This window comes from Acutalibacter intestini (assembly GCF_034334985.1).
Classification (GTDB): Bacteria; Bacillota; Clostridia; order Oscillospirales; family Acutalibacteraceae; genus Acutalibacter; species Acutalibacter intestini.
The window spans coordinates 1-56,695 of sequence record NZ_JAWXXL010000019.1; the positions used below are offsets into that span (position 1 = coordinate 1).

At 55.6% G+C, this 56,695-nt stretch carries 58 protein-coding genes (1 of these 58 cut by a window edge); 29 read left to right on the forward strand and 29 right to left on the reverse strand.

Features of this window, described 5'->3' with window-relative positions:
* Positions 1-463 precede the first annotated feature (463 nt).
* The gene (locus tag U8U68_RS13460) at positions 464-1,009 is read left to right on the forward strand and encodes a hypothetical protein (protein ID WP_322201613.1); all 546 of its coding nucleotides are present in this window, start codon (positions 464-466) and stop codon (positions 1,007-1,009) included.
* Between the two features lie 633 nt (positions 1,010-1,642).
* Here U8U68_RS13460 and U8U68_RS13465 read toward each other — a convergent pair.
* Together U8U68_RS13465 and U8U68_RS13470 are read right to left on the reverse strand one after the other, a co-directional pair.
* Positions 1,643-3,832: an S-layer homology domain-containing protein gene (locus U8U68_RS13465; protein ID WP_322201615.1), complete on the reverse strand. Its 2,190-nt coding sequence runs from the start codon at positions 3,830-3,832 to the stop codon at positions 1,643-1,645.
* A 639-nt stretch (positions 3,833-4,471) separates the two neighbouring features.
* Complete coding sequence (locus tag U8U68_RS13470) at positions 4,472-4,897, reverse strand: RrF2 family transcriptional regulator (RefSeq protein WP_322201617.1); 426 nt, start codon at positions 4,895-4,897, stop codon at positions 4,472-4,474.
* Between the two features lie 225 nt (positions 4,898-5,122).
* Between U8U68_RS13470 and U8U68_RS13475 the strand changes: the two genes are divergently transcribed.
* From U8U68_RS13475 to U8U68_RS22425, 3 genes are all read left to right on the forward strand, one after another.
* Positions 5,123-5,890, forward strand: coding sequence for a 4Fe-4S dicluster domain-containing protein (locus U8U68_RS13475; protein WP_322201619.1), 768 nt, complete (start codon positions 5,123-5,125; stop codon positions 5,888-5,890).
* A 71-nt stretch (positions 5,891-5,961) separates the two neighbouring features.
* Positions 5,962-6,102 (forward strand): ParA family protein, encoded by a 141-nt coding sequence (locus tag U8U68_RS22420; RefSeq protein WP_367575828.1) that lies wholly within the window; start codon positions 5,962-5,964, stop codon positions 6,100-6,102.
* Positions 6,103-6,104: 2 nt separating this feature from the next.
* A complete protein-coding gene (locus U8U68_RS22425) occupies positions 6,105-6,623 on the forward strand; it encodes a ParA family protein (RefSeq protein ID WP_367575829.1) in 519 nt (172 codons plus the stop codon).
* Here U8U68_RS22425 and U8U68_RS13485 read toward each other — a convergent pair.
* The 4 genes from U8U68_RS13485 to U8U68_RS13500 all read right to left on the reverse strand — a co-directional run bounded on the left by U8U68_RS13485 (position 6,613) and on the right by U8U68_RS13500 (position 10,476).
* Positions 6,613-7,962 carry a carbohydrate ABC transporter permease gene (locus U8U68_RS13485; RefSeq protein WP_322201621.1) on the reverse strand — a complete coding sequence of 450 codons (1,350 nt, stop codon included), beginning with the start codon at positions 7,960-7,962 and terminating at the stop codon, positions 6,613-6,615. The genes U8U68_RS22425 and U8U68_RS13485 overlap by 11 nt on opposite strands.
* Before the next feature lie 10 nt (positions 7,963-7,972).
* The gene (locus U8U68_RS13490; RefSeq protein ID WP_322201623.1) at positions 7,973-8,692 is read right to left on the reverse strand and encodes a carbohydrate ABC transporter permease; all 720 of its coding nucleotides are present in this window, start codon (positions 8,690-8,692) and stop codon (positions 7,973-7,975) included.
* A gap of 403 nt (positions 8,693-9,095) precedes the next feature.
* Complete coding sequence (locus U8U68_RS13495; RefSeq protein ID WP_322201625.1) at positions 9,096-9,773, reverse strand: type 2 periplasmic-binding domain-containing protein; 678 nt, start codon at positions 9,771-9,773, stop codon at positions 9,096-9,098.
* A 25-nt stretch (positions 9,774-9,798) separates the two neighbouring features.
* The gene (locus tag U8U68_RS13500) at positions 9,799-10,476 is read right to left on the reverse strand and encodes an ABC transporter substrate-binding protein (protein WP_322201627.1); all 678 of its coding nucleotides are present in this window, start codon (positions 10,474-10,476) and stop codon (positions 9,799-9,801) included.
* A gap of 281 nt (positions 10,477-10,757) precedes the next feature.
* On the opposite strand from U8U68_RS13500, the gene U8U68_RS13505 reads away from it, so the two are divergent.
* The 9 genes from U8U68_RS13505 to U8U68_RS13545 all read left to right on the forward strand — a co-directional run bounded on the left by U8U68_RS13505 (position 10,758) and on the right by U8U68_RS13545 (position 19,043).
* Positions 10,758-11,144: a hypothetical protein gene (locus tag U8U68_RS13505; RefSeq protein ID WP_322201630.1), complete on the forward strand. Its 387-nt coding sequence runs from the start codon at positions 10,758-10,760 to the stop codon at positions 11,142-11,144.
* A 16-nt stretch (positions 11,145-11,160) separates the two neighbouring features.
* Positions 11,161-11,475, forward strand: a complete 315-nt coding sequence (locus U8U68_RS13510; RefSeq protein ID WP_322201632.1) for a YjcQ family protein — start codon at positions 11,161-11,163, stop codon at positions 11,473-11,475.
* Entirely contained in the window at positions 11,472-11,630 is a 159-nt protein-coding gene (locus tag U8U68_RS13515; protein ID WP_322201634.1) for a hypothetical protein, read from the forward strand. Before U8U68_RS13510 ends, U8U68_RS13515 begins: the two co-directional genes overlap by 4 nt.
* A 246-nt stretch (positions 11,631-11,876) precedes the next feature.
* Positions 11,877-12,335 carry a MarR family winged helix-turn-helix transcriptional regulator gene (locus tag U8U68_RS13520; RefSeq protein ID WP_322201636.1) on the forward strand — a complete coding sequence of 153 codons (459 nt, stop codon included), beginning with the start codon at positions 11,877-11,879 and terminating at the stop codon, positions 12,333-12,335.
* Complete coding sequence (locus U8U68_RS13525) at positions 12,332-13,669, forward strand: MATE family efflux transporter (protein WP_322201639.1); 1,338 nt, start codon at positions 12,332-12,334, stop codon at positions 13,667-13,669. Before U8U68_RS13520 ends, U8U68_RS13525 begins: the two co-directional genes overlap by 4 nt.
* Positions 13,670-14,062: 393 nt before the next feature.
* Entirely contained in the window at positions 14,063-15,046 is a 984-nt protein-coding gene (locus tag U8U68_RS13530; RefSeq protein WP_322201641.1) for an alpha/beta hydrolase, read from the forward strand.
* Between the two features lie 280 nt (positions 15,047-15,326).
* The gene (locus U8U68_RS13535; RefSeq protein WP_322201643.1) at positions 15,327-15,866 is read left to right on the forward strand and encodes an RNA polymerase sigma factor; all 540 of its coding nucleotides are present in this window, start codon (positions 15,327-15,329) and stop codon (positions 15,864-15,866) included.
* Positions 15,853-17,547 (forward strand): hypothetical protein, encoded by a 1,695-nt coding sequence (locus U8U68_RS13540; protein WP_322201645.1) that lies wholly within the window; start codon positions 15,853-15,855, stop codon positions 17,545-17,547. Before U8U68_RS13535 ends, U8U68_RS13540 begins: the two co-directional genes overlap by 14 nt.
* Positions 17,548-17,873: 326 nt before the next feature.
* The gene (locus U8U68_RS13545; RefSeq protein ID WP_322201647.1) at positions 17,874-19,043 is read left to right on the forward strand and encodes an AfsR/SARP family transcriptional regulator; all 1,170 of its coding nucleotides are present in this window, start codon (positions 17,874-17,876) and stop codon (positions 19,041-19,043) included.
* Positions 19,044-19,223: 180 nt separating this feature from the next.
* On the opposite strand, the gene U8U68_RS13550 is transcribed toward U8U68_RS13545, so the two are convergent.
* The 12 genes from U8U68_RS13550 to U8U68_RS13605 all read right to left on the reverse strand — a co-directional run bounded on the left by U8U68_RS13550 (position 19,224) and on the right by U8U68_RS13605 (position 30,591).
* Positions 19,224-20,084 (reverse strand): hypothetical protein, encoded by an 861-nt coding sequence (locus U8U68_RS13550; protein ID WP_322201649.1) that lies wholly within the window; start codon positions 20,082-20,084, stop codon positions 19,224-19,226.
* A 94-nt stretch (positions 20,085-20,178) separates the two neighbouring features.
* The gene (locus U8U68_RS13555; protein ID WP_322201651.1) at positions 20,179-20,355 is read right to left on the reverse strand and encodes a YjfB family protein; all 177 of its coding nucleotides are present in this window, start codon (positions 20,353-20,355) and stop codon (positions 20,179-20,181) included.
* A 153-nt stretch (positions 20,356-20,508) separates the two neighbouring features.
* A complete protein-coding gene (locus U8U68_RS13560) occupies positions 20,509-21,753 on the reverse strand; it encodes a peptidase U32 family protein (protein ID WP_322201653.1) in 1,245 nt (414 codons plus the stop codon).
* Positions 21,754-21,757: 4 nt separating this feature from the next.
* The gene (gene mltG, locus U8U68_RS13565) at positions 21,758-23,056 is read right to left on the reverse strand and encodes an endolytic transglycosylase MltG (protein ID WP_322201655.1); all 1,299 of its coding nucleotides are present in this window, start codon (positions 23,054-23,056) and stop codon (positions 21,758-21,760) included.
* A 33-nt stretch (positions 23,057-23,089) separates the two neighbouring features.
* Positions 23,090-23,518 carry an NUDIX hydrolase gene (locus tag U8U68_RS13570; protein ID WP_322201657.1) on the reverse strand — a complete coding sequence of 143 codons (429 nt, stop codon included), beginning with the start codon at positions 23,516-23,518 and terminating at the stop codon, positions 23,090-23,092.
* An 11-nt stretch (positions 23,519-23,529) separates the two neighbouring features.
* Positions 23,530-24,078, reverse strand: a complete 549-nt coding sequence (locus U8U68_RS13575; protein ID WP_322201659.1) for a DJ-1 family glyoxalase III — start codon at positions 24,076-24,078, stop codon at positions 23,530-23,532.
* Between the two features lie 88 nt (positions 24,079-24,166).
* Positions 24,167-24,817: a dTMP kinase gene (locus U8U68_RS13580; RefSeq protein ID WP_322201661.1), complete on the reverse strand. Its 651-nt coding sequence runs from the start codon at positions 24,815-24,817 to the stop codon at positions 24,167-24,169.
* Positions 24,814-25,584 (reverse strand): FAD-dependent thymidylate synthase, encoded by a 771-nt coding sequence (gene thyX / locus U8U68_RS13585; protein WP_322201663.1) that lies wholly within the window; start codon positions 25,582-25,584, stop codon positions 24,814-24,816. The genes U8U68_RS13580 and thyX overlap by 4 nt, the downstream gene beginning before the upstream one ends.
* Positions 25,585-25,611: 27 nt before the next feature.
* Entirely contained in the window at positions 25,612-26,979 is a 1,368-nt protein-coding gene (locus U8U68_RS13590; protein WP_322201665.1) for an extracellular solute-binding protein, read from the reverse strand.
* A 188-nt stretch (positions 26,980-27,167) separates the two neighbouring features.
* Positions 27,168-28,616 (reverse strand): TrkH family potassium uptake protein, encoded by a 1,449-nt coding sequence (locus tag U8U68_RS13595; protein WP_322201667.1) that lies wholly within the window; start codon positions 28,614-28,616, stop codon positions 27,168-27,170.
* 23 nt (positions 28,617-28,639) lie between these two features.
* Complete coding sequence (gene trkA, locus U8U68_RS13600) at positions 28,640-30,001, reverse strand: Trk system potassium transporter TrkA (protein WP_322201669.1); 1,362 nt, start codon at positions 29,999-30,001, stop codon at positions 28,640-28,642.
* 170 nt (positions 30,002-30,171) lie between these two features.
* A complete protein-coding gene (locus U8U68_RS13605) occupies positions 30,172-30,591 on the reverse strand; it encodes a metal-dependent transcriptional regulator (protein ID WP_322201671.1) in 420 nt (139 codons plus the stop codon).
* 136 nt (positions 30,592-30,727) lie between these two features.
* On the opposite strand from U8U68_RS13605, the gene U8U68_RS13610 reads away from it, so the two are divergent.
* Positions 30,728-31,036, forward strand: a complete 309-nt coding sequence (locus tag U8U68_RS13610; protein ID WP_322201673.1) for a FeoA family protein — start codon at positions 30,728-30,730, stop codon at positions 31,034-31,036.
* Entirely contained in the window at positions 31,023-33,152 is a 2,130-nt protein-coding gene (gene feoB, locus U8U68_RS13615; RefSeq protein ID WP_322201675.1) for a ferrous iron transport protein B, read from the forward strand. Before U8U68_RS13610 ends, feoB begins: the two co-directional genes overlap by 14 nt.
* Before the next feature lie 430 nt (positions 33,153-33,582).
* Here feoB and U8U68_RS13620 read toward each other — a convergent pair whose 3' ends face one another.
* The 8 genes from U8U68_RS13620 to U8U68_RS13655 form a co-directional block, all read right to left on the reverse strand.
* Positions 33,583-33,963 carry a ComEA family DNA-binding protein gene (locus tag U8U68_RS13620; RefSeq protein WP_322201677.1) on the reverse strand — a complete coding sequence of 127 codons (381 nt, stop codon included), beginning with the start codon at positions 33,961-33,963 and terminating at the stop codon, positions 33,583-33,585.
* Positions 33,950-34,696 (reverse strand): pseudouridine synthase, encoded by a 747-nt coding sequence (locus U8U68_RS13625; RefSeq protein WP_322201679.1) that lies wholly within the window; start codon positions 34,694-34,696, stop codon positions 33,950-33,952. Before U8U68_RS13625 ends, U8U68_RS13620 begins: the two co-directional genes overlap by 14 nt.
* A 224-nt stretch (positions 34,697-34,920) precedes the next feature.
* Positions 34,921-36,084, reverse strand: a complete 1,164-nt coding sequence (locus U8U68_RS13630) for a D-alanyl-D-alanine carboxypeptidase family protein (RefSeq protein ID WP_322201681.1) — start codon at positions 36,082-36,084, stop codon at positions 34,921-34,923.
* 62 nt (positions 36,085-36,146) lie between these two features.
* Positions 36,147-36,599, reverse strand: a complete 453-nt coding sequence (gene ytfJ, locus U8U68_RS13635) for a GerW family sporulation protein (protein WP_322201683.1) — start codon at positions 36,597-36,599, stop codon at positions 36,147-36,149.
* A 39-nt stretch (positions 36,600-36,638) separates the two neighbouring features.
* A complete protein-coding gene (locus U8U68_RS13640; protein ID WP_322201685.1) occupies positions 36,639-37,370 on the reverse strand; it encodes a hypothetical protein in 732 nt (243 codons plus the stop codon).
* A 119-nt stretch (positions 37,371-37,489) separates the two neighbouring features.
* On the reverse strand, positions 37,490-38,128 hold the full coding sequence (gene scpB, locus U8U68_RS13645; RefSeq protein WP_322201687.1) for an SMC-Scp complex subunit ScpB: 639 nt from the start codon (positions 38,126-38,128) through the stop codon (positions 37,490-37,492).
* A 140-nt stretch (positions 38,129-38,268) separates the two neighbouring features.
* A complete protein-coding gene (locus U8U68_RS13650; RefSeq protein ID WP_322201689.1) occupies positions 38,269-38,988 on the reverse strand; it encodes a segregation and condensation protein A in 720 nt (239 codons plus the stop codon).
* A gap of 3 nt (positions 38,989-38,991) precedes the next feature.
* Positions 38,992-39,696, reverse strand: a complete 705-nt coding sequence (locus U8U68_RS13655; RefSeq protein WP_322201691.1) for a site-2 protease family protein — start codon at positions 39,694-39,696, stop codon at positions 38,992-38,994.
* 250 nt (positions 39,697-39,946) lie between these two features.
* Here U8U68_RS13655 and rpmB point away from each other — a divergent pair, with 250 nt between their 5' ends.
* Positions 39,947-40,135: a 50S ribosomal protein L28 gene (gene rpmB, locus U8U68_RS13660; protein ID WP_322201693.1), complete on the forward strand. Its 189-nt coding sequence runs from the start codon at positions 39,947-39,949 to the stop codon at positions 40,133-40,135.
* Between the two features lie 393 nt (positions 40,136-40,528).
* Here rpmB and U8U68_RS13665 read toward each other — a convergent pair whose 3' ends face one another.
* Positions 40,529-41,332, reverse strand: a complete 804-nt coding sequence (locus U8U68_RS13665; RefSeq protein WP_322201695.1) for a mechanosensitive ion channel family protein — start codon at positions 41,330-41,332, stop codon at positions 40,529-40,531.
* A gap of 292 nt (positions 41,333-41,624) precedes the next feature.
* Here U8U68_RS13665 and U8U68_RS13670 point away from each other — a divergent pair, with 292 nt between their 5' ends.
* Positions 41,625-43,721, forward strand: coding sequence for a hypothetical protein (locus U8U68_RS13670; RefSeq protein WP_322201697.1), 2,097 nt, complete (start codon positions 41,625-41,627; stop codon positions 43,719-43,721).
* Positions 43,722-43,772: 51 nt separating this feature from the next.
* Here U8U68_RS13670 and U8U68_RS13675 read toward each other — a convergent pair whose 3' ends face one another.
* Positions 43,773-43,964: a hypothetical protein gene (locus tag U8U68_RS13675; protein ID WP_322201699.1), complete on the reverse strand. Its 192-nt coding sequence runs from the start codon at positions 43,962-43,964 to the stop codon at positions 43,773-43,775.
* Between the two features lie 121 nt (positions 43,965-44,085).
* Between U8U68_RS13675 and U8U68_RS13680 the strand changes: the two genes are divergently transcribed.
* The 12 genes from U8U68_RS13680 to U8U68_RS13735 all read left to right on the forward strand — a co-directional run bounded on the left by U8U68_RS13680 (position 44,086) and on the right by U8U68_RS13735 (position 55,468).
* On the forward strand, positions 44,086-44,619 hold the full coding sequence (locus U8U68_RS13680) for a tRNA (cytidine(34)-2'-O)-methyltransferase (RefSeq protein WP_322201701.1): 534 nt from the start codon (positions 44,086-44,088) through the stop codon (positions 44,617-44,619).
* 134 nt (positions 44,620-44,753) lie between these two features.
* On the forward strand, positions 44,754-44,912 hold the full coding sequence (locus U8U68_RS13685; RefSeq protein ID WP_322201703.1) for a hypothetical protein: 159 nt from the start codon (positions 44,754-44,756) through the stop codon (positions 44,910-44,912).
* Positions 44,913-45,142: 230 nt separating this feature from the next.
* Positions 45,143-45,802 (forward strand): ABC transporter ATP-binding protein, encoded by a 660-nt coding sequence (locus tag U8U68_RS13690; protein WP_322201746.1) that lies wholly within the window; start codon positions 45,143-45,145, stop codon positions 45,800-45,802.
* Between the two features lie 13 nt (positions 45,803-45,815).
* Positions 45,816-49,277 (forward strand): FtsX-like permease family protein, encoded by a 3,462-nt coding sequence (locus tag U8U68_RS13695; RefSeq protein ID WP_322201705.1) that lies wholly within the window; start codon positions 45,816-45,818, stop codon positions 49,275-49,277.
* Positions 49,278-49,337: 60 nt separating this feature from the next.
* Positions 49,338-49,970 (forward strand): hypothetical protein, encoded by a 633-nt coding sequence (locus tag U8U68_RS13700; protein ID WP_322201707.1) that lies wholly within the window; start codon positions 49,338-49,340, stop codon positions 49,968-49,970.
* Between the two features lie 29 nt (positions 49,971-49,999).
* Entirely contained in the window at positions 50,000-50,266 is a 267-nt protein-coding gene (locus U8U68_RS13705; RefSeq protein ID WP_322201709.1) for a hypothetical protein, read from the forward strand.
* 74 nt (positions 50,267-50,340) lie between these two features.
* On the forward strand, positions 50,341-50,688 hold the full coding sequence (locus U8U68_RS13710; RefSeq protein WP_322201711.1) for a GNAT family N-acetyltransferase: 348 nt from the start codon (positions 50,341-50,343) through the stop codon (positions 50,686-50,688).
* Positions 50,689-50,910: 222 nt separating this feature from the next.
* Positions 50,911-52,125, forward strand: a complete 1,215-nt coding sequence (locus U8U68_RS13715; RefSeq protein ID WP_496196384.1) for a phosphoglycerate kinase — start codon at positions 50,911-50,913, stop codon at positions 52,123-52,125.
* A 427-nt stretch (positions 52,126-52,552) separates the two neighbouring features.
* Entirely contained in the window at positions 52,553-53,323 is a 771-nt protein-coding gene (gene tpiA, locus U8U68_RS13720) for a triose-phosphate isomerase (RefSeq protein WP_322201715.1), read from the forward strand.
* Between the two features lie 90 nt (positions 53,324-53,413).
* Entirely contained in the window at positions 53,414-53,596 is a 183-nt protein-coding gene (locus U8U68_RS13725) for a hypothetical protein (RefSeq protein ID WP_322201717.1), read from the forward strand.
* Positions 53,593-55,104: a 2,3-bisphosphoglycerate-independent phosphoglycerate mutase gene (gpmI, locus tag U8U68_RS13730; protein WP_322201719.1), complete on the forward strand. Its 1,512-nt coding sequence runs from the start codon at positions 53,593-53,595 to the stop codon at positions 55,102-55,104. The genes U8U68_RS13725 and gpmI overlap by 4 nt, the downstream gene beginning before the upstream one ends.
* Before the next feature lie 28 nt (positions 55,105-55,132).
* A complete protein-coding gene (locus U8U68_RS13735) occupies positions 55,133-55,468 on the forward strand; it encodes a DUF3784 domain-containing protein (RefSeq protein ID WP_322201721.1) in 336 nt (111 codons plus the stop codon).
* A gap of 301 nt (positions 55,469-55,769) precedes the next feature.
* Here the strand turns inward: U8U68_RS13735 and U8U68_RS13740 are convergent, their stop codons facing one another.
* Positions 55,770-56,695 carry the 3' portion of a glycoside hydrolase family 3 protein gene (locus tag U8U68_RS13740; protein WP_322201722.1) on the reverse strand. The gene runs 1,309 nt beyond the window's last position, so the window shows 926 of its 2,235 coding nt (coding positions 1,310-2,235); its start codon lies off the right edge, out of view; it ends in the stop codon at positions 55,770-55,772.

Genomic DNA, 56,695 nt, shown 5'->3' on the forward strand with positions numbered 1-56,695 from the left:
TTTCTTCAAATTGTTTCCGACTGATGTCACTTGGATAGCTTTTCCTCACCTGTCTTCCCCCCTCATCCCCTCTATTTTATCACTGGACCGGATGGTTGGCTAGATACTAAACAGGTTCTGAGAATCGTCGTTTTCTGTTAGCGGCTACGCCGGTACTTTATGTGTGACCGCATTCGCTTCAAAGCGGAAACTTTTCCGGAACCAGATACAGCTACCTCTGAAAACAACAGTCTTGGCTCTTGGACACAAGGCCGGCAATGCCCTCATTGACCGTGACCGATATCCCCATAGGCAGCGCGGATATGGACCGCTCGACTCTCGAATTTGCAGCGATGAAAAAACATGGTGACAGCACAAAAAATCCTGTAAGGATAAGCGATATTCTGATTTGCTTTCTATTTTTTTTGCCGCACCATGAAGTGTGAGATTTGAATTAAATATTATCATGTGATTGGAATGGTTAATGATGAAACACTCTCTGTCCTCCCTGCTGGGCATTATGCTCTGCATTCTGATTTTTTCTGCCTGCGGTTCTTCTGTGGATGAACCTGGCTCATCCCTTCTGGAAAACGCTTCGCCCTCACCCTCTGCGTCCGCTTCGCCCTCACCGACGGCTAAGCCTACCACCAAGCCCACTGCCAAACCCACTGCCAGTCCTACCGTAAAGCCCACAGCTGCGCCTGATCCTACCACGGCACCAACGATTGAGCCCACGCCGAAGCCTACTTCAGTTTCAACTCCGGCGCCAACGCCTGTTCCTACTCCCGAACCTACGCCTGCTCCTACTCCCGAACCCACGCCGGAGCCTACTCCAGTACCGCCCAGCCCCTATGACTATGTAGGTGTGGATATCAATACTTTTTACAGTGTGTTCGGCTATCCCAACGATTCGGCCTACGGTCCTAGTTGTATGGGGGACGGAGAAGATGGCCTATTGTACTACAGCGGCTACGTAGTGGTTACATACCGGGATTCAGACGGCAATGAGACTGTCCTGAGCGTCGGATAAGCTCCATAGCCTTCCGTTCTCCCGGGTTTCTCTTTGCATTTTTGCCGGTATGCTTTCATATTGTACCGACTGCTGCCAAATCTGAGGTTGAAAAATGCCCTGCTCACCCTGGCAAGCGTGGTCTTCTATGCCTTTGGTGAGCCGGTCATGCCTTTGGGCATAATCTTGCCCTGCCCGGTATTGCTCTGCCAGTGGGGATCTCCTTCTTCACCGTTCAGGGACTGTCATATGTTATCGACTATCGGGACGAAATCCTTGTCAGCCGCGATTTACTGACGCTTGCCTTGTACATTTCCTTTTTCCCACAGCTTATCGAAGGAAGGATTCTCAGGGGACATCCAGGTGATTTTCCCCAACGGCGGCCGCTGGCTGGCAGCCCGAGTCTGATATGAATTTTCCCAGTTACCGCAGTTCAAAAAAGCTTCTCTTTTTTTTGAACCGGTGCCCCACAAAAGCAGCCCATGGAGACAGAAGCATTAGATTTCTGTCTCCATGGGCTGTATCATTTGCATATTTTACCCTTTACGAAAGGAATTGTGCCAGGCCTCTTTCCTCTCTATCTAAGAGCATACGATCAGTAAGGAAGTGCGTTTACCGCCTCTTTTGAGCCTCGTTAACCATAAAATGTCCGCGTCAGGAGGAGCGAAGATCTTCGGGTACATGGGTTTTCAGATATTCCACCCAGGCCGCGCAGGCCTTGCTTGTTACATGGATGCCCATGTCATAGTTGTCCGAACAGAAGTCTGCCCGCAGCGCGCCGCTGGAGTCCTTCAGCGCAGATCCGACATCAATATAATACCATTTACGCTTTGCGCAGAGCTTCTTAATCCGCTCGTTGAACTGATTGATTCTGTTGTTGCTATAGCCATATTTGGAAACCAGGTAGCTATTGTTTGTCATTGGTGTTACAGACTGCATTATGATGTTGACGTTGGGATTCTTTTTCAAGATATTGTCCACCATACGCTCCGTACGCTCCATGGTATAGTCAACCGGATATGTAAGCCCGTTCATGCCCAGCATGATGTAAACATTTTTCGCGCCGCAAGCCTTTACATTGTCCTCCAGCAGACGCTTAACCCCTTTGTATTTGGGGTGCAGAGAGGTAGAGGACACAGGGAGCAGCGCATTTATGGCATTGAAGCTTACCGAACAGAGCATGGTAGCTTTGCCAAGAGCTTTTGTGGAATTCTGGTAATTCTCCAGACCTACGGAGACAGAGTCCCCAATAAATGCGGCGTTGTCAAACCAGCTGGCCGGCACCGGGGCGCTGGCTGGCACCGGCGTACCGAAAACATAGTCCACATTGGCGTACAGATTAAGGTACGCATCCTTTTTAGTTGAGACCAGCTCCGCCCCATCAGGAATTTCGTTTTGGGCGGCATCCAGGAAGCGGCACACCATGGTAGCCGACTCCTGGTTGCTGATGCTCTTCTTGGGCATAAACTTCCCAGTATTATCGCCGTTTATCACGCCGGCCATCTGGCCTGCGGTCACAGAGCTCCTGGCATATTTGCTAATTTTGGATGAATCCTTAAAGAGGGAAGCGTTCTTCTTCTTTACCAGAGAAATACGGTCGGCCCTTGCCATGCGCACCAGAAACTCTGCGCACTGCTCCCGGGTCACCGGCATTGAGGGGCCAAATTTTCCGCCGCCCAGTCCGCTTGTAACGCCGCTGTCCACAGCCCACATGACCGCGTCAAAACCGTTGCTGTCATCGGCGACATCAGTAAATTTGGAGCTGGTCTGCTGGTTTTCTTCCCCGCCGAGGACCAGGTGCAGCTCATACAGCATCTTTACAAACTCCAGGCGGGTGGTGTTTACCGTGGGATGAAAGGTGCTGTTCTCTCCATACATCCCCATATCGTACAGCGTTTTAATATACTGATAAGCCCATGAGCTTTCCGGGACTTCCATAAAGAAAAGCTTTTGATTGAATTCGTCAATATAAGCGTCGGGTTCGGTAGAAATCATTTCTTCCCCGCTTATGGGGTCTTTCACAGCAGCACCATACAGCCGGTGCACCAGTGTTGCGGCCTCTTCATTTGTAATGGTGCCGTTGGGGTCAAATGTTCCTTGCCCTTTCCCGCTCAAAAGCTTCGCCATCTGGCAGGCCATAACAGAGCTTCTGGCAAACGCGGATATGTTTGCCGCATCCCTAAACATGGTCATATCTGCGGCTTTCGGCAAGGATATGCCGCAGGCATGGGCCATGCGGATGACAAAAACAGCGCCTTCTTGGCGGGACAGTACCCTGTCGCATCCGAATTCCGTATCGTTAATGCCCTCGCTCACGCTATTCTCTGCGGCCCACATGACAGCATCATATCCCTCGCTGCCCGGGAGCACATCCGTAAACCTGGGTTCATCCGTTTCCGTGTCCGAGGTCTGGGAGCCGACTTCCCCGTCCCCTTGTTCTCCACATATGGAAAGGTGGCATTTGTACAGCATATTGACAAAGTCCAGGCGGGTGCAGCCCTCTCCGGGACCAAAATAGGTCTTGGAAGGAATGATTCCCAAATCAAAAAGAGCGCGGATACTGGCATAGCTCCATCTGTTCTCGGCAACGTCCGAATAGAATGGCGCGGGTTCCGTGTCCGGCGTGGGTTCTGTGTCCGGCGTAGGTTCCGTGTCCGGCGTGGGTTCCGTGTCCGGGACGGCATCGGGACTCTGGTCTTCGACCGAAACATCCTCTTCAGCGAATCTGTCGCTCACCTGGTCCGCCCCGGCTTGGCCCAGTTCCGTGGCATAAACTTCGGGGACATATACCAGGCACAGCACCAGCACAAGTAATGCCGCAAGGCATTTTTTCATGAATACCATTACTCTCATCCTATTCCATCCCTTTTCTATCTCCTGTAACTCCAAAGACTCCGTATACTTTTTGCTTTTGCGGACTATCGGTACAGGTTATTAAGATTGCCGTTCTATTATATAGCATCATGGTAGAAGTTGTCAATAGATGTTTCTAATGAGGGAGTGTGCAAACGCAGAGTTAAGGAACCACGGATTAAATCTGCAAGCAAGTTGTGTGCCAAGCCGTCAGGCGCGATTTAATCCCTTAAGGCAATACCGCACAATTCTAAGTACCGTATTGCGCAGTCAGATTTTTCGTCAGAGTGTACACGATTGACAAGCGAAAGTTGTGCGCTATGACGGAAAATGTGCAAGCAAGACGGTACTTAGAATTGTGCGGTATTGCCCTATGTTTTTCTCCTGTTAACCTATTTGAGGGGATTCAAATGGACTGAGATCATGTTGCGTATCACAATGTTGAATAAATTATAGTAATAAAAAAACGCATGGTAGGCGTACCTCGTAAAGCGGAACGAGAAACGCCTCCGGCACTCCCACGTATAGGAATATCGAAGGGCTTATCATCGTCTGAAAATGCGTTTTTTGGCTAGAGTCGGTTCTGTTATAAACGGTCCCATCACATTGCTGCTCATGTACAGGCATTATCTATATCTTGTGATAATGATCCAGAATTTCCTTCATAGAAATGCTTTGCAGGCTGATCTGCAAATCGTCACGAATACCGGCATATGCGGCATCCAAAACGCTGTGGATACTTTTCCCCACTGGACAGAGAGAAGACGGTGTAGCATGGATGCCGATTAACTTATCCAGAAAATCCGGCTCCAGCGCACTGCATATGCGGTAAAGCGTGATGTCCTCCAACGGACAGCTGAGGGTTGTGCCGCCTGTGCCGAATTTGACAGAGAGGATCCCCTCTTTTTTCAGCCCGCTGATTATATTCCGAATCGTAACAGGATTGCTCCCGGTGGAAAGCGAGAGCCGGTTGCTTGTGACCTTTTGGGTTTCTCCGTATTCACTGATAAAGATAAGGCAATGGATCGCGATAGAGCATTTTGTGCTGATATGCATAGCAACACGCCTCCTTTTTTGTCCGTGCGTCTATTTTACCATAAATCTGCTTGGAGTTTTCCGCTACTTTACGAAGCAAAGGCGGCGCTTGCAGAGCCGGGGGAAACTCCGAATGTCTGCTTTGCAGACATTATAGCACGAAAAAACCATGCTGTAAAGCTTGACACGACACCTCTTTGCATATATATATAGAGGTGTAATATAAAAAACTACAGGAGGCGTGTTATGAAACTGCTGCAAATCGTTTTCAGCCCCACAGGAGGGACACAGAAGGTCGCCGACATTCTCACAGAAAAATGGACAGACGAAGTGGCCCACGTTGATTTGTGCAATGCAAATTTCAATGATCCAGGCATCGCCATAGGACCGGAAGATATTGCGCTTATCGCGGTGCCGTCTTATGGTGGGCGGGTTCCAGAACTTGCAACGCAGCGCCTTGGAACTGTCAAAGGAAACGGCGCAAGGTGCGTCATTGTTTGCGTGTACGGGAACCGAGCCTATGAAGATACCCTCGCTGAGCTAAAAGATGTAGCGGAGAATTGCGGCTTTCAGACAGTTGCCGCCGTTTCGGCTGTGGCAGAGCACTCCATTCTGCACCAGTACGCCGCTGGTAGGCCCGATGCAAAGGACAAAGAGGAATTGCAAGGGTTTGCAAAAACGATTTTTGAAAAAATGGCGGGGAATCAGATGCAAACCTCTGAACTTCAGGTGCCGGGCAACCGTCCCTATAAAAAGGCTGGCGGAGCCGGACTGGTGCCAAAGGCTGACAAAGGATGTGTAAGCTGCGGCCTTTGCGCCAAAAACTGTCCCGCCCAGGCGATCGACCCCGGCAACCTCAAAACGGCGGACAGCAAGAAGTGCATTGCATGTATGCGCTGCGTTGTGAAATGCCCGAAATCCGCCCGAAAAGTAAACGGTGCAATGGTTTCTGTTGCGGCGCTGGCAATTAAGAAAGCTTGCAGCGAGAGAAAGAACAATGAGCTTTTCCTTTAATTCTCGACAGGCGAAAGCAGCAAAACAAGGGATCGATGTAGTATAAAGCAAATAAGAAAATGAGTAAAGGAATGGCAATCTGCAATCAAAAAGGCGGGGTCGGCAAGACCATCACCACCGTAAACTGCGGCGTGGGCCTGGCCCGCCGGGGCAAGCGCGACCTGCTGGTGGACGTAGACGCACAGGGCTCTTTAACCGCCAGCCTGGGCTAGGAATGCGCTCCATTAACGCCCTGTTTGCGGCAAATGAAATCCTAATACCTATGCGGCCCCATTCCCTTTCGCTGAAAGGCATGGAGCAGCTCATGAGGGACATCGGCAGGGTCAAGCGGCAGATTAATCCAGGCGTGGCAATCCACGCGCTTTTTGTGTTGGTATATTCTCACATCACCCCTATATTATTTTGCATTTCAGGGATGAACATAAAAACGAAACGCAATTTTATCTTTTATTTGTATTTAAGGCAACACCGCACCATTCTAAGCACCGTATTGCGCAGTCAAATTTTTCGTCAGAGGGTACAGATTGAGCGCCGTCCATCTCACAAGCTGTGCGCTATGACGGAAAATGTGCAAGCAATACGGTGCTTAGAATGGTGCGGTGTTGCCATAATAACCTTGATAGTATTCCAAGCCCATGATATGCCCAGTAACGGGAAACCAGAAATGCAGCATGATCGCTGCCTATACCTATTTTTTCATAATTTTGCACTGCTCCTTTCTGTTATCCCTTAATGCCCGCTGAAATAACCGACTCCTTTATTTGCCTTTGGAATATCAGGGTCAGCGGAATCACCGGGAAGATCGTCATTAATGCAATCCCCATGGATACGTTGGTTTTTGTGGAAGGATTGATGGATATGCTGTAGAGCGCCAGGTTGATCGTCCACAGATTGGTTCTGTTGGCGGCGCTTAAATACCAGAAGAAATCGTTCCACGCGGAAACAATTACATTCAGCACCAGCATCGCTGTAATTGAGCGTGACAGCGGCATACAGATCTTCAGGAATATGTACGGCTGAGTGGCTCCGTCCATTTTTGCGGCATCCAGCAGATCCTGGGGCAGACGGTCAAAGAAGCCTTTAAACAAAAAAATGTAAAATGCCGACGGATACAGATATGGCAGAAGCATGGCGGCGTAGTTATTCATTGCACCTATATTCTTCATCATAACCATCTGTGGCAGAAGAATACAAATAAACGGTATCATCATGGTGACAAGAAAGAACATCATAAGCCATTTTGACATACGGCGGCTGAAGAGCCTTGAAAGAGCATAGGCGCTAGTGGAACAGAGCGTGATTTGAGTAAGTACAGCCCAGCCCATAACCAGCAGGGTGTTAAAGACAAAGGCAAAGAGACTATATCTTGAGATGACCGGAACCGTAGAATACATATACTTTGGTATTTCAAAGTAATACATAAACGCCTCCAGCATCAGCAGCGGACTGTTGTGAACAGAAATACTGCTAAGTTTCCCATCCAGCCAGTTTCCCTTATCCCGATTTATAAGGTTACTGGCCATTAGCTGCGCAAGCTCTGCATGTCCCACAGCAGTGGTCGGGGCTTTGTCCAGACCGCCGCGGTCGAACTTCCATGGAACCGTTGCCAAGGCCTTCGCATACCTTTCACCGCCGGTCAAAGTTTCTCTGTCGAAGCGCACCAGCCCCATATAGGCTCCATAGTCCAGCTGTATGCGTAGCCGCATATTGTGCTGGCGCTGATAATAGATCGTTTTATCGTCTAGGACGCCGAAAATCTTATACTCTCCGATGGCCTCGCCGTCCATTTCCGCGCTGCCGGAATACATGGCGAATAGGGCGTCCCTCTGAATCGTGTCAAGAAGAGTTTCGTCATCCAGTTCCTTAAATCCGGTATATCCCAGTACAATTTCCATCGTTTTTGCACATTCGGGCACAAGAGCCGATGGGTCCCGGTTCAGCGCCGTATTGTCCCGCATCGCATAGCTTGCTATCATAAACAGGGGAAAAAGTATCATCCCCATAAATACAACTGTTACAACATACGCTAGAACCGTCAGCGGACGCGTCCGGCGCTTTGATTTTGGTATCATTGGTATCCTCCTATTCTCTCTCGGATTGGTCCAGCTTCAATTGAATGGCAGTGATAATCGCTACCACTATCAAAAGCGTAAACCCTGCCGCCGCAGACTTGCCATAGTTCATCTGCTCTGTCATAAGACGGTTTGCATAAAGTGCCACAGAGGTTGACGCGCCGTTTGGGCCGCCGTTGGTGTACTGCAGCGGCTGGTCAAGTATCTGCATGGCAGCGATAACCCCAAGAATCATCTGTATCCCTATGAGAAAACGGATATTTGGCAAAGTTACATGCCATAGCCGCCTAAGTCCTGAACAGCCGTCAATGTCTGCCGCTTCATAGATATCGCGACCCACCCCCATAATAGCCGAGAGGTACATCAGCACCGAAAAGCCACCGCCCAGCACGCCGGGCAGAATGATACAGAGCTTTGCAAGAGCTGGGTCTGAAAACCAAGTTTGGGACTCTTGGCCAAAAAGGGCCGCAAACGCATTGGCCAGTCCCATATTGGGACTGAATATCCATTTCCAAATTATCACGTTTACCGAGAGAGGGATTACCGTGGAAATAAGGTATAGTGTGGTAAAAATTCCTCTTCCCCTGTGTACTTCTGAAAGAAACAAAGCCTGAATAATAGGGATAAAGAAAGTAATCGCAAGAGATAATCCCGTGAAAACTAAGGTGTTTTTCCAGGCCGACCAAAAATCCGGATTTTGAAAGAGGGATATGTAATTATCAAAGCCCACAAAATCTCCAGGCGGAGACGCCATATCGTAGTTGTGCAGAGATATCCAGAAAGCCTGGAACATGGTGTAGTATCGGAAAATAAAAGTAAATACCAGACCTGGCAGAACAAACAGCCAGGCGGAAAGCAGGGTTTTGTCGGTCCGCCGCTCAGGCTTCGGCCCTTTGCAAATGGTTTCATATCATCTCACTCCTTATGGCAACACCGCACCATTCTAAGCACCGTCTTGCTTGTACATTTTCCGTGATAGAGCACAGCTTTCGCTTGTCAATGGTGAGATGGACGGCGCTCAATCTGTACCCTCTGACGAAAAATCTGACTGCGCAATACGGTACTTTGAATTGTGCGGTATTGCCCTTATAAAAACCGGGGAGGGCTTTACAGCTCCTCCCCGATTTCTGCCATCACTTTTCCGTGTTCGAAATATCTCGGTTAAAGGAATCTACAGCCTCCTTCTGTGCCAGCTCCTGCTGTTCGGCAAATATGGCCTTCACATTTACATCAGGATCCAGTACAGTCTTCTGCACGGCAGTATCCACGTAACTGCCGACTATTCCCTTGCCATAAAACTCCAGACGCGCATAGGGCAGGCTGGCATCCACTGCTGCCTGGAACCCGGGGTCAATCTTTCCTATGCTGGTATCAACATCCAAGCGTATCTGTATGGTTGGAGAGGCGCTGCCCATCTCAGCACCGTCCTTCAGCACCCACTCGACCTCTTCCTTGCTACAGTCAAAGGTCAGCCAAGTCCAGGCCGCTTCGGCGGTTTTATCATCCACATTGGAGAATATAAACCCACACTGTCCTCCCAGCTGGGTTACCTTTTTCCCGCTGGGGCCAACGGGCAGCTCTGCCATACCGATATCCTCAGCCTTCATGCCCCATCCTGTAAACTGGTTCACACCGTCGCTGCCTATCAAAGTCATGGCCGCGTGGCCGTTTGCAAATTCCTTCTGCATGTTCTCATAATTCAGAGTGAGGTCGGGCTGGATGGCTCCGCTGCCTATCAGCTGGCGATAAAAGTCCACTGCGGTCTCAACAGCAGGGTCATCGAAGGTCAGGCTGGAGGGTACCGTCCTCATTCTCCTTTGTTAGGTCGCCACCGGCCTACCATACAAAGTACTCAAACCACCACTCTGTCCACTGGGATACCAGAAGGTTAGTGCCCCACTGCTGTTTCTCAGGAATGGTAAGGGATTTGGCAGTTTCAAGATACTCCTCCCATGTGGCCGGAGGATTCTTTATTCCAGACTCTTCAAACAGTTTCTTATTATAAAAGAGATTCATTGTGTAGCAATACGAGGGGAGAGCAAACTGCTTGCCGCCATACTTGAAGTTGTTCAGGGCGTCTTCGCTGATATTTTTAAGATCTTCCCATTTCTCAATAAAAGGCCCCAAGTCCATAGCCATTCCCGCATAGGCGTATTTCGCCATATCGGGCTGGCCCACCTCGCCGAAATCCGGATTTGTGCCGGAGGCAAAGGCTGTGGCTAACTGCGACAGCTGGTCGTCAGTAACCATAACGTTTTCCAGTTTGATATGAGGATACTTTTCCCTAAAGCGCTCTTCCTTACGGATGTTGTGGTCACTCTGCATGGCCGAGGTAACCCAGTGCGTCAGTACAATCTTCTCAGGCTCCCCTGTTTCAGAGTTCTCTGCGGCGCTGGATTCAGAGCTTTCGCGAGTGGATGCCTGGGACGAGCTGCTGCCTGGGCCGCTGCAGGCTGCCATGGACACAGTCAGCACAGCCGCCAGCAGCGCGCCTACGATTCTCTTTTTACCCATTGATGTTTTCCCCTTTCGGTGTTATATCGTCCTTCCGACATGAATATTGTAACACTCCTGTGTTAAATCTAAAAGGGCCTTAACTATACCATAAGCTCCAATATTATACCTGGTTTTTGCCGTGCAAAAACCGTCATGCGTCTTAATTCGACGATTTGCCCTGTTTTTTTACAACTTTCATGATTCATTGCTTAATTCGCACAAATTGCTTTTGATACGCGGCGAGCTGTGCTATAATACACACAATACATGCGGATGGGAGAAAAAACTTGGAGCTAAAGATGAAAAACGTAACCCTTTTTACCAAGGCAGCAGCCTCCTTGCGCCAGATCAATATATTCAAACGGCTAATGATGGCCTTTGTAGTGGTTATTTTCCTTCCGATGGCCATCTTCGGTGGATTCTCCGTTAAAAATCTTGCGGCGCAAAACAATGACGGTGCAGTAAGTTCAGCCCGGGCCCGGCTGCGAAATGTGGACTCTGCTCTCTCGGAACGGCTGCGCAGCATTAACGATATCTCTTATAAACTCTACCAGGACAGAAATCTTCACCATTTGCTTTGCGAGGATTACCGCGGTGATATGAAGTGGTTAAGAGATCCAATTGACCTAAAAAGAGCTAACGAAATATGCGACAAGTGCCGGTGGTACATTGTAAATGACATATAATGAACAGGAGGTGGCTATGGACACACTGCAAATCACGTATAAAATTCTCTACAGCCTAGAGCATAAAGAAAAGGCGGACTACATGGGGGCGCTGGTCGGCCCCGAAAAACTGGGTGTGCCAAAAGGAAAATGGCTGGACGTGATCCACCTTCTGATGGAAGAAAGATACATCGCCGGGGTGGCGATTCAAAGAGATATCGTAGGCGGCTGGATGGTGGATATCAAAAATATTCATATTACATTAAAGGGCGCGGAATACTTAAGGGACAACAGCGCTATGCGGAAATTTTCAAGGATTTCCACGGATGTAATCAGCATCATAAAGCCATGAAGATGGACGAAAAAACCATAAAAGCCATTGAAACCATCATCCGGCGGGGAAACGACGCAAAGGTCCGAAGAAAAGGCCGGGGCTATGTGGTGGTGGAGATAAAAGAAACAATTGCATACAGCCCCCCGCCAATTGGGGCGGGGGAAGGGCAATAGGAGCCAACTACCGAGGGAAACTTCGGTGGTTGGCTCTTTGTTTCCAACAAATCCTAAGGGGTCAGGCGCCTGCCTGGCTCTTTTTTCTGTGATAGGAGATATTCCCAAAGGCGCCCTGCCTTTCAGCATCCACGGAATTATACTATCAATGTTTCATGGTCTTGCACATTTTTCCTTGACATTCATCCGAAAACAGACTATAATAAAAATCGTCCGATTTCATATTAATTTTCATGGGGGCTATCTATGGAACAGCCACATCCTACCCGACTTCTGGCAGACTACAACTCTATTTTGCTGGACAGCCAATGCATCTATCGAACCGCTTCCCGCCGCCTTGGCGTGCCAGAGGCCACCCTGTGGATTCTCTATTCCCTTCGCACCGAGGAGCCCCCGGTAACCCAGACCCTTCTCTGTCACCTAAATTACCAGTCTAAGCAGACCATTAACTCAGCCCTAAAAAATCTGGAAGCCAGCGGAGCCATCCGCCTCTCTCCTGGCAAAGACCGCCGCACCCGCCAAATCTTCCTAACCCAGCAGGGGCTGGCCCTGGCAGCCCGCACCGCAGACCGGGTCATCGCTGCCGAGGAAGCCGCCCTGGCGGAACTCTCACCAGAAGAACAACAGGCAATGATTCAGACACAGCAAAAATTTAACCAGCTTCTCAGACAGAAGCTGGAGAAAAATACTATGGAGGAGCCATGAAAAAAGAAGCAATCCAACTTTCCGACCATTTTACTTACCAAAAACTGCTGCGTTTTGCCCTTTCCCCTATCCTAATGATGGTTTTTACCTCCATCTACGGTGTGGTAGACGGGCTATTCGTCTCCAACTTTGTGGGCAAAGTGCCCTTTGCGGCCATTAATCTTATTATGCCCTTCACCATGATTTTAGGCGGGCTGGGCTTTATGATCGGCACCGGCGGCAGCGCCCTGGTGGCAAAGACTCTGGGCGAGGGCGACCGGGAAAGCGCCAACCGCTACTTTACCATGATGGTGTGCTTTACCCTTATTGTAGGCGTAGCAGTGTCTATTATCGGTATTGCCGTGATGCGGCCCGTATCCCTGCTGCTGGGGGCCACCCCGGCCATGCTGGAGGACTGCGTGGTCTACGGACGTATTGTCATTGGGTTTACCACGGCTTTTATGCTGCAAAATGTGTTCCAAACCTTTCTTTCCACTGCTGAAAAGCCCAAGCTGGGCCTGGTGTACACGGTGGCGGCAGGGGTTACCAACATGATCCTAGACGCCCTTTTCATTGCCGGACTCCGCTGGGGTGTGGCTGGGGCGGCACTGGCCACAGGCATCAGCCAGTGCGTGGGCGGCGTGCTCCCTCTTTTATACTTCCTGCGGCCCAATACCAGTCTGCTGCGGCTAAGAAAAACCCGCCTGCAAAGCCGTATTCTGCTAAAGGCCTGTGTCAACGGCTCTTCCGAGCTGATGTCCAATATCTCCGGTTCTTTGGTGGGCATGCTATACAATTTTCAGCTGCTCCGCTTTGCCGGAGAGGACGGGGTGGCCGTGTACGGGGTGCTGATGTACATCTCCTTTATCTTTGTGGCCATCTTTATTGGCTACACTGTGGCCAGCACGCCGGTGGTGGGGTACCACCACGGGGCGGGGAACCATGGTGAGCTGAAAAGCCTTTTGAAGAAAAGCGTGACCCTTATGCTGATCTTCGGCGTGGCCATGATGGCCCTGGCCTGGGTGTTGGCCCGGCCTTTGGCCCTAGTTTTTGTGGGCTATGACAAGGAGCTGGTAGAAATGACCGTACATGCCTTTGGGATATTCGCTTTCTCCTTTGTGCTGGCGGGATTCAATATCTTTGCCTCTTCATTCTTCACGGCACTGAATAACGGGGCCGTTTCGGCGCTAATCTCCTTTTTGCGGTCTTTGGTGTTCCAAATTCTCGCCGTGCTGGCTCTGCCCATTCTATTTAAATTAGACGGCATTTGGTGGTCCATTGCTGTGGCGGATGTGGCCGCCTGTGCGATCTCGGTCGTTTTCTTGTTTGCCAAGCGGAAACGGTATCATTATTGATTTCTCCTCCACATGCTATACTTGTCTTAAAGGCAATACCGCACAATTCTAAGTACCGTATTGCGCAGTCAGATTTTTCTTCAGAGTGTACAGATTGACAAGCGAAAGCTGTGCGCTATCACGGAAAATCTGCAAGCAAGACGGTGCTTAAGGCGCCAGCCGCGAATGGTGCGGGGGTGCCTTAAACAATCTTTCCCGCAAGCGGTCCGTAACTGTGAACAGGAGCGGCTAACGGCTTGCTTTGCAGAGAGCGACCTATGCACACGGATAGCGCCAAAGCCAAAGAACCGATGAAGCCATGCAGGAACTTGGTATAGCTTTACAAAAAGGGCCTTGCACTTCCGTGAAATTCGCATTATAATAGACAAAACCCTTGAAAGGAGTCTTACTTTTATGGAATACACCAAACATATCCTCTGGTCGCCAGAGGAATACGCCTATCCCCTAGCGGCAGGCTTTACGCCTTTTCTTACAAGCTACATTCATCCCAAAGGCGCGGCCCGTCCGGCCATGCTGGTGGTGCCTGGCGGCGGCTACTGCTTTGTAGCCCCCTCTGAGGGCGGTCCCGTGGCCGCGGAATTCTACCACGCGGGCTACAACGCCTTTGTTCTTACCTACACTGTGAACCCCATGAGTACCCATCCCCTGGGGCTTCAGCCCCTGCGGGACATTTCCCGGGCGGTGCGGTTCATCCGCAAAAATAGTGAATCCTTCTCTATCGACAAGGACCGGCTGGCCATTTGCGGCTTTTCCGCCGGGGGCCACCTGTGTGCCAGCCTTTGTGTACATTATAATGACATTGCCGACCCGGACCCAGCCACCGGCTCCTTTTCCAACCGCCCGGATGCGGCTATTCTTAGCTATCCGGTGATCGCCTCCCCCTACAGTGCCGGCAAGCTGGCCCATGAAGGCTCCTTCATCGCTCTGCTGGGCGCGGATGCTTCGGCAGATCAGCTAGACTATATGTCTCTGGAAAAGCACGTTACCCCAGACACCCCGCCCTGCTTTTTGTGGCAAACCGCAGAGGACGATTGCGTGCCTGTGGAAAACAGCTATCTCTTTGCCCAGGCCTGCAAGGCTGCGGGGGTGCCTTTTGCCCACCATGTATTTACCAGCGGCCAGCACGGGCTGGCTTTGGCGGACGACGCATGGCTGCGGGATGACTACGGCCCCCGCTACACCCTGGAGCCCCTGGAAAAGCTGCGGGAGAAAGTGCGGGCTAAAGAGGTGGCGGGGGTGTCCCCCGATGCTATGGAGGGGTGGTTTGCCCCGCCCGGCGAGCCCGACCCTTCGGCAAAGGCCAAGCAGGAGAGAGACTGCTCCATTGTCCGGGTGTGGCCCAAGCTGGCAGAGGCTTGGCTGGAGAGTGTCCTATAACAAATCTGGGTTGGCTGTTCTCCCGCGGGGGAACGGCCAACTATCTTTTTCCCCACAGGCACGGAAGGACAGACGGGAAGAAGGTCATCCTTTGTGTGATACGGGCAAGGGCCCACAGCCACCAGTCAGTGCGGGAACACCCGCCCTGGACCTTCTTCTGGTTTTGCGTTCCTTCTTTTAAAAAATTCTTCTCCCTCCCTGCAACCATTTCCTGCCCTCCTCCGCCTAATGGTTGTAAGACGTTTTACAGTGATTCTATTTGCGAAAGGTGGGATGACCCATGCCGGATTCTACAGAAAAACTGGTGCGCCGGGCCCAGGCGGGCGATAAGCAGGCGTTTATCCGCCTGATGGAGGCCCACAAGCACGCCCTGACCCGAGCGGCCATGGCCATTCTCCACAACCAGGAGGACGTGGCCGACGCGGTGGCCGAAACCGTGATGGAGGCTTTTAGTAAACTGTACACCCTGCGTCAGCCCAAATACTTTAAGACCTGGCTGACGCGGATTCTCATCTATAACAGCTATGACATTCTCCGGCAGAACCGGCGGCTGGTGTCTTTCGACCAGCTGCCCGAGGATAGCCATAACCCCGACCAAAGCTTGGACCGGTCCCTAGACGTGCGGGAAAGCCTGAACGCCCTGGCCGAAAACGACCGCTTGGTGCTGACCCTATACTATATAGACGGGTTCAAGGTGAAGGAGATTGCCGGAATCATGGGCGTGAAGGAGAGCGCGGTCAAGTCCCGGCTTATGCGTAGCCGGGAGCGGCTGCAAAAAATTTATTTAGAGAGGGAGGAGAAAACCTGTGAAGCGAAATGAGTATGAAATGATGGTACGGGCCCAGCTGGAGTTGGACCATATCCCCCAAGTAGTAGAGAACCGCCTGCGCCAGGTATACGCCGAGCTGCCTGAACAAGGGGCGGGAAGCAAATATCCCTTTGTCATGCCTCCTTGGCTGAAACGGACCTGCGCCACTGCGGCCAGCCTAATGGTGGTCTGTGGGGCGCTGCTGGGGCTCAACGGAGTAAACCCGGCCCTGGCCGAGAGCCTGCCTTTTGTAGGCGGGGTGTTCGAGAGCTTCAACCGGGGCGTGAGCGGCAACAACCTGTGGCAGACCCAGGCGGGCCTGGCCGATTACGCAGTGTCCGCCGAAAACAGCGTCCAGGTGCCCGCCGGGGGCCTGGGGCAGAAGCCCTTCACCATCAGCGTGGACCAGGTGTACTACGACGGCGTGTACGTCTACGCCGGACTGGTGATGGACCTGGACGCCGGGTCCACCATCTACACCAACACCTGGGGAGACTACTATAACGTGCTGATCAACGGCGAACCCCAGCTCTCTTTGGACACGGAAAACGGCGGCCACAAGACTGCCCCGGGCTTTACCGAGACTGTGGCTTACGGCTGGTGGCAGCAGGTGGAGAACGGCAAGTACATCTCCCAGCAGGGCTTCCGGGTGCCGGAGAAGTACCAGGACCAGGACAGCCTGGAGATCACCCTATGCTGCCAGGGGGTGGAAGAGTACCTCAGCGACCCAGAAACCGAGGGCAAGTACATCGGCACCCAGCAGCTGAACAACACCCCCTACCAGCTCTCCTTTACGGTGGAGAAGAACCAGGCCCAGGTGCGCCGGATAGAGGGCGAACTGGAGCAGAACGGCATCACCTTCGTCTCTGCGGAGGCCGGTCCGGCGGGCTCTACCTTCGTCTTTGACGTGGCGGGCCAGTATGACAATCCCGTCCGGATCCTCCGCTTCGACGACGGTCGGGAGCTGGGCGTGGCCGGGGCAGGCCATACCGAAGAGCTGGAAAACGGCGGTGAGCGCCAGACCTGGATGATGGGAGGCATTCAGCCCGGGGAGACCCGCAAGGTGGTGCTGGGCATTTTCGACAAAAACGACACCCAGGACTGGCTGGCGGTGTTCCTCATCGACTTTGAGAACGGCACGGTGGAGGCCGGGTCCGTGGAGGACATTAAACCCACACCCTGTGCAAGCTACGTCTGCGGAGTAGAGGCGGTGGAAAGCCTGCGTGAGGGCTGGCTGGTAGCCGATTTCAACTATAACGTGGGGAAAAACAGTCTATTCGTGCTGACCCCGGAGGAGTACCGGGACCTGAAGGTAGAGGTGTGGCAGGACGGGCGGCTGGTGGACAGCGCCGAGACCAGGCGGGACGAGTTCCACTGGGAAGAGGGTTCCACCTTCTACTCGGAGTACACCCAGCAGCCCGACGGCAGCTGGACCGAGACCTATCTCAATGATCTGCCTCTCAACAGGTATTTCCTAACCTTTAAAGAGCTGTGGGACCTTAACGAGGACCGCCCGGCCACGGTGAAGATTATCGACCGTGCCACTGGCGAAACCCTGGTAGAGCAGTTCATGCAGTGGAACCAGCCCAACACCAGCGACCCGGCGGTGACCATCCACCATCGGCGCAACGAGCAGGTGGACAGCATCGTGGATGAGACAGGAGACGGCGCGGTGAGCTCTCAGGCGGAGTAAAATGGAACCGTGACGTAAGAAAGCGTTTTTATAATACAAAGGCCGGCGCGGCATTAAACTGCGCCGGCCTTTGTATTCCCTCTTGTCTTGGAAGTTTAGAATTGCCCGGCACTCCCTCAAAATCAAAGGCGCAATGATGTTATACACCCTCTTAATCCTTTCAATGATCACCCGTTTCCGCCGCTTTACCTCCCACCCCAGGGTTTCCCAACATACCGGATATTCATAGCCATTCTTTATTGACCTTTCGCTGGATGTTCCCGTTCTCTCCCCTCTTGCAAAATGCCCTGTTTTGTGCTATGCTTTTTCCCAAAGGGAGGGGTTCCATGGACTCAATTCATGTAGAAATGCTGGGCGGCTTCACCATCCGTCGGGGCAGCGCTGCGGTGGGCGACAGTACCAGCCACTCGAAAAAAGTCTGGCTGCTGCTGGCTTATCTCATCTGCGCTAAGGGCCGCACCGTGCCTTTAGCCGAGCTGGAAAAACTGCTTTGGCAGGGTACTGTGCGGTCCAGTAACCCGGCCAATGCTATTAAGACCGTATTTTTTCGCGCCAAAAGCTGCCTGGACTCGCTTTATGAGGGCGCCGGACGCCAGCTGGTCCTTCGCCAAGGGGAAGGCTATGCCTGGAACCCCCACATTCCCCTGGTCCTGGACGTAGACCGCTTTTCCTCCCTGTGCACCCCCGGCTCTCAGCAGCCCCAGGCTGGGCTGGAGGCCGCCGCCCTGTTCACAGGGGGATTTCTCCCCAGGCTGCGGGAAAACGCCTGGGTCAAAGAAAGAGCCGACGCCCTACTATCACAATATTTAGATACCGTGGACAAAGCGCTTCCCCCTTTAGAAGCCGCAGGACGCTGGCAGGAGGTGGACCGCCTATGCGCCGCCGCCCTAAAAGAATCGCCCCTAGACCAAGATTTGGCCTGCCGCCGCATGGCCGCCCTGATGAAACTAAAGGAGCCAGCTGCCGCCAGTCGGCTCTATGAAGCCATGAGCCAGCTGCTTATGCGTACTCTGGGCACATTGCCTGGCCCCCAGGCCCAGGCCCTTTATCGAAAAGCCGCCAGCCGGGTCAATAACCAGACCGTGCCCCCGGCAGGCATTATTGAGCAGCTCAGGGAAGCCGCTCGTCCCGGAGCCTTTTGCTGTGAATACGACGTATTCCGAGCCCTATACCAGCTACAAGCCCGGGACTCTGCCCGCAGCGGAGAAGAGGCCTGCCTGGCGGTGCTCACGATTAGCGGCAAAAGCAGCCAGAGTCTTGGCCGCCGCAGCCTGGACCTGGTGATGGACAACCTGCGCCAGATGATCCCTCCCTTACTGCGCCAGGGGGACGCTATGGCCCAGTGCAGTGTTTGCCAATACGTGCTGCTGCTGCCCAGAGCCAGCTTTGAAAATAGCCAAACAGTATGCCGCCGGATATGCAGGGCCTTTTCCCGGCAATACCCACACTCTCCGGCAAAAATCCAGGCCGTGGTCTCTCCGCTTGCCCCAGATTAGGGCTTGTTTGAAAATAGAGGAAATGACGAATTTTGGGCCAGAAGGGGACAATTTCAAGGAGAAAAACCGCTGTAGTTAGCTGCGCTAACTACGTCACTCTCGCGATTGACGAGGATTTTCGACGGAGAAAGTGGCCTCTTCTGGCAAAAAAGACGGCGTTTTCGATTTTTCAAACAACCCCTAGAGGTTCCCCTCAAAATAATGTGCCGTGGTCACATGGCGAAATCCCAGCCCCAGGGCGGTTTGGTGGATTTCTCCCTCATTAAAGAAGTACATGCTGCGGGCATTTTGACCCTTTGCATGGTTTAACGCGGCCACTAGAAGAGCCTTTTCCGTCTGGGGCGTTCCCTGGGGGGAGAGGTCAATGCCAAAAATCTCCAGGTCCGGCCGCTGGCCCCGGTTGCAGTAAGTATAGTACAGCACGCCCTGGCACACCTCCTGCTCTACACAAGCGAACAGTTCCCAGTTCTCCATAGCCTTCGCGATCCGTTCGCTGGTCCAATACATATCTCTTTCGAACAGCCGGTGGACCTGCTGAAACAGGGAAAAGTCCTTTGGGCCCACCTGTACCACCTGTTTCTGGGCGGGACGCGGGGCGTAGTTCTCAAACAAAAGCACGTCTACATTTTCTTGGGACGCCTCCTGCTGGCCCCGTCCGGTCAGATAGGCTATGGCTTCCCGGTTTTCTTCCGGCAAGTATAGGTGCCAGCGATATCCAGGGTGCCTCTTCGCCCAATAGGCCAGCAGCTCACCCAAAAGCCGGCTGTAATTTTTCCCCGCCAAAATGCTGTGGGGGCCAATGTATTGCTCCTCTTCCAGCCAATAGTAGTGCGCCCATCCCAGGGGAACACCCTCTTGCTCATACACCAGCAGCTCCTCTCCTGGACGGTCAAGCCCCCGCCGGGCCTTGGCTAGAAAATCTTCTTTGGTCTTAACCCCGTCTGTGTACACCGGAAACGCCGAGCCCCTCAGGTCCATGGCCTGCCGGTAGGCCAGCTCTCCGATCCGCTGAAGCTCTTGGGGCTTCATCTTTCTTAGCAAAACAACTTCCTCCTTCACGCAAAAGAGCCGCAACCTCTAGGGTGCAGCTCTTTTCATTGAGTTTCTATATGGCGTCTGTTTTTAAATCAGGTTCTTACGCATACACGTCAATATTATACGGGCTGGGCGGAAGCATTTCCTCAATCATACTCATGGCCATGTCTTCATAATTATCCATTACCTTTTTGGTCATGGTCATGGAATACTCTGTTGCAAACCGAGCCTGGCTCATGGCCATGCCGGTAGCCGCAATACTGTTCATCATATCCATCCTATACCCCTCCTTTATCAAATAATTTGGCTGCCAGAGGAGCGGGAGATACCTGCCAAAACCACTGGCCGCTATTAGACATATTAATGTAAATATTATAGCATGACAGGAGCTGTATGTCAAGCCTTTTGCTCCTTCCAGGAAAGCTTTGGCCTACTCCCGGGTCTTTTTTACCCGCAAATAAGCTCCTGGCTCCACCGGCAGGTCTGTGCGCCAGTACGCCAGCATTTCCGCATGGGAGGCGGTGTCAATGGGCTCCCAGTCTTCGTTATATAAGTCATCCAGACAGGCCTGGACACAGCCGCCTCCTGGCTGAAGTACATCGGCCAGCTCCCCTTTTCGAAAGCGGTTCCGCTCCCGCAGCACCAGATAATCGCCACTGCGCCCTTCACACACAGCCACCACCTCATAATTCCGGATATACTGGCCGCGGTCTATGGTTTGTCCCGGCTCGCCCCCAAAATAGAACCCGGTGGAGTATGTCCTGTGGCTGATCTTCTCTGTCTCATCCAAAATTCCTTCTGGCAAAAGAGCTTCTGGGTGCTCAGCGAAAAAGTCGATGGCCCGCCGGTAGGCCGCCGTGACGCAGGCCACATAGTAGGCGGACTTGGCCCGGCCCTCTATTTTGAGGCTGGCCACCCCGGCCTGTACCATGGCGGGGATATGCTGGATCATCCGCAGGTCGTTGGAGTTGAGGATATAGGTACCCTTATTATTCTCTATAATAGCAAATTGCTGCCCTGGCCGCTGGCGCTCGGTGAGGAAATACTCCCACCGGCAGGGCTGGGCGCACTGGCCCCGGTTGGCATCTCGGCTGGCCATATAGTTGGAAAGCAGGCATCGTCCCGAGAAGGACACACACATACTCCCGTGGACAAAAGCCTCCAAAACCAGGTCCTGGGGCACATTCCGGCGTATTTCGCCGATTTCTTCCAGAGAGAGTTCTCGGGCCAGCACCACCCGCCGGGCCCCCAGGTCATAGCAGGCCTGGGCGGCAGCATAGTTGACAATCCCCGTCTGGGTGGACATATGCAGCTCCACCTCAGGCGCGTAACGCCGGGCCATAGCCAGTACCCCCAGGTCCGAGACGATCAGCCCGTCTACCCCGGCCTCTTGGCAGTGGATCAAAAAAGCCGGCAGCGCCGTTAGTTCCTGGTTGCGGGGCAAGGTGTTGCAGGTTACATAGATCTTTACGCCCTTCTCATGGCAGAAAGCCACGGCCCGGGCCAGCTCTTCTTCTGTAAAGTTTTCCGGCGCGGCCCGCATCCCAAAATCTTTCCCCGCCAGATACACCGCGTCTGCTCCATAGCGCACAGCGGCCTGTAGGCGCTCCCAGTCTCCGGCAGGAGAAAGTAGCTCGGGCTTTTGGGCCAGGCCTTCCCATTTTATCTTCTCCATAGACTTACTCCAACCCCGCCAGCTGCTTGTTATACTCGTGCTCTTCCGGGGTAGAGGCATAGTAGGGCTCACCCTCGGCCGAGTGGCAGAAATACAGGTATTCCGAGGCCTCGCTGCTGGGCTTTAGGGCGGCGTTCAGCGCCTCCACGCCTGGATTGCAGATGGCCCCGGCAGGCAAGCCCCTTACCTGGTAGGTGTCATAGTTCCCATAGCTGAGGGTTCCCCCTTTCTCATCCTTTTCCTGGGCGTTTTTATAAGGATAATACATGGTGGAATCACATTCCAAGAAGAAAATATCATAGTCCTCTCCATGCTCCAGGCGGTTGTGCAGCACAGCGGAAACGTCAAACATATCTGCCGTAGACGCGGCCTCTGCCTGAATAATACTGGCTAGGGTAACCACCTGGTCCAGGGTCATGCCAGATTCCGACACCCGATCCATCAGCTTTTCGACCTTGTTCTTGAAATTATTCAGCATCTTGCCAATAACAGAGTCCAGTTCCTCTCCCTTATAAAAATCATAGGTGTCGGGGAACAGATAACCTTCCAGCTTATAATACTTTCCTTCGCCGTTTAGGTCCTTTATCATATCATAGTTAGAGAAGTCCAGATTGTTCAGGGCATTTAAGAAATCTTGAGCAGAGCAAACCTCGTTTTCTTCCAAAATTTGCGCGGCTTGCAGGGCCGTAACGCCCTCGGGGAAGGTAACTGCCTCGGCAATTTCCAAATCATCGTCTCCGCCCACTAGAGAATTGAGCAGATACTCATAATCTAAGTTGGTGCCAATCTGGCGATAAAGGCCCGGCTTAATAAATTCCATATCTGAAGTGACCTTGCAGTATAGGGTGAAAAAATCCGGCTTGTTAATGGCCCCAGCCTTGTAGAGGATGTCGGCCAGCTGTTCCTCGGTCAGCTCTCCCTCTGGGATCTGGATGTCCACCTTGCCCTCTATCCGGCCCACCGCAAACACATCGTTGGCCCCGCCGATCAGGTAACTGGCCAGAGTAAAAGAGATCAACAATACCATACACAGCCATACCAGGGAAAACACCCGTTTATTCTTTCTGGCCTTTACACGGTTGCGCCGTTTGTGGGCCTTTTTCTCCGCTTTGCGCTCCTTTTCGGTAAGCACTGCCCGCTTGGCGGAAACCGGCTCGCTATACTGCGCCGGCTGGCCATGTCTTTGTCTGGGCATGGCGTTGTTCATCAGGTCCGCACTGCCCATCAGGTCCCGCTGGTCAATATTTACTTTAAATCCGCCGGTATTCTGTTTTGGCTCTGTATGCTGAGGTCTTTCGTTCATGGCTGTCCTTCCTTTCTTGGCGCCGTGGTCTTTTTATAGGAACCCCCGCCGCCGGGCTTCTTCTAGAAGCTTTGGCTGTATCTCCGGGTATGTCCAGGCCGAGGGCAGCTGGGCCGTGACCACGATCTTCTCAATCTCGCTGTGCAGCTCCCGCTCAAGATCCATAATCTTGGCATAGTAGAGCATTCCAAAGCTCTCCACGCCGTCGAAATTATCGGGTGCTGTCACCGAGTAAACGCATACCTGCTGGATGGTATATTCCAGCGCTCCGGTTTCTTCATATAGCTCCCGCCTAGCTGTGGTCAGAATGTCCTCTCCCAGCTCCCGGTGCCCGCCGGGAATCTCCAGGGTCTCCCGCCGCCGGTGCTTGCAAAACACCCATTTATCTTGATATTTGGCAAGGATCACCGCGAACCGCAAGAGCTCGTCCGCTGCCTCGTCGTAAAATTTCACCACCGTCATGGCTAACTCCTTTACAGCTGATACTGAATAGAAGCTCGAATCTCTTGCGCAGCCTTTTCCGAAACCAGGGCCGCCGCCAGGGCCAGGCCAAACTGGGTGGAGACCCCCATGCCCCGGGCAGTGATAAACGGGCCGTCCCGGACGACATATTCCTGGCTAAGCTTCGCGCCGCCCGCCGTCAGGTCCGGCTGGAACTTTGGAAAAGCCGTGGCCGCCCGGCCGTCGAGCAGCCCCTTATGAGCCAAGATAGAGGGTGCGGCACAAATGGCCCCAATGAGCTTGCCCTGCTCTGCACAGTGGTCGATAAGCTCCTGGACCCCGGCGGAATTTTCCAGGTTTAGGGTACCGGGCAGGCCTCCGGGCAGCACAACGGCCCCCAGGCTTTGGGCGTCCGCCTCGTCCAGTTCCATGTCGGCCACCACAGGCACGCCGTTAGAGGCTTTCACCGTTTTGCCGGTAACCCCCACCAGGGCTACCTCTACCTTTGCCCGCCGGAGGATGTCCACCGGGGCCAGGGCCTCTACCAGTTCAAACCCTTCTGCTAAGAGTATATATACCATCTTTGCCACGTTCCTTTCCATTTAATCTTTTTAATCTTTATATTATAAAATATATTTTTGAACAGAGTATGAAGAAGGGGCAATTCTTCTACAGCTCCAAAGCCCCCATGATTCGTTGATGAATTTCTTCCACTCCCAGCAGCTGGCCCCTTTCTGTGCATGGAACCACTCTCCACCCCAGGCGCTGTGCCGCAAAGCGGGCGCAGTGGGCGCAGCTTTGCAAAAAGTTTTTATCCTTTTCGTGGATGTCCTGCTTTGCCCTATCCCCGCCGTAGCGGGCCAAGGTCAGCTGCCAAGAGACCTCCACCGGCATGTCCAGAAGCAGCACTTGGTCCGGCCGGGGTAGGCCCAGCTTGCCATACTCAAAATCCTCTACCCAGGCCATGTACTCTCCCCAGCGCTCTCCCGGCAGCTTGCCCATTTGATACAGCAGGTTAGAGGTAACATACCGGTCCGCCAAAATCATGGTCCCGTTCTGGTAATCTTCCCGCCAGTTCCGCTGAAAGCTGGCGTACCGGTCCACCGCGTAAAAGCTGCTGGCCGCGTAGGCGTTTACCACCTGGGGCCCGCCGCCGAACTCGCCCCCCAAATACATCTTCACCAGCGCGGAAGAGGGCGAGTGGTAGTCCGGGAAGGATACCCGCCGCACTGGGCCCCGCTTTTTCAGCGCCTGTTCCAAAAGAGCGGTCTGGGTGGCCTTGCCGCTGCCGTCTAAGCCCTCTATCACCACCAGGCTCATAGGCTCTTCCCCATTTTCCCAAAGGCCGCCCGTACCTCTTTAACATGCCCGCAGCTCATTTTTCCCTCCGGGCAATCTCCCCGCAGACAGGGGGGGCCCGCCTGTTCAAAGAGACCAGGGGCCACTTCCTTTACCAGACGCAGCATTTCTGTGGCTAGGGCCCGGATCTCCCACTGGGCCCTGCTACAGCAGCGGTGCGTAAAAAAGTTCCGCAGCTCCCGGGCGTTCATGGTACAAATCAACTTCGTGGCACAGGCATTGGGTAAGACAAAGCGGGCGTCCTCTATGGCCATCTTCTCAGCCTTGCGGGCCGCCTGCTTTTCGTCCATTCCCTGGGCCAGCAGGGCTTTTTTGTGCTTTTCCTGCAAGATGGACGCCAGCCGGTCATAGTGGGCCGCGTCCTCTTCCATAGCCCGCAGAAATTCTTCCCGGGCCTCTGGCAGATTGTCGATCTCTGGGGGCACCACGAAATCAAAAGCCGCCTCCTTTACATAGCGCTGGCTCTGCACACTGTAGGAGGCAATGCGGTGCCGGGTCAGCTGGGCCAGCAGCGACCGGGACACCCCCTCCACGCCAAACGTGAAGCTGGCATGCTCAATGGGGCTCTCGTGGCCCAGCTGGGCCAACATATGAAGGAAATTTTCGGTTTTTTCAGGGGTCAGGCCGTCCATCACTGTGTCGATCCCAGCAGCGGAATAGCACAGCTTGGCCGCGCAGGCCACCGTGCGCTCTGGGTGGGGTGTATAGGCTAATAACTTTACTGTCATAGGATGTTCTCGCTTTCTCTCATGGATTTACTCGTCCTCTTCCCAGACCCACAGGGATCCCTGGCTCTGGCGGGCCTCGCTCCAGTAATCGTCCAGACCCACCAGCAGCTCCTCAGCGCTAAGCTTTTGATCTAAAAAGTCCTCCAGCCGCTGAACCAGCCGCTCCTCAAATCCCTCGTAGCTTTTATACATGATTGGCTCACTCATATAGCGGGTGTTTCCCTCTCGCAACTGCTCCAGCTCCACCCCCCGGGTACTATAGGCCAGCTCCGGCTCCATCATCAGCGCTTCTTTATAGAGGGGCATTACACCGCACGTAGCCGCCAGGTGGGTATTGTTGTCCACATTCGTCAGGTAGCATAGGAAGTGGATGGCTTTCTCTAGCTCTTCTGAACTGGCGCTGACTCCCCAGCCCCACCACTTACAAGGCACTAGAGACTGGCCGTTGTCTGTCTGCGGCAGGCCCCGGCCGGCCCAGGCCTCCTCTGGCAAAGCCTCCGCCAGCCGTGCCTCCGCCGAGGCGTCGGCAATCAGAATGCCGGCCTCTCCATTTAAAAAGGCTTCCACTGCTTGCTCCTGGGTCAGTTCTCCTCCGTCCAGGGCTGCCGCGTACAGTTTCCCAAACACCCCGGCCACATCCCGCGCTTTTTCGGCGGAGAACACCGTGGCCTCTTCCTCCTTGGCAGAGTAATAGGCCGCGGCGGCGTCCGCCAAGCTGCCCCGGCCCAGGGCGCTCCACAGCAGAGTATTAAAGCAGTCTCCGGCCTGTTCCCGGCTTAGGGCCAGCCCGCCCTGGCCCCCCAACTTTTGGTGGGCGTCCAGCAGCTGACCCCAGGTTTCCAGCAGAGCCTGGTCTGCTGGGAAACGCTTGTCCTCATTAAACTGGCCAAACCAGTCCTTTCTATAAAAAAGCATATTCTGCTTCAGGTCGGCAGGCACGGCAAACACCGGCCCCGCTCCCATATGGTGCATCGCCAGGCTGGTCCAAGCTCCCAGGCTGCCCTCGCACTGCCAGAAGTCCAGATACTCCGAAAGGTCTGCCAGTTCTTGGGCGCCGCCCTGCCCGCTGGCCCGCACCAACCGTAAATCAGCGTTTGAAGCAGTCCCCGCTGCCTGGAACAGCAGGTTTTCTTCTGTCTGGTCCAGGCTGGAACCCTCAAAAAGAATGTCTGTATTGGGAAAATCCGCCTGGTATTTCTCAATAATATGCTCCAGCTCCTGCAAATAGGCGGCGTCCAGCCCCTGGGTCTCCACCGTCAGGGTGGCGGGCTGGCCATTATTTTGGGCCCGGACCTCTATTTTATAAATAGCTTCCTCCTGCTCTTGGCAGGCAGTCAAAGCCGCACCCAGTATCAGGGCGGCCAGTATAAGCGGTACGGTTTTGCGAATCGACATCTATATCCATCCTTAAAATAAAAATATTCTGTTTGGCCGTTGGCCCTTCCGCGCCTTTACGGATCTCTTTCCTATTATACCTTGCTTTGCCAAAAAAAACAAGCTGCCCGGGAGAATCTCTCAAAGCCAGTTTCAAAACAGGCCCCCGGGGACAGCTCATTTTTCTTTAAAACCATAGGCAGCGGCCCTTAGTTTCTCTTCCAGGCCATGGGGACAAACAGCATGATCATGGGGAAGAGCTCCAGCCGCCCAGCCAGCATATCAAAGGTGAGAATCAGCTTGCTGTGCCAGGAAAAAGCCGCATAGTTACCCATGGGCCCTACCACGTCTAAGCCCGGGCCAATATTGTTCAGGCAGGCCAGCACTGCCGTTACGTTGGTCTCCAGAGAAAACTCGTCCAGGGCAATAAACAGGATAGATCCCACGGCCAGGGCCGTATACAGCGCCAGGTAACTATAGGTGTTCTGTATCACGTCCTCCTCTACCATTTGGCCGTCCATATGCACCTGAGACACTGACCGGGGGCGCAGCATCCGGCGAATGCTGCGCCGCCCAGACTTACACAGTAAGAGAATTCGGGCCACCTTTACCCCGCCGCCGGTGGAGCCCGCGCAGGCGCCGAAAATCATCAGCATAACCAAGAGAGTCTTGGAAAGAGCCGGCCACTGGTTGAAGTCCGCCGTGGCAAAGCCCGTCGTGGTCATAATGGAGGACACCTGAAACGCCGCCTGGTGCAGGGCCTCGCCCACATTGTGGTAAACAGACATAACGTCATAGGTAATTATGACAATACTGCCCAACATAACCCCCAGGTACAGCAAAAGCTCCTGGTTTTTCAGCACCTTCATAAACTGACGTAAAAGCAGCAGATAGAAGATGCTGAAGTTTACTCCAAAAAGCGCCATAAACACCGTACAGACTGTTTGAATATAGTGGCTGTAGCCCATGAGGCTGTCGCCCTTGATGGCAAAGCCGCCGGTACCCGCCGTGCCAAAAGCCGTGGTCAGGCTGTCGAACAAAGGCATTCCGCCCAAACACAGCAGAGCAATCTGCAAAAGGGTGAGGCCGATATAGATGGCATACAGGATCTTGGCGCTGTTTTGCAGCTTGGGCACCAGCTTGTCCACCTGGGGGCCAGGGCTTTCCGCCCGCATTACGTGCAGAAGAGAGTTCTTTCCCTTACCCATGGGCATGACCGCCAGCAAAAATACCAGCACCCCCATTCCCCCCAGCCAGTGGGTAAAGCTGCGCCAGTACAGTATTCCCATGGGCAGGCTCTCAATATCTGTAAGAATACTGGCCCCGGTGGTGGTGAAGCCGGAAACTGTTTCAAAGAGGCAGTCAATAAAATTGGGAATGGCCCCACTAAAAAAGAAGGGCAGCGCTCCTACCACCGAAACCGCCACCCAGCACAAGGCCACGCTGAGAAAGCCCTCTCGGGCACTGATCTGCTTGTCCTGGGGCTTCCACAAAAAACTGACCAGGCTGAGCAGCGCCGCCAGGCCGATGGTAACCCCCACGCCGGCAGCCGAGGCCCACTCTTTTGTAAAAAGGGAAATCCCCAGAGATGGCAGCAGACAAACTGCCTCTACCCGCAGAATATAGCAGATCAGCCGTACAATCATTCTATAATTCACTTTTCACAATCTTCTTTCTGTAGTTAATCCGCAAAAATGTCCCGCAGGTCTTGTATGGCCCGGTCTGCGGTGGAAACCACAATGACCGAGTCGCCCGGCTCGATAGTATCTGATCCGCCGGGAATAATGGCCCGCCCCCGCCGGTGGATACAGGCCAGCAGGGTGCCTGGCTTTAGCCGCAGCTTCATCAGTGGCTGGCCCAAAAAGGGCAGCCCCCGGCCCACCTGGAACTCCAGGGCCTCCACCTGGTCCTCTACCAGCCGGTGCAGGGTGGTGACAGAGCCCCCTGTTCGGTTGCTCATGGCCCGTACATAGCGCAGGATGTCGTTACAGCTTAGTTCTTTGGGGCTCACCAGGCTGCCAGTACCTTTGCCGTTAAGAACCTCGTTAAACTCGGTCCGGTTGATCTTTGTAATCACCTTATAGACGCCCAGGTAATTGGCGTACATAGAGATAATCATGTTTTCTTCGTCAAAATCCGTTAGGGTGACCACCGCATCTGTTTGGGCAATTCCCTCCGTATCCAGAATATTCCGGTCGGAACCGTCGGCATTAATAATCGTTGCTTTGGGCAGAATGACCGCCAAATGCTGGCAACGAGTGGGATCCTTCTCAATAAGCTTTACACTGACCCCGCTTTTGACCAGGTCGCTGGCCAAATAGTAGGCGATCCGGCTTCCGCCAATAATCATTACATCGCGAATCTTCCTCTGGGTCACCCCCAGGCTGCGAATCAGCTTGGCCAAGTTATCCGTAGGGGCGGTCACATGCAGGCGGTCCCCCTGCTTCAGCTGAAAGCTGCCGTCCGGGATGAACACCTGGTTTCCCCGCTGCACCGCGCAAACCAGTACCTGCACCTTCACCTTTTTGCCAAACTCCGTCAGCCGGCAGCCATCCAGGGGGCTGTCCTCCGCCAGCTCGATTTCCACAATCTCTACCCGGCCCTTGGCAAAGGAATCCCGGCGCAGGAAAGAGGGATATTGCAGCAGGCGGACGATCTCACTAGCTGTAGCAAGCTCGGGATTAATCATCATGCTAAGGCCCAGCTCCTCTTTCCAGTCATACAGCTGGCTGAAGTATTCTGGGTCCCGCACCCGGGCAATGGTGTGGGCGCAGCCCAGCTTGTGGGCCGTAATGCAACAGAGCAGGTTGGTCTCGTCTGCCGAGGTAGCCGCAATCAGCAAGTCGCTGGTGTCCACCCCCGCCTGGTTTTGGCACTTGATGGTGGCTCCGTTTCCCTGGACCACATTGATGTCCAATGATTGCTGGGCCTCTGCCAGAACCACTTTATTGCTGTCTATCACCACCACGTCGTGGCCCTCTTTGGCCAGCTGGGTGGTTAGCGCAAAGCCCACCTTGCCATCACCTACAATGACAATTTTCATTCCTATTTACACTTCCCTTTTTAGTAAGCAAGTCTCAATAAATCCACCCTATCTTACCACAAAGGGCCTCTCTCTGCAATAGGAAAATTTTTTGAAGGAGCTTTCCCGCGTCTTTTCGCAGCGCTGTACTTTGGCTATAACACTGCAAAAAAACCAACGTTTGTCTTCTCTCACCCCAGCTTCTCCAAAAATCGTTCCAGGTTCAGCACCGTTCTAGTTGACAGAAAATGTTCAATCTTCTCACATTCCACCAGCTCATTCTGGGTGCCGTTCACCACACATAGCAGTTGGTGTACCAACTGGTGCCGCCGCAGCAGATATTCCCCTACCTTCCGACCCGTGCCGGTCAGGGTAATATAGCCGTACCGAGGAAAGCTGATAAGTTCCCGGGCCCGCAGATTTCCCGCCATTTTTGACGCCGACGAGGGCGTTACATGCAGCGCGACCGCCAAAGCCGATACCCGTACCACCCCGGGGTCCTCTTGCTGCATCCGGTAAATCATCTCCAAATAGTCCTCCATGGACGAGGTAAGCAATCCGTGCTCCATCAAATGGTATCCCTTCAGCGTATAGAACCCCTCTTCCGCCATAGCGCATCCTCCCCCGGCCAGTAGCAAAATGGGACAACCGGAATATAGTGGTATCAGGAAAGAGTCTTTCCTAAAGGAAACTTTTCCAAAACCAAAAATATTTCATAGCCAAACTTATTCGGGAGCTGATGAAAATATGTACGAGAAGCAAGACCTTTCCAGCCTTTGTGCCGGCCATTTGGCGCGGGTAACAGGGCTTTCCGCCCAAGGGACCATGCGCAGGCGATTCCAGGACCTGGGGCTAATTCCCGGCACTGTGGTGGAATGTCTGGGCTCCAGTCCTCTGGGAGACCCCAGCGCCTACCTGATACGGGGGGCGGTTATTGCCCTGCGCCGCCGGGACGCACAGGGCATTTTGGTAGACACGCCTTATACGCCTCAGCCGGAAGCCCTTTTGCCCCAAAGGACCCGTCCTGAACAGGAGGCCGGCTATGGGGCTTTCTAGGGAATCTACCGGGGCCAGGGCGGCCGGCGGTCCGCTGGTCATTGAAAAACGGGACCCCGCCGACCGGGTGGTGGCTCTGGCCGGAAACCCCAATGTGGGCAAGAGCACGGTGTTTAACGCTTTAACCAGCTTGCATCAGCATACGGGGAATTGGCCTGGTAAGACCGTGACCAACGCCCAGGGCTACTGCCGCCACCGGGACGCGGGCTATGTGCTGGTGGACCTGCCCGGGTGCTATTCCCTGCTGGCCCACTCCGCAGAAGAGGAGGCTGCCCGAGACTTCCTCTGTTTTGGTGAGGCCCACTGCGCTGTGGCCGTATGCGACGCTACCTGCTTGGAGCGCAACCTGAACTTAGTGCTGCAAATTTTGGAGATTACCCCCAACCTGGTGGTCTGTGTCAACCTGCTGGACGAGGCCAAGCGCAAAGGGGTCTTGGTGGACCTTGGGGGCCTCTCCCGGCTTTTAGGCGTGCCAGTGGTGGGGACCTCCGCGCGAGAGGGAAAAGGCCTTTCCCATCTAATGGACCTGGTGGAGGGCCTTTGCCTGCATCCCCTGCCCCCCAGAGAGGCCCCCGCCGTAAAATACCCTCCCCAGGCAGAGGCATACATGAACGAACTGCTGCCCCATGCCCAGCGTCTTTGCAATGGCAAGGCCAGTCCCCGGTGGCTGGCCGCCCGGCTGGTGGAGGGCCTGGACCCCGGCCTGCAAAGCTCTCTAGTCCGTCACTTGGGCGCCAACCCGGCCGCTGACCCGGACATTCGCCACGTTCTTGACTCCATTGCCACAGACCGCCAGGAGCTTCGAGACGCCATGGCCGCGTCTACGGTTCACCAAGCTGAGGAGATCGCCCGTCAGGTCACATCTGGGGGAGGAGGCTACAGCCAGCGGGACCGGAAAATTGACAAAATCCTTACCAGCCCCCTAACAGGCTTTCCCATTATGCTTCTCATGCTTCTGGGGATTTTCTGGCTCACGGTGGCTGGGGCTAACGTCCCTTCTCAGCTGCTAAGTCAGGGCCTTTTCAGCCTGGGGGACGCTTTGCGGGGAATGTTTGTAGACCTAGGGGCCCCCTGGTGGCTAACAGGGCTTTTATGGGACGGAATCTACAAGACTCTGGCCTGGGTGGTCTCTGTCATGCTGCCGCCTATGGCCATCTTCTTCCCCCTGTTTACCCTGCTGGAGGACCTAGGCTATCTACCCCGGGTGGCCTTTAACCTGGACCGCTGTTTCCACTGCTGTGGAGCCTGCGGCAAACAGGCCCTGACCAGCTGTATGTCTTTGGGCTGCAACGCGGCGGCGGTGGTAGGGTGCCGGATTATCGACTCTCCCCGGGAGCGGCTCATCGCTATGATCACCAGTAACTTCATCCCCTGCAACGGGCGGCTGCCTATGCTGATTTCCCTGATCACAATGTTCTTTGTGGGCGCTGTGGGAAACTTTGGGGAAACGGCCCTTTCCGCCCTGCTGCTGGTGGGGGTCCTGGGCCTGGGCTTTGCCATGACCTTTGCTGTATCAAAGCTGCTCTCCCTGACCATTCTTAAGGGGGTCCCCAGTTCCTTCACCCTGGAGCTGCCCCCCTACCGAAAGCCCCAGATCGGCCAGGTCATTGTGCGCTCTGTCTTTGACCGCACCCTATTCGTATTGGGGCGAGCGGCCTCGGTGGCAGCCCCAGCAGGGCTGGTCATTTGGCTTTTGGCCAATGTACACCTGGGAAATGCGTCCCTGCTCTCTCACTGCGCGGGGTTTCTAGACCCCTTTGCCCGGGTATTCGGACTGGACGGCGTGATCTTATTGGCCTTTATCCTGGGTCTGCCAGCCAATGAGATCGTCATTCCGCTCATGATTATGGCCTATCTCTCCCAAGGAAGTCTGGTAGAGATGACAGATCTGGCTGCCCTACGGGACCTGCTGGTGGGGAATGGCTGGACCTGGGTTACGGCCCTGTGCGTGGTTCTGTTTTCGGTCATGCACTGGCCCTGCTCCACCACCTGTATGACCATTAAAAAAGAGAGCCAAAGCTGGAAATGGACCGCCGTTTCCATGGCAGTGCCCACTGTGTGCGGACTGGCACTGTGCTTTCTAGTGAACCTGGCCTGCGGCGGACTGGCGGGGTAAGGAAGAGCAGCGTCCACCTGGGCGCTGCTCTTTTCTCCTTCTCCTTTTTCCACAACAGGGCTTTGGCTCCGGTGCCTTTCCTGTTAGAAACTGTGGGATGGTACGCGGATTCAGGGGGTAAATTTATTGTTGGCAAAACAAAAAAGCACGAAAGCGCTGGGATTCCGCCTGAACACTTCGAAAGCGAGGAGGGCCTTTTGAACATAGAGAGAATGACGAATTTGGGGCCAGGGGAGGTCCATTTCAAGGAAAATACCGCAAGCCGGCCCGAACCCAGTTGACGAGGATTTTGGATGCGGAAAGCGGCCTATTCGGGGCAAAAAGACGGCGTTTTCGATGTTTCAAACAAATCCTAGATGTGCTGTACAATTTTCTAACCGAGTTAGCGGTGGTTTGGACCGCAAACAACGCGTGCTTGCGCCCAGCTTCCTCAGTCCACTGTTACGTATGGCCGCAGCTTTTCCAGCGTAGCCGGACCAATGCCATAGACTTGTTCCAGCTCGTCCACTGACTGAAATTCTCCCTGTTCCTCTCGGTATTCTACCACCCGCTGGGCCATGCGGGAACTTAGTCCAGGAAGCTCCTCCAGCTGCTCCACGGTAGCAGTGTTCAGATTCACCGGCTCCGGCAGCTCTTCTGGCGACGGAGTTACCACCTGGGCATTGGGGTAGGCGGACTGGGCCTCTTGAGCGTCCTGTGCCACAATGAAGATTTCTACCGGCGGGCTCAGACGAGAGATCACTTGCTGGGCCAGTACCAAAAGCAGGGCAAAAACCAGCAGGATCAGCAGCCTCCGCTTATCGCCGTTCACTGCCATTTCCTCTTTTCACCCCTGCCAGCAGTCCTTTGACTTCTTCCCGGGTCAGTTCCCGGTACTTTCCCTGGGGGAGCATTCCCAGCCGTACAGGACCAATGGCCGTGCGCTTTAGCCGGGCCACCTCCAGGCCCAGGGCCTGGCACATTTTTCGTATCTCCCGGTTACGGCCTTCGTAAAGGACCAGCTCCACCACCGCCCGCCCTGGCCGCTGCTCCAAAACCCGGGCCTTACAGGGGGCGGTCATGCGGCCTTCTATCAGAATTCCTGTGCTCAGCTTCACCAGCTGTTCCTCATTGACCCCTGGCCGCAGGGTGACCCGATAGGTCTTTGCCACATGGGTTTTAGGATGAGCCACCGCATTGGCAAAAGCCCCGTCATTGGTCATCATCAAAAGGCCTTCCGAATCCTTGTCCAGACGGCCCACCGGGTACACCCGCCCGGGCACATCCTCCACCAGCTGGGCCACGCAGCGCCGGCCCCGCTCGTCCTCCATCGTGGTGACAAAACCCCGGGGCTTGTGCAGTGCCAAATAGATTTTCCCCGCAGAGCGGGCCAGCCTCTGTCCGTCCACAGCAATGATGTCCCGGGCCGGGTCGGCGCTGTCTCCCAGCTTTACCGGCCGGCCGTTGACCGTAACCCTCCCGGCTGCGATAAGCTCTTCGGCTTTACGCCGGGAGGCTACGCCCTGTGCCGCCAATATTTTCTGAATCCTGCTTTTTTCTCCCATCCTTTATCCACCTACCCACCGGAAGAGGCCCCCCGGCTATTTATTTTCGGACCACTTGCAAAATAAACGCGCTCGATAAAGGGCACGGTCAAAGCGCGGGAAATCCACGGGTGACGTTTCCCCTGACCCAGCCGGGGCAATAGCCGGGACCGGCAGCTTGCAGGCCTCGGGGCGCCCGCCGCTTTGGCCCTGGTTCAACATGGAAAACCTGGACTGCTCTTTCCTTAGTCCCAGCCAAACCAGCCCTTCACCTTTCCCCAAAAGGCTTTCCAGCCGGTGGGCTCCGGTTTCAAGCACGGCGCGTTTTGTCCCACGAATAGCGGTAGACGGTAGAGCGCCTCTCCGTTTAACCAATACTGTACCTCCCCCACCTGCTCTCCAGCTGTTACCGGGGCGTATAAAAACCGGGGCAGCAGCACCCGGCGGGTTATTGCCTGGGCCTGTTCCAGGGGCAGGGTGGCCGCGCTCTCCTCCCCTGGAACCAGCTGGGTCTCTCCCTGGGTTCCGCCCACCACAGGCAGGGTTTCCGGCAGCCCACAGCTATGAAAAGAGGCGGTGGCAAAATTGGCAAAACCATAGTCAAACAGGGCCATGTGGTCGTCCCAGTCGTCCGGGGCGTTCAAGGTAACAGCCACCAGGGTAGTGCCCTCCCGGCGGGCCGCAGAGACCAGGCAGCGCCCCGCCTTTTTGGTATAGCCGGTCTTGACCCCTATGCATCCCTCATACATTTTCAGCAGCCGGTTATGGTTGGAATAGCTTATCTTCTGGGCAGGCTCTAAAAACTCCACCTGTAGGGTAGAACTGGCGGCAATGCGGGCAAACTCCGGGTTTTTCAGGGCCTCCCGGGCCAACAAAGCCATGTCATAAGCAGTGGAGTAATGGGCCTCGTCATCCAGACCCGAAGGTGTGACAAAGTTTGTCTCTGCCATGCCAATTTCCGCTGCCCGGCGGTTCATCAGCTGGGCAAAGCCCTCCTGGCTTCCGCCCAGGGCCAGGGCTGCGGCGTTGGCCGCGTCGTTGCCTGAGGCCAGCAGCATCCCGGCGGTCAAGTTTCGCAGGGTCAAACGGTTGCCTGCCTGCAAGCCCATCGAAGAGCCCTCCACCATCACCATTTCCTCGGTAATGGTCAGCTCTGGGTCGTCGGAACGCGCGGCCTCTTCCAGGGTCAGAAGGGCTGTCATGATCTTGGTGGTACTGGCCATAGCCAGCTGCTGGTGGGCATTGTGCTCATAGAGCACCTGGCCGTCGTCCGCTGAAATGAGGATCGCGCTTTGAGCCGAGACGCCTGGGGCCTCTTTTTGCGCCGCCCCAGCGGCAGGGCCCCCCAAGGCCAGCAAAAAACATAGGGCGCACAGGGCGCAGCTCCTCACCCAAAGGATTCTTTTCAATTCACATCACCGCCTCTTCTCAAAGAGTATGCGGACATGCGAAAAGGTATGACGGACAGGGGCTATTCCTGGGCGGCCGTTTCTGCTAAGCGGTCCGTCTCGCCGCTTTTCTCCCGCTTCTCCTCTTTCTCTTCTTTCTCCTCTTTCTCTTTCTTGAACAGGCCGCCCAGCATATCAGCAATATCCGGGATCTTCTCCAGGGCCCGGTCCACAGGGCTGAAGTAGGGCTCAATCTGAATCACCCTCACATTTTCCTTATTGATAGAGAGAAAGGCCACGGGGGTTACCGTGACGCCTGCCCCGCTGCCTCCAGCAAAAAGCCCCCCCGCGGGCTGAGACTTAGAGGGCAGGTCCGAGCCGCCGGCAGCGAAGCCATAGTTTACCCGGGAAATAGGAATCACCGTGACGCCGTCCGGGGTGGTAATGGGGTCGCCTACCACGGTGTTCACGTCCACCATTTCTTTAATCTTATCCATGCTGACGCCCAGCAGGCCATTCACTTTGTTTTCGCTCATATTGACCTTCCTCTCCGGTTTTTATTTTCGGTGCTTATTTTACGCTTTTTTGCCCCTAGGGGCTTTTGGGGGCCTAAGCAGCTGGAACACCCGCCAGACCGGCGGCAATGCCCCGAACAGCAACACGGCCCCCTCTTTCACGAGAAATGCGGGCCGGAAGGATAATACGGCCGAAAAGACCACCCGGTGCTCTACCCCGGTATAATCCATGTCCACCGTAATGCCCTTGTCCTTGCAGGGCATCTGGGCGAAAAGCCCCCCGCAGGCCCCGTACACCCCTGCCGAAACCTTGCCGTACAGCAGCGCGGCCCCGGCGGCATCCCCGGCCCCAGCCAGACATAGGTACAGGTCGAACTGCCGTAGCTTCAGCCGCCGAAGCAGCCGCGCAGAACACCCCCCCACCAGCCGGATCAGCTCGCCCAGGCTTTGCAAAAAGCCACTGATTCCCTTTCGGGTCAAAAGCCGCTTCAGCATTGCCTTTTTCCCCTCTCCATCCTTTTTCGAAAGCTTCTCCTCTTCTTCTTTTTCCGGGGACTCAGGCTCCTCTTCGGCGGTATTCTCAAGGGGCGGCAGCTTTTTTTTCAGAAAGAGATATTGCAGTTCTACGGAGAACTCCTCCTGAAAGGCCAGCCTCACCCGCACCGGCACAAAGGCGGGCAGCGCCAGAAGCATAAGAATTCCCACCAGGCGCAGAGGGAGAACGGGCGGCAAAAGCAAAACCAGAAGCACGCCCAAAATAATATACAACGCAATGGTGGCGGCTATCGCCATACCTGGCCCTCCCCTCTTTAAACCTGGATTCCCAGGCACTGAACGCTGCCTAAATAGAGGTTCTTACCTCATCTGTACGCTGAACCCCCTACTTTTGCAGTTATTTAGATTATTAGGCTTTATAGGCTGGTCTGCTCACTTTCCAAATTTTCTTCCAAGGCGCCCTCTGGGCCGCCGTCCTCTTCTTCCTCTGCGCTGCCGGTAGGCGGGGGCGGCAGCTGATCAATTGAGGCCAGTTGAAAGCATCGCAGAAAGTTCTCGGTCGTGCCGTATAACAGGGGCCGCCCGGGTAACTCCAGCCGTCCGCGCTCTTCCAGCAGATTCTTCTGCATCAGGCTGCTGATAACCCCCGAGCAGTCCACCCCCCGCACCTGCTCTACAAAGGCTTTTGTCACCGGCTGGTTGTATGCCACCACGGCCAGCACCTCCATAGCAGCCTGAGAAAGGGGGGTGTTCCGCTTTAGGTCCAGGGCCTGGCGCACTGGCTCCACATAGGCCGGATTGGTACAAAACTGGGCGCTGTCTCCCAGCAGCAGCAGGTGCACGCCGCTTTCTGGGGTATTATATTTTTCCTGAAGCCGGGTCACTGTTTCCTCTATGGCATAAGTGCGTACCCCCAGCACCTGGGCCACCCGGTCCAGGGCCACGGGCTCGCCCCCGGCGAAGAGGATGGCCTCGGTCTTACCCATCAGCTCGTCTAAATCCATATAGAGTGTATCGGCCCCGGGGTTTTGGGGGACCGGCGCAACCTGGTCCATAGCCCGGCGCCCTCCTTTCAATATTTTGAGACCATAGCGGCTTTCCAAACCAAACCGCCAGAGCGCAGAAAGGCTGCCCTTCTTTTTAGCTTGGCTTCGGGGCCAAAGCTCCTGGACCCCGGGGGCGGCCTAAATAATCTTTAGCGCTCTTTGCCTTCTCGGCCCCGCAGCAGCTCCACACGGCAAAAGTCCCCTTCGCCCTCTACCCGGACGCGCCGGCTTTTTACCAGCTCCAGTACCGCTAAAAACAGGGCAACGCGGGCCGAACGCTCCGTCTTTTCCGCAAACAAAGCCTTATAGGCTATAAACCCCCGCTTCCACAAGCACCGCAGCACAAAGACTGTCTGGCTGGCCACGGATACAATCCGGCTGGACACCAGCGCCGAAAAGCTCTCGGGCTTTGGCGGCATCAGGCTCTTACCCTTGCCCCAGGCCGCCCGCAGGGCCTGGCACAGCTCCAGCGGATGGTGAATCCGCTTGTAGGTATAGTCCGCAGGCAGCTCCTCCGCTGGCCGGGTGACCGTGTTAAAGGCCGCCATCTCCCGCAGTTTTTCTGCGGCCCGCTTGCACTGCTGGTACTCCAGCAGCAGGCCCGTTAGCTCCAGCCGGGGGTCCTCTTCCTCCTCCTGCCGGGGCAGCAGCGAGGCGGTTTTGATATATACCAGCCGGGCCGCCATCTCTAAAAACTCGCTGGCCACGTCCAGGTCCGCCTCCCGCATCAGTTGAATTTGCTCCAGGTACTGGTCCAAAAGCTCCGCAATGGGGATGTCGTAAATATCTATCTTGCTCTTTGCCACCAGGGCCAGCAATAAGTCCAGGGGACCCTGGAAAGCCTCCAGCTTATATTGCAGCTTATCCATTGGTCAAAACGCCCCAAACAGCCGGAAGGGCATCTCTGCCACCCAGAGAATGCCCCGGGTAAGGACGCTTTCCACCGCATACAGGGGACCCGAAAACGCCCCGGAAAACATTAGCACAAACAGTACCATAACGAAAATATTCTGGTAGCGGTAGTAGGTTTCCAGGGCCCGGTCGCTGAGAAAAGCCCCCAAAATCCGGGAGCCATCCAGGGGCGGAATGGGCAGCAGGTTAAAGGCAGCCAGGGTTACATTAACCGTGATATAGTAATTCAGCAGATGATAAATAAACTGGTTTACGCCGTTCACCCCGGTAAACCGGGCGGAAACCACCAGCGCGTTGGCCAGAACCGCCCCCAAAAGCCCTGCCAAAAGGTTGGAAACCGGCCCCGCCAGGGCCACAATGGCCATGTCCCGCTTCGGCTTTTTAAAATAGCGGGGATCCACCGGCACGGGCTTTGCCAAGCCAAACCCAAAGAGAAACAGCCACACCGTGCCCACCGGGTCCACGCTGGCCAGGGGGTTCAGGGTCAGGCGGCGGTCCAGCTTAGCGGTGGGGTCTCCCAGCTTATAGGCCACCCAGCCGTGGGCGCACTCGTGCAAAGGCAGAATGCAGACGATCACAAAAATGATGGCCAACACCTGGGCCGCCACCAGGGACACATCCACGTGGCCCCCGGCCATGATGGTCCTTATCACATTAAAAATCAAACTACGCCACGTTCCTTTCCCGGCCGGAAAACGGCCGCGCACCCTGTAAAAAGGCACGGTGTTTTGATAGCGGAGGCAGCGAAAGACCCCCGGGTAAAACAGTACATGGAAGGATTATAACCTATTTTTGGAGAAAAGACAATTCTTTTCAAAAAAAACTTGCATTTTATCCCCATGTCTGGTATAATCCATTTGTTTAAAGAATTTGAACCACAAAATATCTGCCTGCTATAGAAGGAGGTGCAGAGATATGGCAAAATGTGAATTTTGCGGCAAGGGCGTTTCTTTTGGCTGCAAGGTGTCCCACTCCATGCGTCACTCCAATCGGACCTGGAAGCCTAACATCCGCCGCGTAAAGGCAATTGTTGACGGGACTCCCCAGCGTGTATACGCCTGCACCCGCTGCCTGCGCTCCGGCAAAGTTACCCGCGCCGTATGATCGCTAGGCCGCGTCCACATCCGCATGAGCCAGGGCTGTCTATTTCAGACAGCCCTGTTTCTGTTTTTCTGCTCAAAAGCTGTCGTTAGGCAAATGAGCCGGCCCAGCTGGCCTTACGCTGGCACGGGCCTTAGGTTACGCCACGCAGCAAATGATGGGCATTTTTTAAAGAAACTGCTCCTTTGCCCCTTAAACGTTTTGGTAATAGGATGGCCTTACAGGGCGGCCGTGCCCCGGGCTCTTTACGCATTATAATGGGCCCCGCTGGAAAAGCCGGTAAAGCCGAATTTTCGATTAGGCCGCTTACCGCCCTGTTTTACAAAAACCATTTGATTCCATAGCTCTTTCTACGCCGCACTGACTATAGCGGCGGATTTTTTTCGTTGCGGCATTTCACTCCGTCATATGCACGTCCAGCTGGGGGAAGGGAATGGAAATGTTCTCTTTGTCGAAAGCGGCCTTTACCCCCTCCTGCATGGCAAAATACAGGTTCCAATACTCCTCTTGCTTACACCACAGCTTCATTACCAAGGTCACCGAGCTGTCTTTCCAGTCTCCCACTGCAATCATGGGCGCGGGCGTTTCCAGCACACGGGGATCTTTTTCCGCCAGGCGGGCCAGCACGGCTTTAGCCTTTTCCAGGTCCGCCGTATAGGCCACACCATAGCTTAGGTCCAGCCGCCGGGTGCCATTGGTGGAAAAGTTCACCACCACGTCGCCGGTAATCTTTGAGTTTGGCACAATGACCTCCTTGTTGTCATATGTAGCCAAAATGGTATAGAGAATCTCAATGCGCTTCACCGTGCCCTCATAGTTCCCAAACGCCAGGTAATCTCCCATTTTAAAGGGTTTGGTAAAGATGATCTGCATCCCGCTGACAAAGTTAGAGAGGCTTCCTTGCAGGGCAAAGCTGGCGGTAAGCCCCGCCGCCCCCAAAGCCGCCACCAGAGAGGTAATATTAATTTGCAGCTGGGCAATGGCACTGACCAAGGCCACAGCGATCACCAGGGCCTTTACCACCGAGCCGACAAACCCCGCCACCAGGGGATCTGCCACGCCCCTTTTTATGGCCTTTTTAGTAAGGGTCGCGGCCAGCCGGGCCAGCTGCCAGCCCACAAAAAAGATTATCCCCGCCACCAGCAGGTTGCCGCCCAGGTCCAGCAGCCAGCTGATGGTTTTATGAATAAACTCGTCCATCAAGACCCCTCCCCGTTACTGTTTTTCCACCGGCTGCCGCCGTTTTTTTTATTAGTAAAGAATAGAAAAATCAAATTAGCCGGTCCAAGCGCCACCTTTATTATACACACTTTTTCCTGAAATAGGAATATTTTCCGGAAAATTTCTCAACAAAAGAAAAATAGGATGTACGTTCCGGGGCTTGTGTGGTATAATATTCCCAGAGTATTTGCCGCCGCGAAGCATTTTCTGTTCTAATATGGTTCCTCTGGTGCGGCGGTTATCAATATGAAAAAGTGGGGAAATATGGGTCATGTATCAACTTAGCGAGATCTGCCGGGTCTGCTTCCCGAAACGGGACGGTATAGACGTACTGAACAGCCAGCTGGCCCTGGCTATGCGGAAATTCTTTGCCACCGGCCAAAAACCGGTGCGGGTACGGGAGAACCTGACTCTGAACGGCTACAGGGGTCAAGTTCGGGGAAAGCTTAGCAGGCACTCCGTGTACTGGAGCCTGAAGATCAGCGGAGCCCAGGGAAACAGCGTGGTTCTGGAGGAGGCCTTTGGCCAGCCCAGCGGCTGGATGCTGGTGACCAGGGACTTTACCGGGGTAATTACCGGCCGCTCCTATTTTGATCAAAACCACGACTGGGTTAAAAGCGAATATTATGAGCCCTGGGACTCTACCCAGGCCAAGGTGGTCTTTTCCCCTTTGCGCAAAGACCGCCAGGTGCTTTTGCGGGACTGGGACCCAGCCAAACAGGCCTTTCGAGAGACCCGTCTGGCTTTGGCCCCATACCAGTCCGGCACGGCCCAGCAAAATGTGGTGGACGCCCAGCTGGGCCAGCCGCTGCTTCTGCTGGCCACTGTCACCGGCGAGCTCTGCTGCTGCCCCGGCGCCCAGGCCCAGCTGCGGGAACAGGCCACACAAGACGCTGCTGGGGAAGCGACCATTCTAATGCCCGCCTGGGAGGTCCGGGACGGAGCCCTTGTGGACGGAGAAGCGGAGGAACCCACCACCATTACCTTTACCAGCCTGGAAGAATACGCCAAGATTGAGCCAGGCCGGAGAAGCGCGGCCCCCGTCTCTCCTGCTCCCCCCCAGCCGGACCTGCCCTCCGGGGAGGAATTCACCCCCAGCGCTGATCCAAACAGCCTTTTGGAAGCCCCCTCTGGGGAGGAACCTATGCTCTCTCTGGAAACAGCTTCTGCTCTGCCGGAAACCGGCGACGCAACAGCGGACGCGGCTTCCCTGATGGAAGCCGACGGCTCTCGGAAGCCGGGACCTTCCCAACAGGAACACAGCGCGACATCAACGGACTTGGCTTCCTCGGCAGCGCCTGACGGCTCTCGGGAGCCGGGACCTTCCCAACAGGAACACAGCGCGACATCAACGGACCTGGCTTCCTCGGCAGCGCCTGACGGCTCTCGGGAGCCGGGACCTTCCCAACAGGAACACAGCGCGACATCAACGGACCTGGCTTCCTCGGCAGCGCCCGACGGCTCTCGGGAGCCGGGACCTTCCCAACAGGAAAACAGCGCAACATCAACGGACTTGGCTTCCTCGGCAGCGCCCGACGGCTCTCGGGAGCCGGGACCTTCCCAACAGGAACACAGCGCGACATCAACGGACTTGGCTCCCTCGGCAGCGCCTGACGGCTCTCGGGAACCAGGACCTTCCCAACAGGAACACAGCGCGACATCAACGGACTTGGCTTCCTCGGCAGCGCCCGACGACTCTCGGGAGCCGGGACCTTCCCAACAGGAACACAGCACAACATCAACGGACTTGGCTTCCTCGGCAGCGCCCGACGGCTCTCGGGAGTCGGGACCTTCCCAACAGGAGACGCCCCCTTTGAACCGCCGGGGGCGCACCCAGCAGCCTAACGGCTATACCTCGTATGAAGGGGACTATGTCAATGGAAAGCGCCATGGATTTGGCTCTTACTACTATAAGGATGGAAACCTGTGCTACGCCGGTTTCTGGAAGGAGGATCGGCGGGACGGCCTGGGGGTCTCTTTCCGGGACAGCGACCACGCCCTACACGTGGCAAACTGGAAAAACGGCCAGCCTGGAGGGCTGGTAAGCTTATTCGACGCCAACGGCAGCCTACGGTTTGGCGGAAGAATTGAAAACGGCAAAAAAGAGGGCGCGGGTGTGGTGCTGGACGCCCAAGACGGCACCGTATTTGTGGGCCAGTGGAAGGGCGGCGAACCCACAGGTCTGGGTTCGGCCTTTGACCAGGAGGGCCGTCTGCTGTACTATGGCCAGTGGAAAAACGGCCTACGCCACGGCCATGGAACCGAATTCGACCAAAACGGCGCGGTGGTGTTTGACGGCCAGTGGCGGGAAGGGGCCTACTATAACGGTGTGCTGTATCAAAAGCTTTCTCAGCCAGACCAAGAATAGACACAATATGTAGGCTGGGGACCGCCCTGCCAGCCCCCAGCCCTTTGGTGTTTAGCGCATCATTTTCTCCACGTCGCCAATGAGATTGCCCACCGTATGAATGGCCTTACTGGCATTTTTCTTCATGTGCGCCGCCTTACTACGCCGGCCGCCCATAGCTTTTGTGCCGATAACGGCCACCGCCGTGCCAGCCAGCAGGCCCATGCCCACGCCCTTTGCCACGCTCATTGTCTGCTTATACATCGCGTCAAACCTCCATAATATAATTGTGATTCTCAGCAGCCACAATACTGCCCTAATGCTCATGTTTCCCGCCTCCGTCCCCGTTTATTCCGGGTAAATTTTTCTGCGAAAGGTCTTTATCATGTCAACTCTCAATATTGTCCTGGTCCAGCCGGAAATCCCACAAAACACCGGCAACATTGCCCGCACCTGCGCGGTCACCGGAGCGTCTCTGCATCTGGTGGGACCCATGGGTTTTACCCCGGACGACAAAAAGCTGCGCCACGCGGGGCTGGACTATTGGCGGTTTTTGTCCCTTTATCGCTATAATAGCCTATCCGAATTTTTTGAGAAAAACACTGGAGAATTTTTCTTTTTTTCCACCAAAGCCCAGCGCCGCCACAGCGACCCGCACTATCCCGACGGGTGCTACCTGTTCTTTGGAAAAGAGTCTGCCGGCCTGCCGGAGGACCTGCTTTTTACCCACCCAGACCGCTGTGTGCGCATTCCCATGCTGGGCGGGGCCCGCAGCCTGAACCTGGCCAATTCCGTGGCCATCGGAACTTTCGAGGTGCTGCGCCAGTGGGATTATCCCCAGCTGGAATGCGGCGGAGCCCTGCGGGACTATGACTGGGCCGCGGCCAAAGAGGCTTTTCCGGGGTCTGAGTATTTGTAAAACCCGGCTGCCTTTCAATTCCTTGACCCGCAAAAAACCGCCCCGCGTTCCCTAAATACCATGCCTCCAGCCCCCATTGTTTTCACAAAATTCACAACTCCCCCTCTTCCGTGCCCAGGGGGAGTTGTGGTATAATGGGCTTAGCGAATCGGACTGGGCTTGCCGCCGCTTTTGCTTTGTTGGTGGGCCCCTTCTTGGGGGACCAGGTGCTGGCGGGCCGCTGTTTCGGCGTTGCTATGCAACGCCGAAAGGCGCTGCTTTTGGGCGCGGCGCTGGTCTGGGGGCCTCTTTAGCCCAGTGGGCCGGGCCGAGTCAGTGGACCCACTCCTTTTTCCTTCGCGCCGCTTTTAAGGGCCTTAGGGTCAAGGTCGCCTCCGGCGGCCAGGGCTCCTCGCCCTGGACCTCGGAAGGGGCCTAACGCCCCTTCACCGCGCAATGTGTCCGCTTTTTTACCATTTCCCTTTCCATATGGAGGTGCGCTGTGCATTTTATCGAGTTTCAAGACGTCTGCAAATTCTATGCCATGGGCGAAAACAAAATCGCCGCTGCCGACCACATCAGCTTCTTTGTGGAAAAAGGCGAATTTTGCGTTATCGTGGGCCCTTCCGGCGCTGGCAAGACCACGGTGCTAAACATGCTGGGGGGCATGGACGCCTGCGATGAGGGCCGCATTCTGCTGGACGGCGCGGTGATTAGCGAATACAGTTCCCGGCAGCTTACCGCCTACCGCCGCACGGACGTGGGCTTTGTGTTCCAGTTTTACAATCTGGTGCAGAACCTAACCGCCCTGGAAAATGTAGAGCTGGCCAGCGAGATCTGCCCAGATCCTCTGGACGCCAAAACCACCCTGGAGGGTGTGGGGCTGGGGGACCGGCTGCGCAACTTTCCAGCCCAGCTCTCCGGCGGCGAGCAGCAGCGGGTGTCCATTGCCCGGGCCCTGGCCAAGAACCCTAAGATCCTCTTGTGCGACGAGCCCACCGGCGCGCTGGACTACAACACCGGCAAGGCTGTGCTGGGCCTTTTGCAGGAGACCTGCCGGAAAACCGGCCGCACCGTGTTGGTGATCACCCACAACGGGGCCTTGACCGCCATGGCCGACCGGGTTATAAAAATTAAAAGCGGCAAGGCCATCTCCAACCAAGTGAACCCCCACCCCACCCCAGTGGAGGACATCGAGTGGTAAGGAGGCCCTCGCTATGAAAAAAACGTACCTCAAGTCCATTTGGCGCACCATCCGCCACAGCCTTTCCCGGTTTTTGGCCATCTTCTCCATTGTGGCTCTGGGGTCCGGCTTTTTGGCGGGGGTGTTGGCCTCGCCCCTGGACATGCGCCTTTCCGCGGACAACTACTGTGACCAGGGCAACATGTTTGACCTGCGGGCTGTGTCTACCCTGGGGCTGACAGAGGATGATATAACGGCTCTGGCCCAGGTCGAGGGCGTGGCGGACGTTCAGCCAGCCTACGACCTGGACCTGGTACTGCGCTCGGAAGAAGGGGACGCCTATACCACCCGGCTGCACACCCTGGCTGAAAGCGGCGGGGCCCGTATTAACACCCCTATACTGGTCGAGGGACGGCTGCCCCAAAAGGCTGGCGAATGCGCGGTGGTGCTGACCAAGTCCTTTTTCAAGGGCAGCGACTGGGTGGGCCAGACCCTGACCCTGGAGGAGGAAAACGAAGCCCTGCCCCGGCGGCTTACTGTGGTGGGTACGGTTAAAACCCCGCTATATATGTCTTTAGAGCAGGAATACACCACCGCCGGATCGGGTTCTCTGGGGCTCATGGCCTATACCGTAGCCGAGAGCTTTGACCAGGACTATTATACCACGGCCTATCTGACTTTGGAGGGTTCTCAAGAGCTGAACGCCTTTGACGGGGCCTATGAGCAACTGGTGGCGGACGCTGCCGAAAAGCTGGAAGCCCTGGGAGAGCAGCGGGCGGGGATTCGGTATCAAGATATTATGGACGAGGCCAACGCCCAGCTAGCCGACGCCCGCAAAGAGTATGCAGATGGGAAAAAAGAGGCTGAGGAAGAGCTGGAGAAAGCCCTAAAGGAGCTTCAGGACGGAGAGAAGAAATTGGCCGACAGCGAACAAAAGCTGGCCGACGCCGAACAGGAGCTGGCTGACGGCCGCAAGGGGCTGGAAGAGGGGCGGACCAAATACCAGGCGGAAACAGCGGATGCCAAACAAAGGATTCGCGATGGCCGGGACCAGATCAGCGGCTACCAAAGCCAGATCGACAGCGGCAGGGCCCAGCTGCGCACCGCCCAAGCCCAGCTGAACGGAGGTTTTGAAGAGCTGGCCGCCAACGAAGCGGAACTGGCCGGAGCCAAAGAGGAGCTGGACAAGACCCAGGCCAACCTGGACGCTCTGGACCAGGGAAAAGCAGCGCTGGAACAGACCGCCGCCCAGCTGGGCCTACCTGCCGGAGACGGCAGCGACCAAAGCGCCCTAGCTCTGATTTCCCAGCTGGAACAGCTGGCCCCAGAAGCCGCCCAGGCCTTTGCGCAACTAAAAGCGGGGCTGGAAGCCCTGGCTGCTCAAGGCACAGACACTGCCGGGGCCCGGCAGGCCATAGAGACAGGTTTGGCCCAGTATCACACAGGCCTGGCCCAGGCCCAGCAGGCCCGGACCCGCCTGGAAGAGAGCCAGCGGCAGCTAAACGCCCAGCTAACCCAGCTGGAACAGCAGCAGGCCCAGCTTACCAGTCAAAAGGCGGAGCTGGACCGCTCGGAGGCCGCCTTGCAGCAGGCCATGCGGGACGCCGAGGCAGAGTTTGCCCAGGCGGAAAAGGACCTGGCCCAGGGACAGGCCGACTATGACGAGGGCCTGCAAAAGCTGGAGGATGGCAAAAAGGATCTGGCCCAGGGCTGGGATGAGTACGAAACTGGCAGGACCGACGCGGACCGGGCACTGGCCGACGCGGAGGAGAAGATCCATGACGCCCAGGCGGATATCGACAAAATAGAGGCCTGCGAGTGGTATATCTTTGACCGAAAGGACAACGCGGGCTTTTCCAGCTACGCGGACAACGCGGACAAGATTGCCGCCATTGCCCAGGTGTTCCCGGTGTTCTTCTTCCTGGTGGCCGCGCTGGTGGCCCTGACCACCATGACCCGCATGGTGGAGGAAGAGCGGCAGCTTATTGGCACCATGAAAGCCCTGGGGTATTCCTCCCTCTCCATTGCCGCCAAGTACCTGCTGTATGCCGCCGCGGCCAGTCTTTTCGGCTGCGCGGCGGGGGTGGCTGTGGGCATGTGGCTGTTCCCCACTATTATTGTGAATGCCTATAATATCATGTACGACCTGCCCCAGGCGCTGACGCCCTTTAACTGGACCCTGGCGCTGGTCTCGGCGGTAACGGCTGTGCTGTGTACCCTGACGGCCACCCTCTCTGCCTGCTGGCACGCCCTAAAGGAGGTCCCTGCCCGGCTGATGCTGCCTAAAGCCCCCAAGGCGGGCAAACGCATTCTGCTGGAATATATCACCCCCTTGTGGAGCCGCCTGAAGTTTACCCAAAAGGTAACCGCCCGCAACCTGTTCCGCTATAAAAAACGCTTTTTCATGACCGTGCTGGGCATTGCCGGGTGCACGGCTCTGCTGGTGACAGGCTTTGGCATACGGGACTCCATCTCCGACATTGTGGAACTGCAATATACCCAGCTGTCCCAGTATCAGCTTATTGTGGCCCTAAACGAAAGCGAGGCTTTGGAAACTCCTGGTCTTATGGAGATTTTGTCCGGTAAGGACCGGGTGCTGGACTACCTGCCCGCCCTACAGGACAGTGGCACGGTGATACCAGAAGCGGGCCGGCCAGAGGACAGTGTGACTATTTTCGCCACACCCCAAGGGGACCGGCTGCCAGAGTTTTTCCACTTCCGCCACCGCACAGACAGCCAGCCTGTGGACTATAACGAAAACTCTGTCATTATTACAGAAAAGCTGGCGGAGCGCCACCGTCTCTCGGTAGGAGATCGTATTACTGTGAAAAATCAGGATGAAGATCAGGCCAGCTTTGTCATAACCGATATTTGCGAAAACTATGTACACCACTACCTATACCTTTCCCCTGCTGCCTACCAGGAGGCCTTTGGCCAGGAAGCCACGGTAAACTCCCTATTATGTAAGTTACCGGAAGAGGGCCCCCGGGGCGGTGAAGAGGCCCTGACCACGGACCTGCTCCAGTGCGGCGGCGTGGCCATGACCACCTCTACCAAAGAGCTTTCCGCCAGCTTTCATAATAGCCTGCAAAGCATCAATTCCATTGTGCTGGTGCTCATTATCTCGGCGGGGGCCCTGGCCTTTGTAGTGCTATATAACCTGACCAACATCAATATTACCGAGCGGGAAAAAGAGCTGGCCACCATCAAGGTGCTGGGCTTTTACCAGAGCGAGGTGGCTGCCTATATCTACCGTGAGTCCGCCATGCTGACCCTGATTGGAACCGGGGTGGGGCTGCTGCTGGGCGTTGTGCTGCACCAGTTTGTCATCCGCACCGCAGAGGTGGACCTAGTAATGTTCGGCCGGAATATCTACCCCCTCAGCTATATATTCGCCACTTTGCTGACCTTCCTGTTCAGCCTGTTAGTAAGCCTGGTGATGTATAAGAAGCTGGCAAATATCAGTATGGTGGAAAGCATGAAGGCGCCGGAGTAGGGAATCAAGGGGCGCGGGCACCGCGCTGTCTCATCTAGAAATTCATTAAGGAGACTCACCATGAAACATCTCATCATTGCCGGGGTGCCCCGGTCTGGCAAAAGCACCCTGGCCCGCCGGGTGGCCCAGTCCTTTGGCTGGCAGCATATCTCCATGGACGCGGTGATCGCCGGGTTCGAACGCTGCTTCCCCCAAACCGGGGTGGACACCGGCATCGCTGTAAACGCAGGGAAGCCCTCGGCAGAGATTCTCCGCATCATCAGCGGAAAGATGGCCCCTTTCCTGGAGGTTATGACCAGCCAAGAGGAATACGACCAGAAAAACGGGCCTATGGTCATTGACATGTACCAACTTCTGCCAGAGGACTATACCCAGTTCCTGAACCCGGCGGTCTGCGATATTTTCTATCTTCTTACCGCCGACGTAACCCCTCAGGAGCGCTTTGACATCCAGAAAAAATATGATACGCCAGAGGACTACAGCTACTGTCTCTCTGACGAAGAGCGCATGGAGGGCTGCGAATACCTGGTGGAACAAAGCCGAATGATTCGGGACCAGTGCCAAAAGCTGGGCCTGCCCTACTATGAGACCTCCCTTCAACGGGAGAAAGTCTTTGACGAGATATTACAAACCCTTACGGCACAGCGAATGTGCTATGAGGACGCGGAGGGAGAGCGTTCATCCGATCCATAAACAAAGAATACGCAAAGGCGTATGTTATCATGAAAAACAAACGGATTCATCTGGAAGTTCCCCGCCAAAACCACAAGGAGCGCGCGCTGGCTTTTCGGCAGGAATTTTTCAGTTCCGGCGAGCCGGTGATGTTTGGCAGCGAGCTGCTGGACCAAACCGAGTGCTATGAGGACTGGCTGGATAGCGTCACAAAAAACGCGGCCCCAGAGACCGTAAGCCCTAGGGCGTGTTCACATAAGCGTTCGTACGCGTCTTTTTGGCAAATTTTTGTCATCTTCTTCGTTGAAAATTCTTGAAGTACGCGAGTACGTCTGCGAATTTTCGTCTTGAATCTGACAAAAATTTACTCCAAAATCCGCATACTCTGCTTATGGGAACACGCCCTAGCTGGGTGCGAACCGACACGTTTTTCGCAATGGACGGAGAGGACAAGATTGTGGGCATCATTGACCTACGCCATACTCTCAATGACTTTTTAGCAGACTTGGGCAACTGCGGCTGCAGTGTGCGGCCCAGCCAGCGCCAAAAAGGCTATGCGGGGCAGATGCTGGGGCAGGTGCTGGACCGGGCCAAAGAGGTGGGACTGACAGCGCTGTATATCTCTGTGGAGCGGGAAAACCTCCCCTCGGTAAAGGTAATCAAGCGTAACGGCGGCGTCTACCAGCGCAGCTTTACCCATGAAGGACAGCAGGCGGATATTTATGCCTTTCGAATTTAGGAATCCCTGGAAAATTTACCCTCGCGCGGCTGTTTTCGCAAAGTTCTACTTGCAAACAGCCGCGTTTTGTTATACAATATTTGGTAGTAGGCTGTTCGTTACCGCCACCTTATCTCTATACAAAAGGAGTGCTCCAACATGAACTATTTGAACAAAAAGACCGTTGAGGACATTGACGTAGCCGGCAAGCGGGTTCTGGTCCGCTGCGACTTTAACGTCCCTATGAAGGACGGCGCAATCACCGACACCAAGCGCATTGTAGGCGCGCTGCCCACTGTAAAGTACCTTTCTGATCACGGCGCCAAGGTGATTCTCTGCTCTCACATGGGCCGTCCCCACAATATTTTTAACGATACCGTGAAGCTGGACAAGAAGGAAAAGAAAAAGATTGACGCTATGCCCCAGGCCGAGCAGGCCGAGGCCACCGCTAAGGCCCTGGAGGCCGCTAAGGGCGATGTGACCAAGTTCTCCCTAGCCCCTGTGGCCGCCGAGCTGGGTAAGCTTTTGGGCAAAGAAGTGACTATGGCCAAGGACGTGATCGGCCCCGATGCCAAAGCCAAAGCCGCCGCTCTGAAAGACGGCGACGTGATGATTATTGAGAACATCCGCTTCCATGCTGAAGAGACCAAGAACGACCCCGCCTTTGCCAAAGAGCTGGCCTCTATGGCCGAGATTTATGTAAACGACGCTTTCGGCACCGCCCACCGGGCCCACGCCTCTACCGAAGGAGTGTCCCATTATCTGCCTGCCGTGTGCGGCTACCTGATCCAGAAGGAGATCACCGTCATGGGCGGCGCCCTGACCGAGCCCAAGCGCCCCTTTGTGGCCATTTTGGGCGGCGCGAAGGTCTCTGACAAAATCGGCGTGATCGACAACCTGATCAGCAAGGTAGACACCCTGATCATCGGCGGCGGGATGGCCTATACCTTCTTCAAAGCCCAGGGCTATGGCATTGGCACCTCACTATGCGAAGAGGACAAACTGGAGCTGGCCAAGGCTACCCTGGAAAAAGCCCAGAAGAACGGCGTGAAGTTCCTGCTGCCTGTGGACACCAAGGTAGGCAAGGCGTTTGACCCCGACACCGAGAGCCAGGTAGTGGACTCCACCAGTATTCCCGAGGGCTGGATGGGCCTGGACATTGGCCCCAAAACCATTGAGCTGTTTAGCGAGGCTATTAAGGGCGCGGCCACCGTGGTGTGGAACGGCCCCATGGGCGTCTCCGAGTGGGACAACTTCGCAAAGGGCACCATTGGCGTAGCCTCTGCTGTGGCCGAAAGCGGCGCCATTTCCATCATCGGCGGCGGCGACAGCGCGGCGGCGGTAGAGAAGCTGGGCTTCGCGGAGAAGATGACCCACATTTCCACCGGCGGCGGCGCCTCCCTGGAGTTCCTGGAGGGCCTGGAGCTGCCTGGTATTGCCTGCCTGAACGAGAAATAATTTTGCTATACGGGAGGGCGGGGGATGACTCCGCTCTTTCTTGTGAAAGAAGGATCGGTCTATGAAAGACCAGGTTTTTGGCGCGTTCCTGCGGCTGGTGATTAGCCCGCTGAAATGAATCTGCGCGGAACGGGCCCCTTCCCAAAAGGACAAGCTGCTGAAAAAAAAGGATTGAGGACCTGGAGAGTACCGCCCTGCTGGACTAAAATGAACGGTGAAAGGCTGAATTCGAATATACCAGACCACAAACCGGCCACCGCAAGGAAAATTTTCTATAGGACCAACTGACATGCAGTTCCGCGCTTTTTTGCGTATGATTATTGACGCGCCGGATGACACCGAGCTTGAAAATGATCCCGAGAAAAAGTCAAAACTCATTGTAAAGATTTAGGAAAAATTTGCAAAACACTTTGGAGGAATAATTACCATGAACAAAGCACTGCGCAAAGCCGTTATTGCCGGCAACTGGAAGATGAACAAGACCCCCGCCGAGGCCAAAGAGCTCATTGCCGCCATCGCACCCCTGGTAAAGGACGCGGGCTGCGACGTGGTGGCCTGCGCCCCCTTTGTGGACCTTTCCGCCGCCCAAGAGGCCGCACAGGGCACCAACATCCAGATCGGCGCGGAGAACTGCCACTGGGCCAAGTCCGGCGCGTTCACCGGAGAGATCTCCGCTGAGATGCTGGCCTCTATGGGTGTGAAAATCGTCATCATCGGCCACAGCGAGCGCCGCCAGTACTTTGGCGAAACCGACGTCACTGTACACGACCGGGTGCGCGCCGCTTTGGACGCGGGCCTCACCGTAATCCTCTGCGTGGGCGAGACCCTGGAGCAGCGGGAGCAGGGCATTACCAGCGAGCTGTGCGCCCTACAGACCAAAATCGCCCTGGGCGGGGTTAGCGAGGAGGAGCTGAAGCGTATTATCATTGCTTACGAGCCCGTATGGGCCATCGGCACCGGCAAAACCGCCACCGCCGCCCAGGCCAACGAGGTCTGCGCCCTGATCCGCCAGACCATTAAGGATTTGTACAATTGCGCCGCTGGGGACGGCATCACCATTCAGTACGGCGGCTCTATGAACGCCGCTAACGCCGCCGAGCTGCTGGCCCAACCCGACGTGGACGGCGGCCTCATCGGCGGAGCCTCCCTGAAGCCCCAGGACTTTGCCACCATCGTAAAGGCCGCTACCGAGGGCTAAGCCGTGTAGGAGCGCTGCGGGCGCTATGTTCACACCCTGTGGGTGCTGGCCGCGCTGTTCAAGATCGCCCAATCCCTGTGCGCGGCCGTTTTGACCGCCGGTAAACTGGCCAACAACGTCACCTTTCAGCTGGCGCTGGACAGCCTGGGGCCCTTTTTGCCGGTGATGTCCCTGGTCTGCCTTTTGGGCGGGCTGCTGTTCGCGGCGTGGAGCTGGCGGCCAGCCTCCTCCACCGTAAAAAGTAATAACGAAAGGAACCGAAGTACAGCATGAAAAAACCCCTTGTTTTGATGATTCTAGACGGCTTCGGCATTGCCCCGGATGAGGGCAACGCCATTGTGGCCGCCAAGACCCCTAACCTGGACCGCATCCTTAAGGAGAACCCCGTCACAAAGATCGGGGCCTCCGGCATGGACGTGGGCCTGCCCGACGGCCAGATGGGCAACAGCGAAGTGGGCCACACCAATATTGGCGCGGGCCGCATTGTGTACCAGGAGCTGACCCGTATCACCAAGTCCGCCCAGGACGGGGACATGGAGAAGAATCCCGCCCTGCTGCACGCCATGCGGTCTGCCAAAGAGAACGGCAAGGCCCTGCACTTTATGGGCCTTTTATCTGATGGCGGCGTGCACAGCCACAACACCCACCTGTACGCCCTGCTGGGCATGGCCAAGAATATCGGCGTGGAAAAGGTCTTTGTCCACTGCTTTTTGGACGGCCGGGACGTGCCCCCTTCCAGCGGCAAAGACTATGTGAAGGAGCTGGCGGAAAAGCTGGAGGAGATTGGCCTGGGCCAGGTGGCCACTGTGATGGGCCGGTACTATGCCATGGACCGGGACAACCGCTGGGAGCGGGTGGAAAAGGCCTATGCCGCTATGGTGTATGGCGAAGGCCTAGAGGCCGCGTGCCCCGTGTGCGCGGTGCAGACCTCCTACGACCAGAAGGTCACCGACGAGTTCGTGGTGCCCACAGTGTGCCAGGGCGCCCAGCCCATTGAGGCGGGGGACTCTATCATCTTCTACAACTTCCGCCCCGACCGCGCCCGGGAGATCACCCGCACCCTGGTAGACCCAGACTTTACCGGTTTTGAGCGCAAAAAGGGCTTCTTCCCCCTCAACTACGTGTGCATGACCCAGTACGACGCAACGATGCCTAACGTAGACGTGGCCTACAAGCCCGAGGGCCTGGAGAACACTTTTGGCGAATATATTTCTAATAAGGGCCTGACCCAGCTGCGTATTGCCGAGACAGAGAAGTACGCCCATGTGACCTTCTTCTTTAACGGCGGCGTGGAGAAGCAGTACCCCGGCGAGGACCGGATTTTGGTAAAATCCCCGGCGGTAGCCACCTACGACCTACAGCCGGAGATGAGCGCCTACGAGGTTACCGACAAGATGGTGGAGGCTGTGAAGTCTGGCAAATACGACGCCCTGATTCTCAACTATGCCAACTGCGACATGGTGGGCCACACCGGCGTGTTTGAGGCCGCCGTCAAGGCTGTGGAGGCTGTGGACGCCTGCATTGGCCGGGTGGAAGCTGCCGTGAAAGAGATGGACGGCTGCATCCTGCTGACTGCGGACCACGGCAACGCCGACAAGATGGTGGATGACGACGGTACGCCCTTTACCGCCCACACCACCAACCCGGTGCCCTTCTGCGTGATCAACCACCCCTGCCAGCTGCGGGAAGGCGGTCGCCTGGCGGACATTGCCCCTACCATGCTGAAAGTGCTGGGCCTGCCCCAGCCCGCCGAGATGAGCGGCGAGAGCATTATAAAATAAAAAGAGACTCCAGATGAGGTAAACTGCTATGACTTCAACGGATATAGTAGGCTTTGTCATTTTGATGATCGTAGCCCTGTCCCTCATCGGCCTGTCTGTTCCCCTGCTGATGGGCAAGGGCGCTTGGTTAGTGGCTGGATATAACACCATGAGCGCCCAGGAAAAAGCCCAGTGGGACGGTCCGGCCCTGGCCCGGTTTACCGGGAAGATTCTGCTGGCCTGCGGGCTGGCCACCATACTGTATGGGGTGGGGCTGTTCTGTTTTAGCCTGCCATGGATCACCTGGGTGTACCTGGTTCTGCTGCTGGGGCTGTGCGGCTTCGCGGTGGCCTGGTGCAATACCGGCGGGCGGTTCCGCAAATAAAAGACCTCCTTTTTGCGAAATAGCTGCCGCTCCGCACGGAGCGCGCCCTACGGCAGGACCCTTGGGGCTTTGCGTCTCGGTCGGTTCGCAGCTTATCTGCCACCGACAGACACTCACCCCCAACCCCCACCAGGCGCCGAGAGTTGACAGGGCCAACTCTTCGCACCAGGACCGTTCTAGTTTTCTAATACTATGTTTAGGAGTAATTAATAACTATTTTCTTTTCGCAAGAAGTCTAATAAAATGATACGAAAAGGACCGACGGCAGCAAAATGGCTGCGCCGGTCTTTTGTTTTCTATATTATTTCTTTCCGTACCGCTGGGCCCGTCCGTCTTCAATAGGCCCGGACCAGTCCATGCCAAAGCCGAAGTCATAAGCATGGCCCTGGCTGTCGGTGTAGGGCTCCATATCCAGGGAGGCGTCCTCACAGTGGCGCTCTACCGTCTCCATATGGGCCGGCATCTGCACTGGCAGCAGACCGCTGGGCTGGGCTCCGCCGCTGATCATCTGGAACAGCGCCTGGCCCTGCACCCCGAAATCAACGAGAATTCCGTCCGCATAGGGCTCGAACTCGGCCGGTACCGTGGGGTTGTGCATCCGCAGCACCACAATCACCGGCTTCTCCCCCATGGCCTTTTTGGTGTCCAGCACCAGATCCAGGTCGCTCTCGTTGCGGGCTACCGTGGTCTTGCCCTTATACGAGCGGTTGGTAAAGTCCTCCCGGAAGTCGCCCCCAGCCACGCTCTCCTCCCGGGCGGCGTGGGCGGTGTAGGGCCTGTATTGCAGGCTAACGGGCAGGTAGCCGTTTCCCCCGGCCTCCCGGTCTGCCTGGGAATAGCCGTCGGAGAGGGGGCTCTCCATAAACACCAGGGCAAAGTCCGCCTCCTCCGGGGACTGGGCCCAGTCGTAGTATTTTTCCACCAGGGCCCGCTCCACCGGCTGGATAGTCTGAGCGGGCATGGGCGTACGGAAGAAGGTCTTGCCCGCCGCCACATGCCGGTCTGGGATATACACCTTTTTCCGCTCCCGCTGGGGCAGCGCGCCGTTGTTCTTTACCAGCACCAGGGACCTTAGCTGGGCCTCAAAGCCCGCCTGGCAAAAGTCCTCCCGGCCCACCGTGGCGGCGCTCTCCTCGGGGTCCAGGTAGGGGTTCTCAAACAGGCCGCAGCGGAAGATATTCAGCAGCAGCCGCACGGCGGACTCTTCAAAACGCTTACGCATGGCGG

Bases quoted from the DNA above. Each gene is read 5' to 3' on its own strand.
- U8U68_RS13670 (WP_322201697.1), top strand. From the start codon at position 41,625: ATGTATCAACTTAGCGAGATCTGCCGGGTCTGCTTCCCGAAACGGGAC.
- U8U68_RS13505 (WP_322201630.1), top strand. From the start codon at position 10,758: ATGAAAAACGTAACCCTTTTTACCAAGGCAGCAGCCTCCTTGCGCCAG.
- U8U68_RS13665 (WP_322201695.1), bottom strand. From the start codon at position 41,332: ATGGACGAGTTTATTCATAAAACCATCAGCTGGCTGCTGGACCTGGGC.
- U8U68_RS13700 (WP_322201707.1), top strand. From the start codon at position 49,338: ATGAAACATCTCATCATTGCCGGGGTGCCCCGGTCTGGCAAAAGCACC.
- U8U68_RS13525 (WP_322201639.1), top strand. From the start codon at position 12,332: ATGAAAAAAGAAGCAATCCAACTTTCCGACCATTTTACTTACCAAAAA.
- U8U68_RS13710 (WP_322201711.1), top strand. From the start codon at position 50,341: ATGGGAACACGCCCTAGCTGGGTGCGAACCGACACGTTTTTCGCAATG.
- U8U68_RS13470 (WP_322201617.1), bottom strand. From the start codon at position 4,897: ATGCATATCAGCACAAAATGCTCTATCGCGATCCATTGCCTTATCTTT.
- U8U68_RS13475 (WP_322201619.1), top strand. From the start codon at position 5,123: ATGAAACTGCTGCAAATCGTTTTCAGCCCCACAGGAGGGACACAGAAG.
- U8U68_RS13735 (WP_322201721.1), top strand. From the start codon at position 55,133: ATGACTTCAACGGATATAGTAGGCTTTGTCATTTTGATGATCGTAGCC.
- rpmB (WP_322201693.1), top strand. From the start codon at position 39,947: ATGGCAAAATGTGAATTTTGCGGCAAGGGCGTTTCTTTTGGCTGCAAG.
- U8U68_RS13575 (WP_322201659.1), bottom strand. From the start codon at position 24,078: ATGGTATATATACTCTTAGCAGAAGGGTTTGAACTGGTAGAGGCCCTG.
- gpmI (WP_322201719.1), top strand. From the start codon at position 53,593: ATGAAAAAACCCCTTGTTTTGATGATTCTAGACGGCTTCGGCATTGCC.
- U8U68_RS13560 (WP_322201653.1), bottom strand. From the start codon at position 21,753: ATGGAGAAGATAAAATGGGAAGGCCTGGCCCAAAAGCCCGAGCTACTT.
- U8U68_RS13460 (WP_322201613.1), top strand. From the start codon at position 464: ATGATGAAACACTCTCTGTCCTCCCTGCTGGGCATTATGCTCTGCATT.
- U8U68_RS13605 (WP_322201671.1), bottom strand. From the start codon at position 30,591: ATGGCGGAAGAGGGGTTCTATACGCTGAAGGGATACCATTTGATGGAG.
- U8U68_RS13485 (WP_322201621.1), bottom strand. From the start codon at position 7,962: ATGATACCAAAATCAAAGCGCCGGACGCGTCCGCTGACGGTTCTAGCG.
- U8U68_RS13640 (WP_322201685.1), bottom strand. From the start codon at position 37,370: ATGGCGATAGCCGCCACCATTGCGTTGTATATTATTTTGGGCGTGCTT.
- U8U68_RS13650 (WP_322201689.1), bottom strand. From the start codon at position 38,988: ATGGATAAGCTGCAATATAAGCTGGAGGCTTTCCAGGGTCCCCTGGAC.
- U8U68_RS13555 (WP_322201651.1), bottom strand. From the start codon at position 20,355: ATGGATATGATGAACAGTATTGCGGCTACCGGCATGGCCATGAGCCAG.
- U8U68_RS13690 (WP_322201746.1), top strand. From the start codon at position 45,143: ATGGGCGAAAACAAAATCGCCGCTGCCGACCACATCAGCTTCTTTGTG.
- U8U68_RS13675 (WP_322201699.1), bottom strand. From the start codon at position 43,964: ATGTATAAGCAGACAATGAGCGTGGCAAAGGGCGTGGGCATGGGCCTG.
- U8U68_RS22420 (WP_367575828.1), top strand. From the start codon at position 5,962: ATGGCAATCTGCAATCAAAAAGGCGGGGTCGGCAAGACCATCACCACC.
- U8U68_RS13535 (WP_322201643.1), top strand. From the start codon at position 15,327: ATGCCGGATTCTACAGAAAAACTGGTGCGCCGGGCCCAGGCGGGCGAT.
- U8U68_RS13625 (WP_322201679.1), bottom strand. From the start codon at position 34,696: ATGGGAGAAAAAAGCAGGATTCAGAAAATATTGGCGGCACAGGGCGTA.
- U8U68_RS13610 (WP_322201673.1), top strand. From the start codon at position 30,728: ATGTACGAGAAGCAAGACCTTTCCAGCCTTTGTGCCGGCCATTTGGCG.
- U8U68_RS13680 (WP_322201701.1), top strand. From the start codon at position 44,086: ATGTCAACTCTCAATATTGTCCTGGTCCAGCCGGAAATCCCACAAAAC.
- U8U68_RS13510 (WP_322201632.1), top strand. From the start codon at position 11,161: ATGGACACACTGCAAATCACGTATAAAATTCTCTACAGCCTAGAGCAT.
- U8U68_RS13500 (WP_322201627.1), bottom strand. From the start codon at position 10,476: ATGGGTAAAAAGAGAATCGTAGGCGCGCTGCTGGCGGCTGTGCTGACT.
- tpiA (WP_322201715.1), top strand. From the start codon at position 52,553: ATGAACAAAGCACTGCGCAAAGCCGTTATTGCCGGCAACTGGAAGATG.
- U8U68_RS13695 (WP_322201705.1), top strand. From the start codon at position 45,816: ATGAAAAAAACGTACCTCAAGTCCATTTGGCGCACCATCCGCCACAGC.
- U8U68_RS13685 (WP_322201703.1), top strand. From the start codon at position 44,754: ATGGGCTTAGCGAATCGGACTGGGCTTGCCGCCGCTTTTGCTTTGTTG.
- U8U68_RS13515 (WP_322201634.1), top strand. From the start codon at position 11,472: ATGAAGATGGACGAAAAAACCATAAAAGCCATTGAAACCATCATCCGG.
- U8U68_RS13545 (WP_322201647.1), top strand. From the start codon at position 17,874: ATGGACTCAATTCATGTAGAAATGCTGGGCGGCTTCACCATCCGTCGG.
- U8U68_RS13570 (WP_322201657.1), bottom strand. From the start codon at position 23,518: ATGACGGTGGTGAAATTTTACGACGAGGCAGCGGACGAGCTCTTGCGG.
- U8U68_RS13530 (WP_322201641.1), top strand. From the start codon at position 14,063: ATGGAATACACCAAACATATCCTCTGGTCGCCAGAGGAATACGCCTAT.
- trkA (WP_322201669.1), bottom strand. From the start codon at position 30,001: ATGAAAATTGTCATTGTAGGTGATGGCAAGGTGGGCTTTGCGCTAACC.
- U8U68_RS13715 (WP_496196384.1), top strand. From the start codon at position 50,911: ATGAAGGACGGCGCAATCACCGACACCAAGCGCATTGTAGGCGCGCTG.
- scpB (WP_322201687.1), bottom strand. From the start codon at position 38,128: ATGGACCAGGTTGCGCCGGTCCCCCAAAACCCCGGGGCCGATACACTC.
- U8U68_RS13705 (WP_322201709.1), top strand. From the start codon at position 50,000: ATGAAAAACAAACGGATTCATCTGGAAGTTCCCCGCCAAAACCACAAG.
- U8U68_RS13465 (WP_322201615.1), bottom strand. From the start codon at position 3,832: ATGGTATTCATGAAAAAATGCCTTGCGGCATTACTTGTGCTGGTGCTG.
- mltG (WP_322201655.1), bottom strand. From the start codon at position 23,056: ATGAACGAAAGACCTCAGCATACAGAGCCAAAACAGAATACCGGCGGA.
- U8U68_RS13590 (WP_322201665.1), bottom strand. From the start codon at position 26,979: ATGTCGATTCGCAAAACCGTACCGCTTATACTGGCCGCCCTGATACTG.
- thyX (WP_322201663.1), bottom strand. From the start codon at position 25,584: ATGACAGTAAAGTTATTAGCCTATACACCCCACCCAGAGCGCACGGTG.
- U8U68_RS13580 (WP_322201661.1), bottom strand. From the start codon at position 24,817: ATGAGCCTGGTGGTGATAGAGGGCTTAGACGGCAGCGGCAAGGCCACC.
- U8U68_RS13495 (WP_322201625.1), bottom strand. From the start codon at position 9,773: ATGAGGACGGTACCCTCCAGCCTGACCTTCGATGACCCTGCTGTTGAG.
- ytfJ (WP_322201683.1), bottom strand. From the start codon at position 36,599: ATGAGCGAAAACAAAGTGAATGGCCTGCTGGGCGTCAGCATGGATAAG.
- U8U68_RS13520 (WP_322201636.1), top strand. From the start codon at position 11,877: ATGGAACAGCCACATCCTACCCGACTTCTGGCAGACTACAACTCTATT.
- U8U68_RS22425 (WP_367575829.1), top strand. From the start codon at position 6,105: ATGCGCTCCATTAACGCCCTGTTTGCGGCAAATGAAATCCTAATACCT.
- feoB (WP_322201675.1), top strand. From the start codon at position 31,023: ATGGGGCTTTCTAGGGAATCTACCGGGGCCAGGGCGGCCGGCGGTCCG.